The organism is Erwinia mallotivora (assembly GCF_000590885.1).
Taxonomy (GTDB): domain Bacteria; phylum Pseudomonadota; class Gammaproteobacteria; order Enterobacterales; family Enterobacteriaceae; genus Erwinia; species Erwinia mallotivora.
Genome location: NZ_JFHN01000013.1, coordinates 1 through 57,671 on the forward strand (window position 1 = coordinate 1; position 57,671 = coordinate 57,671).

Here is a 57,671-nt window from a genome sequence, read left to right on the forward strand (position 1 = left end):
ATCACGTGTTCGCTGAATCGCTTTTTGCATCAGGCGTCGTTCGCCACGGGGTATTGGTGCTATGATCGGCATCGCTCAGTCCGGTTGGTGATTTGTTTTGATTTGGCGATTGATCAGATCGCACAATCCGGGCTGAGTTCCCTTAAAGTGATCTACTATTCCGCGCAGCTATTTAGGACCTGATTTTATTGATAAAGTTAACAACGGCAATGCCGGGCATTCTGTTGACGGTAAGCAAACCTATCCTCATCGTATTGACCGTATTTACACCCAGCCGGAAGACTGTAGCCTGATCGGTGATAAAACTGGCAACCGTATGCTGGAAGTTTATCATCATCATCAAAGTGACGTTGTCACCTGGAATCCGGGTCCTGAACTTTCACAAAGCATGGCGGATATGGCAGATGATGGATACAAAACGATGGTTTGTGTCGAAACAGCTCATGTCTCCTCACCAATGAAAAGCACCGCTGAATCACCAGCACGACTGTCGGCAACAATCAGAATACGCAAAGGCAAATAACCAGGAGATAAACAGCGGGCAGTGTTTTACCCGCTGAATCAGGACTTTGCTTCTCCCTCTCTGGTCAGCAACCTTATTGCCGGGACTAAACTGGTTGCCAGTGTGGCAACCAGAACGGCAACCGCTGAGATTACCAACACCGTTTTATTACCGAGCTGCAAAGCCAGTGGGCCAGCAGCCAGTTCACCCAGTGGGATGGCGATAAAAGAGCCCATCGCATCCCAGGCGCAAATACGGGCAAGCTTGTCAGCGGGAATACGGGTTTGCAGATAATGGGCCCACACCACACCAAACTGACCAAAACCCACCCCGGCAAGAAAAAAGGCCCCGCACAACAAAAAAGATGATGCCGGGATACTTAACAACAGCATTGGCAGGGCGCAAAGTGCAATCAGCATGACGCCTGCCTGCATATCACGGCGCGGACGCCAGCGTAATGCCAGACATGAACCCGCTATCAGCCCACCACTTTGTGCGGCAACCATTACGCCCCACACCGTCCTGCCAAAAGAAGCATCAGCTATAACCGGGCCAAGCACCATCACAATGCCGCTAAAGGCGACGTTGACCACGGCAAACTGAGCAACAACCGACCATACCCAGGTGTGAGCAATAAACGTCTTCCAGCCTTCGCGAAGTTCATACAGCATATTACGCTGCAAAGTCGCCACCCGTTGTTTGCCCACCCTGATCAACAACCACAGCGGCGTGGCGGCAGCAAAGCCCAGAGCGTCCACTGCCAACCCCCAACCTGGCCCAACGGCCCCGATCAGCATTCCGCCCAGTGAAGCGCCGGTAATGGTTCCGACGTATATTCCCAATTGAATAAATGCATTGGCCTGCCTGAGTTTCTGGCCAGGCACAGTCAGAGGCACCATTGCGCCAGAGGCCGGTAAAGCCATACCCGCTGCTGCACCGTTAATCATCCCCAGAATGATCAACTCACCGATCGTTGCGACGTGCTCCAGCACCAGCCAGGCGCACAGGCCCTGAGAAAGCGCAGCAATAACAGAAGCACTAAAAAGAAGGCGAGTACGTGAATAGCGATCTGCCAGTACACCGCCAGGCAGAAGAAACAGCACATTTATCAGTGAACGTGATGCCACCACAATACCCAGATCTCCGGCATTTCCCCCCATATCCAGTACGGCAAAAGCCAGGGCTATCGGGGCGATACCATTACCTGTCACGGTGAGGAGGCGGGCAAAAAACAGGTGTCTGAAGGCGGCATAGCTGAACAGGTGCTGGCGGGAAGCACTCACTGAGTTCTCTCCCTGACATTAGCTGCTGACAGGTTGTGTGCGATGGCATTATCAATGCCGGATATCCGGAGCATATTTTTGGTGGATGCGTAAGAGCGGATAAGCTGCGGTTTATTCATTCCTCGTCCCTGGAAAATTATCATTTCAATACGCCAACCCGGCATCAGAGCCCGTCCGTTGACGGTGAATCACACTGCACTCTGCCCGCAAAAAAACGAGCTGACCGGCACCTAAACCATATCCAGCGGCATTTTACGTTCTGGCGGCGGATAAGCCAGATTGATTTTTGTCAGATCTTCACTACTTAATACCACATTCAGCGCTGCGGCATTTTCGACTACATGAGCAACTGAGCTGGCTTTAGGAATGGCTATCACACCCTCCTGACGGATAACCCATGCCAGCAGCAACTGGGCCACGCTGATGCCCTTTTGCTGTGCCAGCTCACACAACACCGGCGCATCCATCAGATCACGACGCAATCTGCCCCCCTGGGCTAGCGGGCAATAGGCCATCACCGGGATCCCACGTTGCTGACAGTCGGGAAGGAGATCATGTTCGATACCACGAGAACCCAGATGGTAAAGCACCTGATTAGCATCACAGCCATCTCCCCCATCTTCAGCCAGCAGGTCGGCAAGGTCATCACTGTCAAAGTTCGACACTCCCCAACGCAGAATTTTGCCAGACTGCTTTAATGATGCCATCGCGGTAAGCGTTTCCTCCAACGGCACGTTACCGCGCCAGTGCAACAGATAGAGATCGAGATAATCGGTTTTCAGTCGGCGCAGGCTGCGTTCGCAGGCCTCAATGGCGTCCACGGCACCTGCATTCCACGGATAAACTTTGGAAACCAGCCATGCTTTATCCCTGCGCCCTTTCAGCGCTTCACCCACTACGGCTTCTGCCTCACCATCAGCATACATTTCTGCGGTGTCAATCAGCCTCAGTCCTGTATCCAGTCCTGCCTGAAGCGCTGCAATTTCCTGCTTGCGTCGGCTGGCATCCTCACCCATGTACCAGGTTCCCTGACCAATAGCCGGTAAAATGGCCCCTGAACTGAACGCTATATTTTTCATTACCTACTCCTGCTGCACCTGTTTATTTCACCACCTCTATGCAAAAGGGCGCTCAGCGCCCTTTTTTAGTGCATTGACGGTGATATCAGAACGTGTAGCTTACCCCCGTCCATACTGATACCAGAGAATCTTTATTGACCATCGGGCTGTCTTTCACCTCACTGGCCAGTCGGGTATAGCGCCCGGAGAGGGTCGCGTTCCAGTTTGATGACAGTGACCATGCCGCGGTCAGTTCAAGATAGGGATTCCAGCTGTCATCCGCATCGTAGCTGGCCAGCCCACTGCGCCGGGACTCCTGCTTCGATATACCGTAATAGTAATTGTTCTGGCGATCGCTGCTGTAGACCAGACCAAGGCCGGGCGTCAGACTGAACTCTCCCAACTGGAAGCGATAAAGATAAGCCAGATCCCATTGATAGCCGTCACTGTTACCCAGCATATCGGCTGCTAAGGTCGTGCGTATGATCCCCCACTCTGCCAGATGCCGGTAATCCAGGCCTCCCATCATCGTCATGTGGCGGTTATCAAGTTTCTTGAGCTGTTTATTGTAAGTGTGATCGGTATCAAAACTTTGCGGCGAGCCCATAATGGTCAGCGACAGCTGATCCTGCTGGTCTTTCCACAAATAATATCCCGCCTGTACGGTACGAAAATAAAAGCTGTCTCCTTCGTAATTGATCACCGGCAATGGGAAATAGCGGCCCTTTGCTCCTTTATACGGACTCTGACTGTAAATTACCGACGCCCCGAGGCTCAATGGATTCGCCAGCGCACTGACAGAGGTAAAACTCACTGCCGAAATCGTGGCAAGCACGCTAAGTTTGAAATAGTTCACAATTAATTCATTCCATAAACATAACAATTAAGTCAGGTAGTTTAACAAACCCGACATCCCAGGCGGAAAGTTTACACGATTGTACACCGGCTGCCAGATGTCAAAGGGTGCGGTACGGGGGTTATCATCGCTTATTTACAAATATCAGCCAGCCCGCATCAGTCAAGGGCGGCGTTAAGCTGATTTATGACTTTGTTATTGAAATCTCATCGAAAAAGACAGAAGTATCAGGAAATTTCTTAGATAGCCAACTACGCTTAATTCATCGACAGTGCATTTTAAGAGAGCAGTAGCCATAAGCTTTAATTATCCCGATAAAAAATGTCAGGTTGGCATAAGGGTTGCTGTAATTCATAAGTTCCTTCAGGGGGTGAGGTTTTAAGCTCCCTGTTACCTGTGCTAAAAACGAAAGGACGGGCATCGCTATGAATATATTCGATCACTATCGTCAGCGCTATGAAGCCGCCAAGGACGAAGAGTTTACACTTCAGGAATTTCTTACCATTTGTCGGCAGGATCGTAGTGCATACGCCAATGCAGCTGAGAGACTGTTAATGGCTATTGGCGAGCCGGTAATGGTAGACACTGCTACAGAGCCACGCCTTTCCCGACTTTTCTCCAACCGTGTTGTTGCACGCTACCCTGCTTTTGAAGAGTTTTATGGCATGGAAGAGGCGATTGAACAGATCGTCTCCTACCTTAAACATGCCGCTCAGGGACTGGAGGAGAAAAAACAGATTCTCTATCTGCTGGGGCCCGTTGGTGGGGGTAAATCATCTCTGGCTGAGCGTCTGAAGTCTCTGATGCAGAGAGTGCCAATCTATGTGCTCAGCGCCGATGGCGAGCGTAGTCCTGTCAATGACCATCCTTTGTGTCTTTTCAATCCGCAGGAAGATGCCACGATCCTCGATAAAGAATATGGCGTGCCCCGCCGTTATCTCGGCACCATCATGTCCCCATGGGCCGCCAAACGCCTTCATGAATTTGGCGGAGACATTTCGCGCTTTAAAGTCGTTAAGGTATGGCCTTCAATTCTTGAACAGCTGGCAATTGCCAAGACGGAACCTGGTGATGAAAACAATCAGGACATTTCAGCACTGGTGGGTAAAGTAGACATCCGCAAGCTGGAAAACCATGCGCAAAACGATCCTGACGCCTACGGATATTCAGGCGCACTTTGCCGTGCAAACCAGGGGATTATGGAGTTTGTTGAGATGTTTAAAGCACCGATTAAAGTGCTACATCCCCTGCTGACTGCCACTCAGGAAGGAAATTATAACGGTACTGAAGGGATATCTGCCCTGCCATTTAATGGCATTATCCTGGCGCACTCTAACGAGTCAGAATGGGTCACCTTCCGTAATAACAAAAATAACGAGGCGTTTCTTGACCGTGTATATATCGTCAAAGTGCCTTACTGCCTGCGGGTATCAGAAGAGATTAAAATCTACGACAAACTTCTTGATCACAGTGAGCTGACTCATGCACCCTGTGCTCCGGGAACGCTGGAAACGCTGGCACGCTTCTCGATTCTTTCACGACTGAAAGAGCCGGAAAACTCCAGCACTTATTCCAAAATGCGGGTATATGATGGTGAAAGCCTGAAAGACACCGACCCGAAAGCAAAATCCTATCAGGAATATCGCGACTATGCCGGTGTCGATGAAGGTATGAATGGCCTGTCTACCCGCTTTGCCTTCAAAATCCTCTCCAGGGTGTTCAACTTTGATCATGCTGAAGTGGCAGCAAACCCGGTTCATCTTTTCTACGTACTCGAACAACAGATTGAGCGTGAACAGTTCCCTCAGGAACAGGCCGAGAAATATCTTGAGCATCTGAAGGGTTACCTGATCCCGAAATACGCCGAATTTATCGGTAAAGAGATTCAAACTGCTTATCTTGAGTCTTATTCTGAATATGGTCAGAATATTTTTGACCGTTACGTTACTTACGCTGACTTCTGGATCCAGGATCAGGAATACCGCGATCCGGACACCGGTCAGTTATTCGACAGAGAATCCCTGAACGCCGAGCTGGAGAAAATTGAGAAACCGGCGGGTATCAGTAATCCGAAAGACTTCCGTAATGAAATTGTCAATTTCGTATTACGCGCCCGGGCACACAATAATGGCCGCAATCCAAACTGGACCAGTTATGAAAAACTGCGCACGGTTATTGAGAAGAAAATGTTCTCAAATACTGAAGAGCTGCTGCCAGTTATTTCATTTAATGCGAAAACGTCCACGGATGAGCAGAAAAAGCATGATGATTTTGTCGATCGGATGATGGAAAAAGGCTATACCCGCAAGCAGGTTCGCCTGTTGTGTGAATGGTATCTGCGTGTTCGCAAATCATCGTGATACCAGCCTCATAAATGCTGAAGGGGTCAGGGCAACCTGACCCGGTTTGCACTGTTTTTTGGGGGAGAGTTATGGCCTATTTTATCGATCGGCGGTTAAACGGTAAAAATAAGAGCGCGGTTAATCGCCAACGCTTCCTGCGCCGCTACAAATCGCAAATTAAACAGTCGATTTCCGAGGCCATTAATAAGCGTTCGGTGACCGACATCAGCAGCGGCGAGTCCGTTTCAATTCCTGTTGATGATATTAATGAACCTGTTTTTCATCAGGCTCGCGGTGGACATCGTCACCGCGTTCATCCCGGCAATGATCACTTTGTACAAAATGATCGGGTCGAAAGACCGCAGGGCGGCGGCGGCGGCGGAAGTGGTCAGGGCAATGCCAGTCAGGATGGTGAAGGACAGGACGAATTTGTTTTTAATATTTCAAAAGACGAGTATCTCGATCTACTGTTTGAAGATCTCGCCCTACCCAACCTGAAAAAAAATCAGCACAGACAGCTCAACGAATACAAAGTCCATCGTGCAGGCTACACGGCAAACGGTGTTCCCGCCAATATCAGCGTGGTACGTTCGCTGCAAAATTCACTGGCGAGACGCACCGCCATGACCGCCGGCAAGCGACGTATGCTGCATGAACTGGAAGACGCACTGGATGCCGTTCAGAAAGCTGAACCCGCACAGCTGCTGGAGGAAGAGCGTCTTAAAAAGGAAATCGCTGAACTGCGTGCGCGAATAAAACGCGTACCCTTTATTGATACTTTCGATTTACGCTACAAGAATTTTGAAAAACGCCCGGATCCATCCAGTCAGGCGGTGATGTTCTGTCTGATGGACGTGTCAGGTTCAATGGATCAGGCAACCAAAGACATGGCAAAACGATTTTACATTTTGCTCTACCTGTTTCTCAGTCGTACCTATAAAAATGTCGATGTGGTCTACATCCGTCACCACACCCAGGCTAAAGAGGTGGATGAGCAGGAATTTTTCTACTCACAGGAAACCGGTGGCACCATTGTTTCCAGCGCACTGAAACTGATGGATGAAGTGATTAAAGAGCGTTATGACCCTGCTCAGTGGAATATTTACGCAGCGCAGGCTTCAGATGGTGATAACTGGGCAGATGATTCGCCACTGTGTCATGAGATTCTGGCAAAGAGTATTCTGCCCGTCGTGCGTTATTACAGTTACATTGAGATCACCCGGCGCGCCCACCAGACTTTGTGGCGCGAATATGAACACCTTCAGGCTATGTTTGATAATTTTGCTATCCAGCACATCCGCGAGCCGGAAGATATTTACCCTGTTTTCCGTGCGTTGTTTCACAAGCAGACCGAGAGCGCCTGATGAAATGCAGCCAGTACCAGACCGTACTGGCTGTTTATCGCGAAATCGTTATTTCAACTTCTGTTATCTCAGCTTAACCAACCGAGCGTGATGCAACGCCGCGCCCCACCCGCTTTTTACTTAACATGACCTGCCAATCATCAGAATTAAGTTTGCATAAACCCTTTCTTGATTTCTGGCCCTGAAGGGTAATAACGTCAGGCGGTTTAATTGGCTGAGCAGCCACATTTTATCGTTGTTATTCTTCTTATCACGAAACCTGACATACAGATTATGATGAGTTGGTTGATAATAAGGCCAGCAACGCAACAGATAATGAGGCAACACACGCAGCATCTGAATTTTGACTTTTAAGGTACTCTTGCAACACACTGTCAGGGCAGATGATTTAACCAAAACAGGAGAAAAAATACATTGGAAGCCAGCGCGATTTACAGTCTGTTTATTATTGGTTCAGTGCTGGTTGCAGCAAGCATTTTACTCAGTTCATTCTCATCCCGGCTCGGCATCCCTATTCTGGTTATTTTTCTCGCGCTGGGTATGCTGGCAGGGGTCGACGGTATTGGCGGTATTGCGTTTGATAATTATCCCGCAGCCTATCTGATTAGCAACCTTGCCCTCGCGGTCATCTTACTGGACGGTGGAATGCGAACTCAGGCCAGTTCTTTCAAGGTGGCACTGGGCCCGGCACTGTCACTGGCAACGGTTGGCGTATTAATCACTGCCGGACTGACTGGCATGGCGGCCGCATGGTTATTCAACCTGAACATGATGAATGGTTTTCTGGTGGGGGCGATTATTGGCTCGACGGATGCCGCCGCCGTTTTTTCTCTGCTCGGGGGCAAAGGTCTTAATGAGCGTGTAAGCGCCACGCTGGAGATTGAATCCGGCAGCAATGACCCGATGGCGGTGTTTCTGACCATCACCCTGATTGAGATGATTCAGCAAGGACAAACCGGGCTGAATGGCATGTTCGTCGTTCACCTTATTCAACAATTTGGCCTGGGTATCGTGCTGGGAATTGGCGGCGGCTGGGCTTTGTTACAGCTGATCAACCGCGTCTCACTGCCCGGAGGTCTTTATCCCCTTCTGGCCGTCAGCGGCGGAATTCTGGTCTTTGCCCTGACTACCGTGCTGGAAGGCAGCGGCATCCTCGCCGTCTATCTTTGTGGTTTCGTACTGGGTAATCGTCCAATCCGAAATCGCTACGGTATCCTGCAAACCTTTGATGGCATGGCGTGGCTGAGTCAGATTGGCATGTTTCTGGTGCTTGGCCTGTTAGTGACGCCAACCGACCTGTGGAACATCGCCCTGCCTGCCATGCTGCTGTCCGTCTGGCTGATACTGATCGCCCGCCCGCTGTCGATCCTGATTGGCCTGTTGCCATTCCGGGGTTTTAATCTGCGTGAACGACTGTTTATTAGTTGGGTTGGTCTGCGTGGTGCCGTGCCGATCATCCTGGCTGTCTTTCCGATGATGGCCGGTCTGCCACACGCCACGCTGTTCTTCAATATCGCCTTCTTTGTCGTGCTTGTCTCTCTGATGATACAGGGCACTTCGCTGGGTTTTGCCGCACGTAAAGCCAGGGTAATTGTTCCCCCCACCGCCTCCCCAATTTCCCGTGTCGGGCTGGATATTCACCCCGAAAACCCGTGGGAACAGTTCGTTTATCAGTTAGGCGCTGACAAGTGGTGCGTGGGCGCTGCGCTGCGCGATCTGCACATGCCAAGAGAAACCCGTATTGCTGCACTGTTTCGCGATAATCTGTTGCTGCATCCTACCGGCAACACGCGTTTGAAAGAGGGAGACGTACTGTGCGTTATTGGCCGCGAAAAAGATTTACCCGAACTGGGAAAACTGTTCAGCCAGTCTCCTCCGGTCGCGCTAGATCAGCGCTTTTTTGGTGACTTCATTTTGCAGGCAGATGCCCGTCTGCATGACATTTCTGAAATTTATGGTATCGAACTGGACGATGACATGAATAATCAACTGACGCTGGGCCATCTGGTTGCCGGAATGATCGGTGGTGCGCCGGTGGTGGGTGACCAGGTTGAATGGAAAAATATGATCTGGACGGTGGCTGAAAAAGAAGGAAATGAGATTAGCAGAATTGGTGTCCGGGTAACGGAAGATAAGGAATAATCCTGGAAATAATCGCTCGATCTCTGCGGAATCAACGCTACGCTTAAAGTTCATGTCTTTCCGTATGGGAGAATATCATGGGTCATATCGTGAAGATTGGTCGCTATGAAATTATTGATGCAGAGCTGGACGGGCAGGATGTGGAAACCATCAGCATCCCCTGCCATACCAACCCAGGCCTGACTTATCAGCTTGATGGATGGGATGATGAAACCAGTGTGCCAGCCTGGATTGACGGCCAGCCTGTCGATCTGGCCATTGGGCATTATGACCAGCAGCAAAATCGCTGGGTGCTGAAAAAACCTGCCTGATCTTTCAGACTCACCGATGCAGAAATTAGCTGAGGTGAGTCTGACATCTTATTGCAGTAAAAATGTTATCTTTCCGAAAAAATGACGCCATTCATCTGTTTATATTTTTCCCTCCCGCCTGTTTTTAACTATTCCGCCAAAAAGCAATTTGGAAGTTTTAGGAATTACCCGTATTAACTAAGCCAAATGTCTGCTGCATACTTGCCTCAGCTTTACGAAAAAGATCCGACGTTTAATTCAGCGCGTCGAATTTTTTAAGCGTTTGTATATAAACAAAGAAACAATAATTATCTGAAACTAAAGAGATTTACTTTAGTTCGTTTCCCCCTGAACGCGTGCTTGAACCTCGTCAGGTCACTTATTCTTTATCAAAAGAGAGCAGGCATTATGGCAAGTACTCTGGTACTGAATGATCGACGTCGTGCCTTTAGTGGCACTCGAAAAAACATTATTACCAAGGTGACATTGAGTCTGGCAGATTTGATATCAATTAACCTTGCCCTGTTTTTATCTGCGGCTACCGTGCAAGGTTTCTGGGGAAACCTGGATATCTTTATTCCACCTCAGGAAGTTAAGGTCCGTTTTATCGCGCAGTTCGTCATGTCGATTGTCTGCACGGCCTGGTTCTGGATGCGACTGCGTCACTACACTTATCGCAAACCTTTCTGGTTTGAATTAAAAGAAATAATTAAAACGCTGGTCATTTTTTCACTGTTAGACCTTGCGCTGATTGCCTTCTCAAAATGGGATTTTTCCCGCATGTTGTGGAGTTTCACCTGGGTGTATGCGCTTATCCTGGTTCCACTGCTACGCTCTTCGGTTAAACATGCCATCCTCAAAGCGGGCCAGTGGCAAAAACAGACCATTATTATTGGTTCAGGTAAAAATGCGCGTGAAGCCTACGCCGCGCTACAAAGCGAAGAACTGCTGGGTTATGAAGTAAAAGCCTTTGTTGCTTCAAACGGATATAAAGGCGCGGAAAATCTACATGGCGTGCCGGTGATCACGGCCAGAGACATTGTCTGGGACACGGTTGATCTTGAAAACACGCAGTTTATCGTGGCGATGGAGTATGAACAGCAGTCAATGCGCGATAAGTGGCTGAAGCTGCTGTCAAAAAAGAAATGCCGTTCAGTTTCAGTGGTACCTACCCTGCGTGGTGTACCGTTATACGGTACGGATATGTCATTTATCTTCAGCCATGAAGTGATGATCCTGCGGGTCAGTAACAGCCTGGCTAAACGCTCTTCCCGTATCCTCAAGCGTGCGTTCGATATCGTGGTGGCCTCGCTGCTACTGCTGGTTCTTGCCCCCGCATTTGGCCTGATTTGCTGGATGGTAGGACGCGATGGCGGTAATAAAATTTACGGACACGAACGTGTGGGCCAGGATGGCAAAAAATTCAAATGTCTGAAGTTCCGTTCGATGGTGACCAACTCGAAGGAAGTGTTGGAAGAGCTGCTGGCGACTAATGAAGAAGCCCGTGCCGAATGGGATAAAGACTTTAAGCTGAAGAACGACCCTCGTGTGACAAAAATTGGTGCATTTTTGCGTAAAACCAGTCTGGATGAGCTTCCGCAATTGTGGAACGTGTTGCGGGGTGAGATGAGCCTGGTTGGCCCGCGTCCGGTAATAGAAGCAGAGCTTGAGCGTTATGCCGGGGATGTTGATTACTATCTGATGGCTAAACCCGGGATGACCGGACTGTGGCAGGTCAGTGGCCGTAACGATATCGACTATGATACGCGTGTTTACTTCGACTCCTGGTATGTAAAAAACTGGGCACTGTGGACCGACATTGCCATTCTGTTTAAAACTGCCGGTGTGGTGCTTCGTCGCGACGGCGCTTACTGATACCACAATACGAAAGCCGTGAAGCGCACGGCTTTCGTATTCAGAGCCACATTCCCCTTTTCTTTTCCTCTGTTAATCACTAACCTGTGCGGCTCGCTTTTTAACGGACGTCGCTTCGCCTGATGCAAAAATTTACCTTACTTCTTCTTAGCCTGGTGCTACTGGCACCTTTAGGTATCGACCTCTATCTGCCCACCTTACCGGAGATTGCCCTGGGACTGGCGACACCGGTCAGTCAGATTCAGACCACTATCCCGCTGTTCCTGCTGGTAATGGGACTTGGGCAGCTGGTCGCCGGCCCCCTGGTGGATAACCTGGGGAGAAAGCCCATTGCTCTGGCCGGACTGATGCTCTATCTGCTGGGCAGTATTCTCGCCGCTACCGCGGGTGGCTGGTCACAATTCCTGATTGCCCGCCTGGTGCAGGGCTGCGCGGTCTGCTGCACAGCCGTCGTCGCTTTCAGCGGGGTACGCGATCGCCTTGATGGCGATGAGGCCGCCAGGGCGTATGGTTTCCTCAACGGTGCATTAAATATCGTCCCGGCGCTGGCTCCCATGCTGGGCGGTTTTCTGGCTGATGCGTTTGGCTGGCGGGCACCTTTCTGGTTTCTGGCTGGCTATGCCACAGTGATTGGCGTGCTGGTGATTGTTTTTCTGCCAGAAACCCGTCCGGCAGATACCGTTGCGGTGCGAGGCATCCCTCTCAGGCAATACTTTGGTATCCTTTCTCAGCCGCGTTTCCTTGCCTTTTCGCTGGCAAACGCCGGAGCGCTGGGCATGGTGCTGACCTATGTTTCACTGGCACCTCAGGTGCTGATGACCGAAGGCAAACTCAGTGCGCTGCAATTTTCGGTTGCCTTCGGGGCAAACGGATTCTGGATCATGCTGGTCAGCGTGCTGGTTAATAAAACAATCCGCAAGCTGGGACGGCCATTTTGCCTCGCCACCGGCAGCATCGCTATGGCGCTTGGGGCGGTGATGTTGATGTCAGGCGTGTGGCTGTTTCCGGCAGGCTGGCAGCAGCACTGGGCGCTGTATATGTTTCCGGTCGCCGTTGCGGTGGCCGGTCTGGCTTTTACCGTCGGTCCGGCCACCAGCTTCGCTCTGGAACCTTATCAGCAACAGGCAGGGGTAGCTTCGGCTCTGGCCGGATTCATTCAGATGGCCGGAGGGTCATCAGCAGGGCTGGTTGTGATGGCACTGCCGCTGCCAGAAAAAACCGCGCTGGCGCTGATGATGGTGGCAGGTACCCTGCTGACAGGACTGGCATGGATTTGTAGTAAAAAGGTGCGCGGCACGTTGACCGCGCTGAAACCTTAACTGACGCGAACGGGTACGCGTGGAGCCAGTGCGCACATCAGCTCATAGCCCACCGTACCAGAAGCCAGGGCAACCTCATCGATTTTCACATTATCACCCCAAAGCTCTACCGGGCTGCCAATCACAGCCTGATGGCAGGGCGTCAGATCGACGGTAATCATATCCATCGAGATCGCTCCCACCGTGCTGGTTTTCACGCCATCCACCCATACCGGTGTACCCGTTGGCGCATGGCGTGGATAACCATCCGCATAGCCACAGGCCACCACGCCAATACGCTGTTCGCCCTCTGCACGGTAGCGCCCACCATAACCCACGGCATCACCGGCTTTTAACGTCTGCACGGCAATAATCTCACTACGTAGCGTCATGGCTGGCCGTAAACCAGTGGTGGCAATGTCCTGCCATCGCCCGCTGGGAGAAGCACCATACAAAATGATACCTGGACGCACCCAGTCGCTATGCGTCTGTGGATGCCACAGGGTGGCGGCAGAGTTAGCCAGTGACCGCGGGCAGTCGAGTGCCTGTGCTGCCAGGTCGATTCTTTTCAGCGGCCCGGTGATACCGTCCGGCGAATCTGCCTCAGCAAAATGGGCCATCAGCGTCATTTCAGCGACACTGGTCAGCTCACGCAGGCGACGCCAGGCAGAATTAACCTCTGCGGGTTGAAATCCCAGTCGGTTCATGCCGCTGTTCATTTTCAGGTAAATATTGAGTGGCGCAGAGAGTTTTGCTTTTTTCAGTGCCTCAATCTGCCACTCGCTGTGAATACTGGTGGTCAGGCGGTAATGATCGAGAGCAGCCAGCTCATCTGCGTGAAAAAAACCTTCCAGTAAAAGAATCGGTTTTTTCCAGCCGCGTTCACGCAGCAGGATCGCCTCTTCCAGATTAAGCAAAGCAAACCCGTCGGTGTCCGATAAACTTTGCCATACCCGGTCAATGCCATGACCGTAAGCATTAGCTTTGACTACCGACCAGATGCGGGAATGAGGTGCAGCCTGGCGGGCAATCGCCAGGTTATGTCGCAACGCGCTGGTGTGTACAGTTGCGACAATAGGACGAGACATAACTTCTCCTGGTTCCTTAAAGACAAAAACTAACGAGCCTTACCCGTCGGCGGATTAAAACCGGGCAGATAGCGCATCACTGACAGGTCGTCTGCATCAATGGCCAACGGGTGCCCGGAGATAATATCAGAGATAAGCTGTCCGGAACCGCAGGCCATAGTCCAACCGAGCGTTCCGTGACCGGTGTTCAGATAAAGATTTTTCAGCGGCGTCCGGCCAACAATCGGCGTGCCATCCGGCGTCATAGGGCGCAATCCGGTCCAGAAAGTGGCCTGCTCAATATGGCCGCCCTGTGGGTAAAGATCACGTACCACCATTTCCAGAGTCTGGCGACGTGCCCTGCGCAGTTCCGTGTTATAACCGACAATTTCTGCCATACCGCCGACCCGAATACGATCGTCGAAACGGGTAACAGCCACCTTGTAGGTTTCATCAAGAACGGTAGAAACAGGAGCCGCCGCACTGTCTTTGATCGGCATAGTCAGTGAATAGCCTTTAAGGGGATAAACCGGAATGCTGACAATGCCATGCAGCAGGCTGGTTGACCAGGATCCACTGGCCACCACATAGGCATCCGCTTTTATCGTTTCCGCTCCGCACTTCACCCCCACGATCTGATTGCCTTCATGCAGTAAAGCATCGACCGGCGTGTTAAATCTGAAGTTCACGCCCGCCGCTGCCGCCATCTCTGCAAGGCGTTGGGTAAACAGCTGGCAATCGCCCGTTTCATCGCCAGGCAGGCGCAAACCGCCGGTTAATTTATGCTGAGTGGCAGCCAGAGCCGGTTCAGCCTCAGCCAGCTGGCTGGCCTCCAGTAACTGGTAGGGTACGCCCGCCTCTTTCAGCACGGCGATATCTTTGGTGGCGCTCTCAAACTGTTGCGTGGTACGGAACAGCTGAAGCGTACCGCCCTGACGCCCCTCGTAGGCAATCCCGGTTTCCTGACGCAGCGTCCGCAGACAATCCCGGCTGTATTCAGCAATACGCACCATGCGACTTTTGTTCAGTTGGTAGTGCTGCATGTCACAATTGCGCAGCATCTGCCACATCCACTGCAACTGAAAACGCGTTCCATCCGGGCGAACAGCCAGCGGCGCATGACGCTGAAACATCCATTTAACCGCTTTCAGTGGTACTCCCGGCGCGGCCCAGGGCGCGGAATAACCGGGAGAAATCTGACCAGCATTACCGGCACTGGTTTCCAGCGCCACGCCCGGCTGACGGTCAATAACCGTGACCTGATGCCCGGCTTTGGCAAGATACCAGGCGCTGGCGACACCCACCCCCCCACTTCCCAGAATGACAACTTGCATATTCGCTCCAATAACGCTCAAAAGAAGAATACACTACCCTGACGGCACAAAGTCAGATGATATAACCAGACCACCTCCCCCCCCTGCGCGCCGATATACTTCACCCTTTTTTTCATCCGGATGCGAATAAAAATAAGCATGACCTCATACTTCAGAGTTAAATGCTGGCTATGATTCTTTTTAAGAATCATATCATTACACAAAAGGGATTTTTTACTTTTGGCAGCAGATTGTTATCTGGTAAAAGGTTTAACTTATATACAGATTATTATTCTGCAAATAAGCCTTATTTATGCATTAAACATCGGCGATAACTTTAATTCGCCCGGTAACTCTGTTTTCTGGTTACAGATTTCAATTGTATTAGCCAGAGCAATCAGAGAGAGTGAACTATCATTGAAAGATTGGCTTTAATTCCAGCCCTGCTCCGGCAGGTTAAAAATGAAAACGAAAGCTTTGCCGTTACATGATGTAACGTCGAGAAACGGTTTTTAAAAGGGGTGCGCTATGACGACTATCTTTGATGATGCCATGACCACAGCTAAACGCCTGAGTGATGGACCAGACTGGACTTTCGAACTGCTCGATGTGTACCTGAGTGAAATTGACCGCGTTGCCAAACTCTACCGACTTGAAACTTATCCGCATCAGATTGAAGTGATTACCTCTGAGCAGATGATGGATGCCTATTCCAGCGTCGGGATGCCAATAAACTATGCACACTGGTCGTTTGGTAAGAAATTTATTGAAACGGAACAACGTTACAAGCATGGACAGCAAGGTCTGGCGTACGAAATCGTCATCAATTCTAATCCCTGCATTGCCTATCTGATGGAAGAGAACACCATCACCATGCAGGCGTTGGTAATGGCCCACGCCTGCTATGGTCATAACTCATTTTTTAAAAATAACTATCTGTTCCGCAGCTGGACCGATGCCAGCTCAATCGTCGACTACCTGATTTTTGCGCGTAATTACATTACCCGCTGCGAAGAACGCTATGGCGTCGAAGAGGTCGAGAAGCTACTGGATTCCTGCCATGCGCTGATGAATTACGGCGTGGATCGTTACAAAAGGCCGCAGAAAATCTCTTTGCAGGAGGAAAAAGCGCGTCAGAAAAGCCGCGAAGAGTATCTGCAAAGTCAGGTTAACATGCTGTGGCGAACGCTTCCTCGTCGGGAGAGAGAGTCAACACAAGCTAAGGCCGCCCGCTATCCTTCTGAGCCCCAGGAGAACCTGCTCTATTTTATGGAAAAAAATGCGCCGCTGCTGGAGTCATGGCAACGGGAAATTTTACGCATCGTGCGTAAAGTCAGTCAGTATTTCTATCCACAAAAACAGACTCAGGTGATGAATGAAGGCTGGGCAACATTCTGGCACTACACCATTCTTAATCATCTGTATGATGAAGGAAAAGTTTCCGAACGTTTTATGCTGGAATTCCTGCACAGCCATACCAATGTGGTTTACCAGCCGCCTTATAACAGTCAGTGGTACAACGGCATTAACCCCTATGCGCTGGGCTTTGCCATGTTTCAGGATATCAAACGTATCTGTCAGGAACCGACTGAAGAGGATCGCTACTGGTTCCCGGACATTGCCGGCAGCGACTGGCTGGAAACACTCCATTTTGCCATGCGTGAATTTAAGGATGAGAGCTTTATCAGTCAGTTCCTCTCGCCGAAGGTAATGCGCGATTTCCGTCTGTTTACCGTTATGGATGATGACCGCAATAACTTCCTTGAAATTGCGGCTATCCATGATGAAGCAGGCTACCGGGCGATCCGCCAGCAGTTGTCTGCCCAGTATAATCTGAGCAACCTGGAACCTAACATCCAGATTTATGATGTGGACCTGCGAGGCGACCGTTCACTTACCCTGCGCTATGTTCCACAAAACCGCGCGCCGCTGGATAAAAGTCGTCGGGAGGTGCTGAAACATGTTCATCGCCTGTGGGGCTTTGATGTCCATCTGGAACAGCAGAACGAAGACGGCAGCACTGAAATTCTCGACCGCTGTCCACCGCGCCCGTCTGCCTTATAATCCCTTCGATCATCTGCCCCGGCCTGCCGGGGTTTTTTCTTTACGGCCAGACTCTGGCCGCCTGGCGTCGATATACGATCACTCTTTGCCCGCACGCAAGTCAGTATCCAGAGACCAGATGAAGAGAAGGATTTACCACAAAGAACCGGCTCAGGATGAACCGGCTACGATTTAATGCGACTTGAGAGACAAATCCGTGGGCATGGTATTCTGCATACCGTGCCAGATTTCCCCACTGCGACGCCCGTAATCCCGCACCGTGTCAACAATTTTATCAAACTGCTCCTGCTGACAAATACTCAGCAACTGCTGATAAAAGTCACGCGCCAGCTGGCGGGCTTCCGGATTGGAAAAATAATGGCGTCCGACCCGGGTATACAGGCCTTTGAGGCCGTTCAGGATCAGGCCATAGATAGGGTTACCGGAAGCAAAAGCCAGTCCGCGGAAAATATTGTAATCCAGTTCCGTATAAGCATCGGCCCGGTCTTCCACATCCTGCGCCGTGACCAGTACATCACGGGCTTTTTCCGGATAGGTACGAATGGCGCGGCGGATAAAAATGGATGAGATATTGGTTCTGACGGAAAGCAGATTATCAATCAACTGGGGAACGCTGTCATGATCAAGACGCGCCAGCGTTTCCAGAATATTCAGCCCTGAAGTTTCCCAGAAATTATTTACGCGGGTTGGCTTGCCGTGTTGGATAGTTAACCAACCATCACGAGCCAGCCGTTGCAGCACCTCACGTAGCGTGGTGCGGGTGACACCTATCAGCTCCGAAAGCTCCCGTTCAGCAGGCAGGATCGAGCCGGGAGGGAAACGATTATTCCAGATGCTTTCAATAAGATATTCTTCCGCGAAACCGGCAGGGCTCTGCGCCTTGATGACCATAGGATTTTGTTTCCGTTACGTTCACACGAGTGCAAAATTCGGCTCATCATACCAGATGCCTCCGGCATCACCTAGACTGCCCGTCAGGAAAACGATCGTCTTGCCGCAAATTTCCAAAAAAATTTGCCGGGGTGATTTATGCCGACCCACAGACTCATATCGGTCTTCATTTAATCAGTCAGCGTCAGTTAAGTTGATTTCGGGCTGCAATATTTTCGTCAGTAATTTGTCTTAACGGGCTGGCACAGCAACGCTTTTGGTTTACACTGCCCGTTTCACGCCCATTACACGGATTGATTATGTTGCGATATTTGAATGGCTGTTCCCGGGGTCGCGGAGCCTGGCTGTTGATGGCACTGACCGCTTTTGCGCTTGAGATGGTCGCGCTCTATTTCCAGCATGTTATGTTGTTGAAACCCTGCGTGATGTGTATTTATGAACGCTGCGCGCTGTTTGGGATTATGGCTGCGGGTCTGGTCGGCGCCATTGCCCCTAAAACCCCGCTGCGCTGGGTCGCTATCCTCATCTGGCTTTACAGCGCGATTGAAGGTCTGCGTTTGTCATGGGAACACACCATGATCCAACTGCACCCGAATCCTTTCACCACCTGCGACTTTGCTGCCCGCTTCCCGACCTGGCTGCCGCTGGATAAATGGCTGCCTTCGGTGTTTGTCGCCTCGGGTGACTGCGCCACAAAGCAATGGTCTCTGTTCTCACTGGAAATGCCTCAATGGTTGATCGTCATTTTTGGCGTCTTCCTGACAATCGGTGTTCTGGTGCTGGTGGCGCAGTTTTTCAGAGCGAAAAAACGCGAACTTTTCGCCCGCTGATAATGGCACAGCGCATATCGGGCAGCTAAGATGAAATGACCTTTCACTGATGGCAGGAGCCTGATGAAAAAGTCAATTCTTTCCTTAATCCTGATATTTTTCTCTTTCGCGTTGTCTGGCTGTTTGTGGCAACACGATGATCTTCACAGCGCGCCACCTGCCCCACCCGGTGGGCAGCAACCACCCGGTGCACCCGGTGGAAGTGGACCAGTTGGCCAGCCACAGGCTGGCGGATAAACAACCGGAATAAAAAAACCGCCTTTGTCAGGCGGTTTTTTTGTCAGCGATGGGGACGGTTAATAATATGATCTTCCCAGTCTCTGACCTCACTTTCACGCACTGCAATATGTCTGACGGAAATGCGGGCGGCGTGCATGGCTGCTTTTGAGCCCGTGCGCAGCGGGTGCCAGACAGGTAAGTTTTTACCTTCGGCAAGCACACGATAAGCGCAACTCGGTGGTAACCAGGAAAATGTGGGCAGGTTTTCGCGGGTCAACTTGATGCAGTCTTCTTCGTAATCAAAACGCCGCTCATAATGACGGCACTGGCAGGTTTTGATATTCAGCAGGTTACAGGCGACGTTGGTGAAGTAAATCTCATCCGTATCGGCGTCCTGTAATTTATTAAGACAGCACTCTCCACATCCATCACAGAGGGATTCCCATTCCTCGTCGCTCATTTGTTCCAGCGTCTTACGCTGCCAGAAAGGGGTCTCAGTCATGTTAGTTGTCCGGTTGAGAGAAAACCCGCACCTTATAAACAGTTCGGGCCTGAGATGCAAGTTTCAGAGAACGCGCGTGGCCACGCCATAACCGCCCAGCGACACTTCCAGCCTGTCACCCGAAAACATCGGACCCACACCCTCTGGCGTTCCGGTGATCACAATGTCACCGGCACGCAGGGTAAAAAAGCGGCTCATATAGGCAATTAATGGCAAAATTTTGTGGATCATATCCTGCGTATTCCCCAGCTGGCGAACCTCACCATTAACCATCAGTTTCAGCTCAATGTTCTGTGGATCGGCATTAAATTCGCTTACCGGGATAAAACCAGAAATCGGGCAGGAATTATCAAAACCTTTGGCTTTCTCCCAGGGCTGCCCTGCTTTTTTGCAACCTGCCTGCACGTCACGCAGCGTCAAATCAAGCGCCACGCCATACCCGGCAATAGCTTTAGCAACATGCTCCTCAGACGCCTGTTTTAAATCAGAACCAATCAATACCGCCAGTTCAACCTCATGATGGACGGCACCGAGGTCTTTAGGAATCGAAAGTGGCTGGCGTATATCACACAATGCCGTTGCTGGTTTGATAAATAATACCGGTTCGGCAGGCACTGCGTTGCCCATTTCCTTAATGTGTTTTGCGTAATTACTGCCAACGCAAACCACCTTACTTACCGGATAATCTAACAACGCGCCCTGCCAGTTATGATGCTGATACATAAAACTCCCCTTCCTGTGATAAGAACGGATGGTCAGTCATTGAGCATCCTTTCATGGTCCTGCGTGAGAAAAACGCTGTCCGGGTAACGAATATGTCTCTGCAATCAGACAGATTGTTATCCCCACACATTTTAAGATGGATCCTGGCGACAATTTAAATTCACGACTTGATGCATGAATAAAATATTTTACCGACGCATCCCGGTTAACTTTTTTTATCATCCGCCAGATGATGCTTAAGCAAATTTTCTACCGGAGGTGGAACCTGTAAATAATAGCCCTGCTCTTGCAGAGCGCTTTTCACTTTTGCTAAATCAGCACTGGCAAGACGTTTCGAACCGTCAAGCGGCAATATCATTGCCAGCTGGGGCCGCCCGAAGCCGTTGAGCAGTTCAGACGGGACCCGGTCGAAATCGTCTTTTTTTTCGACATACAGATATGTCTGATCGCGTCGGGGACTTCTGTAGATTGCACAAAACATATTTTTACCTGAATTAAGCTGGCTGCTCACTTGCCTGAATATAGCAGTAACTATAACATGCTTGCAGAACTTAAGAATATTGTTCCGCCGCGATTAAATGTCTCTCTTCAGGCATGATTTAGCGGGGAAACGAAATAACAGGAATGAGCGCGACAGATGTCACAAACGCCAATAGAGTTGAAAGGCAGCAGTTTTACTCTGTCTGTTGTTCATTTACACCACAATGATGCCGATATTGTTGGTCAGGCATTACAGGACAAAGTCAGTCAGGCGCCAGCATTTCTGAAAAATGCCCCTGTGGTGTTGAACGTTGCTTCACTGAGCAGCGAAGTTAACTGGCAACAGATGCAGCAGGCGGTCACCGCCAGTGGATTGCATGTTGTCGGCGTCAGCGGATGTAAAGATGAACAGTTGAAACGCATCATTGTTCGTTCTGGTCTGCCCCTTCTTTCGGAAGGCAAAGAGCAGAAAAAAGCCGCTGAGGTGGTTAAACCCAGTGAAACACCCGCAATCAAAACCAAAGTAATCAGTACCCCGGTCAGGTCCGGACAGCAGATTTATGCCAAAAACAGCGATCTGATTGTCACTAACAGCGTCAGCGCCGGGGCCGAGCTGGTTGCCGATGGGAATATTCATATTTATGGCATGATGCGCGGACGTGCGCTGGCGGGTGCCAGCGGTGACCGTGATTGCCAGATTTTTTGCACCAGCTTATCAGCGGAGCTCGTTTCCATTGCCGGTGAATACTGGATTATGGATCAAATTCCTGCTGAATTTTTTGGAAAAGCGTCGCGTCTTTGCTTAAAAGACGGCACCCTGACTATACAGGCACTGAACTGAGCAGGTTCACCAGCCCTTTCTTTTCTTAAGGAAATTATTTTATGGCACGCATTATTGTAGTGACTTCAGGTAAAGGAGGCGTGGGAAAGACCACGTCCAGCGCGGCCATCGCTACCGGTTTAGCCCAGAAAGGTAAAAAAACCGTGGTGATCGATTTTGATATCGGCCTGCGTAACCTTGATTTGATTATGGGCTGTGAGCGCCGGGTGGTATACGATTTCGTCAATGTGATTCAGGGCGATGCCACGCTGAATCAGGCATTAATAAAAGATAAACGCACAGATAATCTCTTTATCCTGCCAGCCTCTCAGACCCGTGATAAAGATGCCCTGACCCGTGATGGCGTGGAGAAAGTGCTGAACGACCTTGCCAAAATGGAGTTTGACTTTATCGTCTGTGATTCACCCGCTGGTATTGAAACGGGTGCATTGATGGCGCTCTACTTTGCCGATGAAGCGATCATCACCACCAATCCCGAAGTCTCTTCGGTTCGTGACTCAGACCGTATTTTGGGTATTCTTTCCTCCAAGTCCCGCCGCGCTGAAAATGGTCAGGACCCGATTAAAGAGCATCTGCTGCTGACCCGCTACAACCCGGGCCGGGTGAATCGTGGAGATATGCTCAGCATGGAAGATGTGCTGGAAATCCTGCGCATTCCTCTGGCAGGGGTTATTCCGGAAGATCAGTCTGTCCTGCGCGCATCCAATCAGGGTGAGCCGGTTATTCTGGATGCTGATTCTGATGCGGGTAAAGCATACGCTGATACCGTTGACCGTATCCTGGGTGAAGAACGCCCCTTCCGCTTCATTGAAGAAGAGAAGAAGGGTTTCCTGAAACGTCTGTTTGGGGGATAAACCATGGCCTTACTCGATTTCTTTTTATCCCGAAAAAAGAGCACAGCCAATATAGCCAAGGAGCGGCTACAAATCATTGTGGCTGAACGCAGAAGGGGTGACAGTGAGCCCCATTATCTGCCACAGTTGAAAAAGGATCTTCTGGAAGTGATCTGCAAATACGTGAAGATTGATCCAGAGATGCTCAGCGTCAAACTGGATCAAAATGATGATGATATTTCGATTCTGGAACTAAACGTTACGCTTCCGGAGGCGGAAGAAGCACCGAAATGATCCTCTTTCCTCCCGGATGTTCCCCTGCTGGTTCGCAGGGGAGCCCTCTGTCTTAATCGTGCAGAATGTCCCTGATCCCCGCCTGCAGCAACTCACCACGCCAGCCATCCAGCAGTTCCGGTGTCCGGTCACGCGGTTTCAGTTGCCAGTGCCAGTTCAGTAACTGATTGATCTGTCTGCGTGATGCCAGCAGCTCCTGACTGATGCCATTTTTTTCTGCCACTCCAGCCATCAGCGCCTTCAACGATTTGAAGATTTGTTTGTAGCCGGGATAGTCAATCAGATTGCTCAGTGGCTGCGGCAATTCACCCTCGTCCAGTTCATTTGCTCTGGCAACCATCGCCACCAGCGCTTTGCCATGAAAGCGAATTTCCTGGCCTGACAGCCCAAGATGGTCAAGTTCTCCCAGACTTCCCGGCATAAATCGCGCCACTTTCCACAGATTCTCTTCACGCACCACGAAGTTAACCGCCATATCTTTTTCGCGAGCCAGCTCGAGCCGCCAGGCAGCCAGCAAACGCAACGCGGCCAGCTGACGCGGGCGCAGCTGCCAGGCATTGGTGATGTCTCGCCAGGCCTCCAGGGGTTCCGTCACCATCCGTCGGCGCTGGCAGAGTAATTCACACTCATTAAGCGCAGCTGCAATGTTGCCTGCTGCCCGGGCAGTGGCCATCAGCTTTTCGGCGATCGGCAGGAGATAATAGACGTCGGCTGCCGCATACTGGCACTGTTTGCCGGTCAACGGACGTGCCAGCCAGTCAGTACGCGATTCACTTTTATCCAGCGCGATACCGGTGAAGGATTCAACCAGCGTGGCAAAGCCACAGGAAAGTGGATGGCCGTTAAACGCGGCGAGGATTTGCGTGTCGATCATTGGCGTGGGCAGCATGCCAAACTGATGGAGGAAAAGCTCCAGATCTTCGCTTCCGGCATGCAAAAACTTAATGATCTCACGGTTGCTGAGCAGTTCGCGAAAGGGTTGCCATTCAGTAATCGGCAGAGGGTCGATCAGCGAAATATGCTCACCATCATAAAGCTGGATCAGACCCGCTCCGGGGTAGTAGGTTCGGGTGCGAACAAACTCGGTATCCAGCGCGACGGCAGATACCTTACCGGCAGCCTCGCAGCACGCGGCCAGCGCTTCATTAGTGGTTATCAGGGTGTAATTCAAAATGTTCCTCGCGCTGTGGCGTGTTTACCTCAGTGTGGTTAGTGCCAGATTGCCCTTACTTCGGACGGCTTTGTTATTACGCACCGGGCGGTTAACAGGGCCTGCACCTCTCTGCCTGCTGTAACCCGCACTAGCACTCGCCATTGCGAGAGGTTAACCGGGCCCGGGTGACAGACTTTCGTCAACAGTAAAAACGCCGGGTTTTCCGGCGTTAGGCGCTTTTTGATGCAAAGTGAAGTGCGTTGTTCATCCCGCTTTAAGCAACTTTATCGCCTCGTCACGCAGTTCACGTCGCAAAATTTTTCCGACATTAGTTTTTGGTAAATCTTCGCGGAATTCAACTATCTTTGGAATTTTATAACCGGTCAGATGCTTCTTGCAGTGAACAAGCAACTCTTCGGCGGTGAGGGATGCATCCTTTTTCACCACGCAGGCTTTAACGGTTTCACCGGCTGAGCCACCCGGTACGCCAATTGCCGCAGCTTCCCGCACTTTTGGGTGAAGCATCAACACATCTTCAATTTCATTGGGGTAGACGTTAAAACCGGATACCAGAATCATGTCCTTTTTACGATCGACGATGCGAATAAATCCCTGAGAGTCAACGGTGACGATATCACCACTGTGCAACCAGCCATCTTTCAGCACTTCATCGGTGGCATCCGGACGCTGCCAGTAGCCCAGCATCACCTGCGGCCCCTTGATGCAGAGTTCTCCCGGTTCGCCTTCGCTCACCTCTTCCCCCTGATCGTTAACCAGTTTGATGTCGGTTGAAGGCACCGGCAGGCCAATGCTGCCATCGTGAACATGAATATCATAGGGGTTAACCGATACCAGTGGGGAGCATTCTGTCAGTCCATACCCTTCCAGCAGATAGTGTCCGGTCAACTTTTCCCAGCGCTCTGCCACCGCTTTCTGCACCGCCATGCCCCCACCCGCTGAAAAATTGAGGTCTGAGAAGTCCAGTTGCTGAAAAGCTTTATCGTTCAGTAACGCGTTAAACAGCGTATTGACGCCGGTAATGGCGGTAAAACGGACTTTTGACAGCTCCTTCACCATACCCGGAATATCACGCGGATTGGTAATCAGCAGGTCAGTCCCGCCAAGCTCAAGAAACAGCAGGCAGTTCACGGTCAGCGCAAAGATATGATAGAGAGGAAGTGCGGTAACCACCGTTTCCCGGCCATCCTTCAGCAGCGAGCCATAGGTCGCCCGCGTCTGCTCGAGATTGGCCTGCATATTACGATGGGTCAGCATCGCTCCTTTTGCCACGCCGGTAGTGCCGCCGGTGTATTGCAGGAAAGCCAGATCGTCATTAATGATATCCGGCCGTTGATACTGCATCTGCCGTCCCAGATGCAACACGCTTCGAAACGAAATGGCATCGGGCAGATGATAATGGGGAACCAGACGCTTGATGTATTTCACCACGAAATTGACCAGTGTCCCCTTTGCCGGCGAGAGTTGATCGCCCATGCGAGTCAGAATAACGTGCTTTATCTGCGTCTTATCGACGACTTTTTCCAGGGTGTGGGCAAAATTCGACACAATGACAATGGCACTGGCACCGCTGTCATTCAGCTGGTGCAACAGCTCACGAGGGGTATAGAGGGGATTCACATTGACCACAATCAACCCGGCACGTAATACGCCAAACAGCGCCACGGGATATTGCAACAGGTTGGGCATCATCAGGGCAACCCGATCGCCCTTTTTCAATCCCAGTCCCTGTTGCAGATAGGCGGCAAAAGCCCGGCTCCGCTCTTCAAGCAGACGAAAGCTCATCGTCTGGCCCATGTTGATAAAGGCAGGTCGATCACCGTAACGCTTTACTGCCTGTTCAAACAGATCGATAAGGGATGTATAGCGGTCGGCGCTGATTTCTGCCGGTACATCTGGCGGGTAGCGGTTTAACCAAACCTTATTCAAGAAAACACCTCGGAAATGATTATTCACAGTCATCACAATCTCGATCCGGCACGTTTGTTAACATTATTTTAACTCAGCGTACCAGTCAGCTCATCTCTCTGTGAAAAGGTTGCGAAGCCCATCACTAATTTTCTTCCAACCCGCGTAAATCAACAAAAACGCCCCGGAAACTGAGCCACAGTCGCCAGGGCACGTAAAATAAGGTTGGTTATTCCGTCAGGATGGTCTGCACCTGAGCCGGTCCCTGATTATAGAAATAGCCCGGAGGGGGTCCCCAATAGCCTCCACGATGACGGCCTGGGGGTGGACCGTACCAAATCCAGGGATCGATCGGCTGAGGAGGCGTAATAATCTGCTGTGTCAGATGCCAGCGCTGATAACCGGTGACGTTGATGGTCACGAAATTATAGGATGCCTGACCTACCTGCCCTTTTTCACTGCCGGTAACCGGTCCTACCACGGTGACCATCTGATTATTAAAATCTACCGGATCGGCAAAACCTTTGTTATCGGCATAAATGCGGCCAATCGACGGAGAACCTAACAGCGGACGGGCCGTATCATCCAGCCTCATCGCCGCAATTTCCAGCCGGGTGACACCATTTTTATTGGTAACTTTCACCACTTTGCCGCCGAAGCGGGATTCCTGACCGATATAGAGCTGGGGCGCATTCATGACCCGAACCAGATCCTGCTGCGGGCTGGGGGAGCTACCACGAACAGAGTCCGGGACGCTGACACATCCGGCCAGTAAAACGGCCAGCAAAACTAAACTTCCAGACTGCATTACCACACGTTTACGCATAATGTTCTCCCTGTTACCGAAAGCTTGGACTGCACCGCTGCGGAATAGTTGCGTGGCCGGCTAACAGACCAAAGCGCGGGCAGAACCTTATCCACTGCGCCTGACCTGTATCTGCCACTCAGTCGCGACCCGGCAACTTTTTCCATGTCACCTCATTACGCAGATAGGTCGGCTCTGCGTCTTCGGGCGCTACCGTGTTGCCCGCAGCCAGCGCCGCGCGCGCCAGCGGCAACATATCCTCCGCAGAGGGTAAGAACACGTCTGAGCCCTGTAAGTGCAGTCCATGACTGATTGCCACCAGCGACGGATAAGCGTCCCAGCCCGTCCCCACCTGCATCCACTCACCGGTCAGTTGCAACATGCGTTGCGTTGCCGCCTCTGGCTTCAGCACGGCTTCCGTCTCTTCACCCTGCCAGTTCCCCTGCTCATCCCGTTGATATTCAGCCCAGTAAACTTCTCCCATGCGCGCATCCGTCGCCGCCAGCACGCGCGTCGCGCCATGCAGACGCCAGGCACGTTGCGCCATCGTCTTCAGGGTGGAGACGCCTACCATGGGCAGCCCGGCCCCTAACGCCAGGCCCTGCGCAATGCCGATAGCGATGCGCACACCGGTAAAGCTTCCCGGACCACGGCCAAAGGCCAGCGCATCCAGCCGGGCCAGCGTGGTCTGACCTTCAGTCAGGATTTGTTGCACCATCGGCAGGATGCGTTGAGTATGCTCACGGGCGCATAACTCAAACTGCGCTTTGATCTGATCGTTCATCAGTAAGGCCACAGAACAGGCTTCGGTTGCCGTATCAATGGCTAAAATTTGCGGGGACATGAAGACCTCAGGCAGGAGAAAAAATTCGCTGCGCAGCATAACATACTGTGGATGAAATTACCCTTGAGGCGGCGATGTGAGAAAGGCCACCGCACGTTGAATATCGCGGGTACGAGGCGTCGGTGGCAGGCTGTTAAGGAAAACCGCGCCATAGGGGCGCATCACCAGACGATTATCACAAATCACCAGCACGCCACGATCGTCCACGTCACGGATCAGCCTGCCGACACCTTGTTTCAGGGTGATCACCGCATCGGGCAGCTGCACCTCATTAAAAGGATCGCCACCCCGCAGTCGGCAATCCTCCATTCTGGCTTTAAGCAGTGGGTCATCCGGCGAGGTGAACGGCAGTTTATCGATGATCACCAGCGACAGCACATCGCCCCTGACGTCAACCCCTTCCCAGAAACTGCTGGTAGCCACCAGCAACGCGTTTCCCGCTGCAATAAATTGCTTCAGCAGTTGCCCTTTACTGGTTTCCCCCTGTAACAGCACCGGCAGGGTCAGCAGAGTGCGAAACTCCTCCGCCAGAGAGCGCATCATCTGCCGGGAGGTACACAACAGAAAACAGCGACCATTGTTGGCTTCAATCAGCGGCAACAGCATCCGGGCCATCTGTTTCGCACTGCCGGGCTGATGAGTGGCAGGCAGATTTCGCGGTACGCACAGCAGGGCCTGACGGGCAAAATCAAAGGGGCTGTTAAGGATAAGCGTTCTGGCCGTGCTGACACCCAACCTTTCGACAAAGTGGGTCATCTGCTCGTTCACTGCCAGCGTCGCCGAGGTAAAGATCCAGCTGGCCGGACGTTCGTCCATCACTTCACGAAAACGTTCAGCCACCGACAGTGGCGTAAGCGCCAGCACAAAATGGCGGGCACTACACTCATACCAGTAACTGAACCCCGGCTGGCTGACATCTTTCAGCCGCCGCAGCCTTCCCCGATAAAGGGTGGCGCGTTCAAAAGCTGCGTCCAGCAGCGCAGAACGGCCCAGCGCCATTCTGGTCACGTCATGACAAAGTTCAAGTGCATCATCCAGCAGTAATAACGCGCGTTGAGTATTGGGATTATTAAGCATATCGCGCAGATTGCCGCGAAACCCCGGTTCACCCAGTGCCAGCCGGAAATCCTGCGCGCTCTGCGTCAGACGATCCGCCGATTTTTGCAACTGCTGCATATCGCGAATTTCCGTCCGATAGGCAATGGTGATATCTCGGGCAAGATCCAGCAGCTGTTTGCTGGAAATCTGCTGACCAAAATACTGGCTGGCAATATCCGGCACCTGATGAGCTTCATCAAAAATCATCACATCCGCCTGCGGGATTAGCTCGGCGAAACCACTCTCCTTCACCACCATATCCGCCAGAAACAGATGATGATTGACCACCACCACATCAGCATCCATCGCTTTGCGACGGGCTTTAACCACAAAACAATCCTGGTACTGAGGGCAGTCACTGCCCAGACAGTTATCGTTAGTACTGGTGACCAGCGGCCAGAGTGGACTGTCTTCTGTCACGCCACCACAGGTGCTGATGTCGCCATCAACGGTTTCAGACGACCAGCCGCGCAGGTGCACCAGGTCGCTCATTGCCTGGGCGACCAGTTCGCCCCCGGCCATCGATTGCTGCTCCAGCCGTTCCAGACAGAGGTAATTGCTGCGTCCTTTCAGCAACGCAAGCTTACCTTTGAATTTCAGAGCGCGGGCGACGGTGGGTAAATCACGACTGTAGAGCTGATCCTGTAAGGCTTTCGAGCCGGTAGAAACGATGACTTTTTTACCTGAACGCAGCGCCGGGGCCAGATATGCATAGGTTTTGCCCGTGCCGGTCCCTGCCTCCACCACCAGCTCATTTTTACTCTCAATGGCCTGTCTGACCGCATCAGCCATCTGGCGCTGAGGTTCACGCGGTTTAAAGCCAGGGATGGCCTGCGCTAACGCGCCCTCTGCTGCAAAGTCGTCTGCCACATATCCTCACTGCCAGCAAAAAAAAACGTCTTATTATGTCAGTCCGTACATCAGGATGCAAAAACGTAAAAAATGCATAATTACATAATCTTAGCGCGATAACGGCATCCGGTCTGCCAACAAGGGCTGACCGTCACCTAATAACAGGTCAGCGTGCTGATGGGGACGCAATTGCCGGATAATGAAACGCCCGCGTCTGTTCTCTCTGGGGCAAAAGCGTGGCCCGTGATATATTCAGCAGTATTATGCAGCTTTATGTCTGTTTAAGGGCGGATTATGGTCGATTATGATGCATTACCGGAGGAAAGACAGTCGCTGATTCACCAGATGCTGAACGAGAAAGGCAGAGTTATTGGCGCAGATATGGCCCGTCAGCTGGGGGTTTCCGAACATACTATTCGCCGGGATTTACAGGAACTGGCCCGCAAGGGGTTGTGCAAAAAAGTCTATGGTGGCGCGGTCAGTCAGCTGAAACAGTCGGCCAGTTTTGACATTCGCTCCGCACAAAATATGACGGAAAAATCACGCCTGGCAGAAAAATGTACAGCGCTGATTCGGCCCGACAGCTGTATTTTTATCGACTGCGGTTCGACGCATTTTGCCATGACGGCACACATTCCCGCACAGACAGAACTGACCATTGTCACCAATTCCCCGCAGATAGCGGCGGCCCTCAGCCCGCGACTCTGCGGCGAGCTGATATTACTGGGAGGCAAAGTCAACCCCAAAACTGGCAGTGCGCTGGGTTCAGATACCGTGAATCAAATCCGCAATATGGTTTTCGATCAGGCATTTATCGGCGTCTGTGCGCTAGATCCTCAGGCGGGGCTGAGTGCGGTTAACTATGAAGATGCCTGCTTTAAGAAGGAAGTCCTTGCCCAGAGCAGTGAAATTATTGCTGCGGTGACCGCCGACAAAATTTCGCAGGTGGCGAGGTATAAAGTTGCCCCCTGTGAAGATATTGATGTGCTGGTGGTGAGCGATAAAAGTCATGCCGTCGATTTCGCTCATCTCAATCTGCACATTGAAGTAGCCTGAACATCATCCCGGTTGAACAGGAGCCGGCTGGCATCGCCGGTGCAACAGGCCGCTGATTCAGGGCCGGTCAGTCAACAGATTACACCTGCACAGGCGGCACAGAGATGTTACTTTACCACACCCGAGCCGCGCCGATTGGGGCGTGAAAAATGATGATTAAGGTTTTGCCATGTCAGATGAAATAATCAGAGTCGAGCCAGTTGAACACCGGATGTCCGAAGCTGTCATTCACAACAATACCGTCTATTACACCAGCGTGCCTGACAATCTGGATGAGGATGCGGAGGCACAAACGGCCAACGCCCTGTCAGCCATTGATCGCCTGCTGACCCGCGCAGGATCGGATAAGAGCCGCATTCTTGATGCGACCATTTTTCTGGTGAATAAAGAGGATTTTCCGGCGATGAATCGCGCATGGGATGCCTGGGTGTCACCGGGCAATGCGCCAGTACGTTGTACCGTTCAGGCAGGATTGATGAATCCCGGTTATCTGGTGGAAATCAAGATTATCGCCGCCCGATAACCTGCTCCGTTAAGCGTCAGCGGCTGAAAAGCCGCTCTCTGCCAGCATCAGAGGGAAACACACAGCGCACATCGTGGCGACAGCCCGGCACCACGTCGAAGGGATGCGGCGTGACAGGCTTCAGCATCGCTGCGTCATAATGTGCATAATTGACCGCACGATCCAGCCGGTATTGCCCCTGACTCTCTGCGGCGCAGGATTTATCAAGAATGTGTTCATACCTGCCCGGTCCACTGCCCTGATCCTCGCCCCCTACCAGATAACTTACCGCTGCCGCACGATAGCGATCCCTCGCGCCCTCTGCGCTCCCCACCAACCATGCGGGAACCTTCTCCATTCCATATTTCCACTGATTCACCTGCCGGCAGCCGTTGGTCGGACGGGGATCAAACCACAGCCAGCTTCCCGGATCGGCGACCACGTAACGCATCCGTATCCCCGCCGGAGGGCGGGCAAAAGCAATATAGTGCTGAACAAACTGTCCGCCCGCAGAAAAACCCGCAAAGGTCACCTGATGCAGCCCAGGCCAGCGCTGTTTAAGCTGCGCCAGCAACTGATCGATTGCGGCAAAGGCGCTCAGCTTACCCTGTTCATCCAGCCCCCCCTCCAGCCAGGAATGGCAGTTCCACAGCACATCCCCCGCCGAAGGCGCAGGCAAACCGGGTGATTTACAGCGTTCATTCTGCGAAGCAGCAACCTGAAACAAAGGGGCGACGATCGGGATATGGCTGGCGGAGGCATTACCGCTGGCGGCCTGTCTGGCGGCACTGAGGGTTCTGCCTACATCGCGCGGATGACCGTGCATCACAATCAGGACAGAAGTGACAGGGTAACTTTTATCGGCGTTGGTAACAAAATAGTGAACATTTCCGGCAGCGTGACGGGCAGCAAAGCGGTATTCAGTCGCCTGTTGCCGCCAGTCATCAGCAGCCGCATGAGCAACAACCGGCAGCCCACCGCACAGCAGCATAAAAAGAAGGCGCGGCAGAACCGCGTGCCGCCCGTTCTTACCGCGCCCTCTTATCATCATCCCTACTCTTCATCTTCATCATCAAAACGGGCGGCAATCATCCCACCCGTATGATTCTCACGAATTTCGGCAGCCACCAGTTGAATGGCCTGGCCACTGCTCATTCCTTCTGCCATCAGTTGCTGAATGCGTTCGACAGCCTGTTGTTGCTGTTCATGGGACAGCGCCGGTAAACCAGTGATCATATCTGCTCCTGTGAGATTGCGCGGATTATCACACGAGGAACAAACAGATGCCAATAACAGAAAAATATGCCAGGCTGACGGGAAAATATTGTGCCGACCCTGAAACTGTATGCCGCCTGTTTACTCTTCTCTCCACTACACGCCTGATGCTCTGGAACAGCTGTTCAGCGCTGTATCCCACCAGCCGTGGGCAATGCTGTTGCACTCTGGCTTTGCCGCTCACAATGATAATCGTTTCGATATCATGGTCGCCGAACCGTTAATCACCCTGACCACCGTGGGCAACCTGACCACCGTTCACCGTATCGACAGCGTGACGGAAAGCGGTGAAGACCCGCTCTCTCTGCTGCAAAATAGCTTACAGGATGCGCAGTTGCAGGCCGATGAAAACGCTGACTATCCCTTCCAGGGCGGCGCGCTTGGTCTGTTTGGCTACGATCTGGCGCGTCGTTTTGAAAAACTGCCGCAACAGGCAGAACGGGATCTCTTTACCCCGGATATGGCAGTGGGCATTTACCACTGGGCGCTGATTGCCGATCACCAGCTGAAAAAACTGACGTTGATTACCCACGGCGACCCGGCTTCACGACTTGACTGGTTAGCCACGCTGAAACCACGGCACACCGGTAAGCCGTTCCGCCTGACCAGCCCGTGGGTATCCAATATGACCCGCGAGCAGTACGGAGAAAAATTCCGCCGTATACAACAGTGGTTACAGAGTGGTGACTGTTATCAGATAAACCTGGCGCAGCGCTTTCGGGCCAGCTATTGCGGTGATGAGTGGCAGGCTTTCCGCCTGCTCAATCAACAGAACCGTGCCCCGTTCAGCGCTTTTATCCGCCTGCCGGAAAGCACCCTTATCAGCCTGTCGCCGGAGCGTTTTCTGAACATCACCGGGCGGCTAATCCAGACCCGACCCATCAAAGGCACCCTGCCACGTCTGAGCGATCCGGCTGAGGATCTTGCTCAGGCCAGCAAGCTGGCAAACTCGCCAAAGGATCGTGCGGAAAACGTCATGATTGTCGATCTGCTGCGTAATGACATTGGCCGGGTCGCGAGTCCGGGCAGCGTACAGGTGCCGGAGCTGTTTGTGGTCGAGCCTTTTCCGGCCGTCCACCATCTGGTCAGCACCATCACCGCCAGGCTGCGCCCTGAACTGACCGCCTGCGACCTGCTGCGCGCCTGTTTTCCGGGGGGGTCAATCACCGGGGCCCCCAAAGTCAGAGCAATGGAAATTATTGATCAACTGGAGCCGCACCGGCGCAATGCCTGGTGTGGCAGCATTGGTTACCTCAGCTTTTGCGGCAGAATGGATACCAGTATCACCATCCGCACGTTAACGGCGGAAAACGGTCATCTGTACTGTTCGGCGGGCGGCGGTATTGTGGCTGACAGCAGTGAACAGGCCGAGTATCAGGAAACCTTTGATAAAATAAATCGTATCCTGCCCTGTCTGGGGAACGACGATGTCTGAGGTGCCGCTGACGCTGGCCGCTTTCATCAGTCGATTTTTGCTACAGCCACCCGCCACGCAGACGCCATGCGTGGCGGGTCGTCAGGCTGCCGTGCTGGTGCCCGTCGTTAATCGCCGCCATCCCACACTGTTACTGACCCGACGAGCCAACACGCTGCGCAAGCATCCCGGCCAGGTGGCATTTCCCGGCGGTATGATGGACAGGGACGATCCTTCGTTGATTGCCACTGCGTTACGCGAGGCACAGGAAGAAATCGCGCTTCCGCCAGAGTGTGTCGATGTACTGGGGGTACTGCCACCGGTGACCAGCAGCAGCGGCTTTCAGGTGACCCCTGTTGTTGGCATCCTGCCGGACAATCTGCGCTGGCGGGCCAGTGATGAGGAAGTGGAATCCATTTTTGAGATGCCGTTACAGGAAGCACTGCGTCTGAACCGCTACTCGTCGTTGGATATCTGGCGTGGTGGCCTGTCTCATCGAGTCTGGCTGTCCCGGTTTGATCATTATTTTATCTGGGGCATGACCGCCGGAATTATTCGTCAGCTTAGTTTGCAGGTCGCTGACTGAACCCGCCTGAGTCTCCTGCTGCCCTCTGGCAGGCATAAGGCTGTCAATCCGGCACTGAGTGTCTTTTTTTACTGTCGCTTTTTGCCCTCAACATCTCTCCTGTTCAACTTAACCACTGCAAAACGGGCTTTGATGCTATATATTGCAGCGCTGGTTCCGGGACCATCCCCTCCTGTCAGTGGTAAAGCCTTTGAGTGCTCTGACTGACAGCCCGATCGGTGCATTCAGCCATAATTTTTTTGTCTGAACCTGATTAGTTTATTTCATGCGAAGATCGGAGGTCGGATGATTACTATTACCGCATCAGTTTCCCAATATTTCCGGTGTGCTAAAGGAGCAGAGTGTGATTAGCGTTTTCGACATGTTCAGAGTGGGCATTGGCCCCTCCAGCTCCCATACCGTAGGCCCAATGAAAGCCGGTAAACTGTTTGTCGATGAACTGACCAGCGCGGGTATCCTGACTGACGTCACGCGCATTGCCGTTGACGTCTATGGTTCGCTGTCACTGACCGGTAAGGGGCACCATACCGATATCGCCATCATTATGGGATTGTCCGGCGCGGCACCGGAAACCGTAGACATTGATGGCATCCCGGCATTTATTCGTGATGTTGAGGAGCAGCAACGCCTGCTGCTGGGCAATGGCCGCCATGAGGTGGCTTTCCCGCGTGAAGGTGGGATGGTGTTTCGCAGTGAAAACCTGTCACTGCATGAAAACGGTATGCGCATCACTGCGTTTAACGGCGAACAGTCCATTTTCAGCAAAGTCTATTACTCTATCGGCGGCGGTTTTATCGTTGATGAAGCCCATTTCGGTCAGTCAACGCTTAACGAAGTTTCCGTGCCCTATCCCTTCGATTCTGCTAAAGAGATGCTGACACACTGCCATCAGACCGGTCTTTCCCTCTCCGGGATGATGATGAAGAATGAACTGGCGCTGCACAGCAAGGCAGAAATTGAGCGCTATTTTGCTGATGTCTGGCAAAACATGCGCGACTGTATCGATCGCGGTCTGAATACCGAGGGCGTATTGCCCGGCCCGCTGCGTGTTCCGCGCCGTGCCTCCGCGTTGCGTCGGCTGCTGGTTTCTTCTGACAAACTCTCCAGCGATCCGATGAACGTTATTGACTGGGTTAATATGTTTGCGCTGGCCGTTAATGAGGAGAATGCCGCCGGGGGCCGCGTGGTAACCGCGCCGACTAACGGTGCCTGCGGCATCGTCCCGGCAGTTCTTGCCTACTACGACCACTTTATCCAGTCAGTCAGCCCCGACATTTTTATCCGCTATTTCCTTGCCGCAGGCGCAGTGGGCATTCTTTATAAGATGAACGCCTCGATTTCCGGTGCAGAAGTGGGATGTCAGGGAGAGGTTGGCGTCGCCTGCTCGATGGCGGCGGCGGGCCTGGCTGAACTGTTGGGGGCCAGCCCCGAGCAGGTTTGCGTGGCGGCAGAAATCGGCATGGAACACAATCTGGGGCTGACCTGCGATCCTGTGGCCGGTCAGGTGCAGGTTCCCTGTATTGAGCGCAACGCCATTGCTTCAGTGAAAGCAATTAATGCCGCCAGAATGGCGATGCGACGCACCAGCGAAGCCAGAGTGTCACTGGATAAGGTGATTGAAACCATGTATGAAACCGGTAAAGACATGAACGCTAAATACCGTGAAACCTCGCGTGGCGGACTGGCTATTAAGGTACAGTGTGATTAATTGTCTGCTGCCGTTCTGATTTCGCTTTACCGCTCTTTTTTAACTGACTGACGCAGGCTGAAGGCATAAAAGTGTGCAGACAGCCTGGGTTTTCCGGTTTAAAAAGTCGATGTATTTCACGGAAATAGTAAGTCAACTCACTGTTTTAGCTCGCCCTGCATTTCCGCCAATAAAGACTAAACTTAGTACTGATTCTGCCGATATCAGGGGTTTGGTTTCTGAATTATTGTTTCGATCAAAGGGTGATGACTGATGCAAATGTCCCAGGAAGTTTTAGGACAGTTTCGCCGTAAGCGCTTGCTGATCGCTTTGACGGTTGCCGCGTTGGTGCTTATCCTGACCCTGGCCCTGCGTTTTTTCGAAGAAAAAAGCCGTATTGAACAGCAATCCCATACCTTTGCAGGCAACGCCATCCAGCGCTTCGATCGCCTCTTTTCGCCCCTGGATGTTGCTGCCAGCAATACCCTGGGACTGGTAGGGTTGCCCTGTGATGAGGTGCGTTTTCCGCTGATCGAAAAGCTGGCAACGTTGCAGACCGTGCGTTCAATTATCCTGGTGGATAAGGACAGCATGTACTGTTCGAGCATCTACGGCCGCAGTGAGATAAATTTCAGCAGCACCTATCCGGAACTGGCGGTAAACAATCAGCGCATGATGCTTGGCATTGATGAGCATTTGCTGAAAGGGACCCCAATCCTGCTGCTGTGGACGCCGCAGGATACCGATAACCGCTCAGGGATCCTTCAGATCATTAATATCGAAATGATCAGCAACTATCTGCTTGAGCCAACCCTGCCCTGGGTTGAGCGCGCCATTTTTAACGTGGGCGGCCGAAGTCTCGAATACGGTAATCCGCTGCTGGAACAGGCCCTGCCCGCTGATGACGAGGTCAGCTACCAGGAGTCTTCGCTGCGTTATCCCTTCAGTATTACGCTGTTCGGTCCGGCTCCTGGCCGGATGGCGCTGATTACCCTGCCTTCGCAACTGCCACTGGCACTGTTGCTGAGCCTGCTGACCGGTTATATCGTCTGGCTGGCAACCGCAAATCGTATGAGCCTCGCCTGGCAAATCAGCTACGGCATTACCGCCAGGGAATTTATGGTTTACTGCCAGCCACTGATTAATTCACGAAGTGGCGACTGCGATGGGATTGAGCTGCTGTTGCGCTGGCATAATCCCCGCCAGGGCTGGGTGCCACCGGATGTGTTTATTCCCCTGGCAGAGCAACATCACCTGATTGCCTCCCTGACCCGCTTCGTGCTCGGTGAAGTCGTTCGTCAGTTACCCACGCTGCCAACCAGCCCCACATTTCATATCGCGATTAATGTGGCCTCCGGCCATTTTCGCGATCGGGAAATTATCGACGATCTGCAAAAACTCTGGTGGCCCGCCAGCCCGCTGCCCCAGCTGATTGTCGAACTGACCGAGCGCGACGCCCTGCCCGCAGTGGATCAACGGGTGGTTTCCCATCTGCATAAAATCGGCGTCAAACTGGCGATCGATGATTTTGGCACCGGCCACAGCTCCCTCTCCTATCTGAAAACGCTGAGTCCGGATGTGCTGAAGATTGACAAGGTTTTTACCGCAGCAATCGGCACCGATGCCATCAATGCCACGGTCACGGATATGGTGATTTCTCTGGCACAGCGGCTGAATATCAGTCTGGTGGCGGAAGGCGTTGAGACGGCAGAACAGGCAGAATATCTGCGGGAAAGAGGCGTGGATGTGTTACAGGGATATTTCTTTGCCCGCCCGATGCCTCTGGGCGACTTCCCCGAATGGCTGACGGAATACAAAAACAGTCTTAACCACTGAAAAACAGGTCGCCATCTGGCGACCTGCAACAGGATTATGCTTCGCTTTCTTCATCATGCGCATCGCGTTCGCGGGTGACACGAACCAGATCGATACGATAATCCGTCGCTTCCAGAATCTGGAAACGCAACGGTGGCAGTTCGATGCTTTCGCCCACTCGCGGCAGCTGCCCTTTCTGCGCAATCAACAGGCCAGCCAGCGTGGCGTGATCATGGTCCGGATCGACCAGTCCCTGCGTATCCAGCAGTTGCTGTAAAGAGTGCAGATCTGTCCCTCCCTTCACCAGCCATCCCTCACCATCGGCAATAATATCCGGCGTTTCATCTTCGTCAGGAAACTCTCCGGCAATGGCTTCCAGCACGTCCAGCGGAGTAATCAGCCCCTGCACCACGCCAAACTCGCTGGTCACCACCACAAAGCTTCCTTTTGCCCGGCGCAGGACACCCAGCAGATTAATCGGGTCGAGGGTATCGGGAACAATGATCGGCGGTGTCGCCGCCGCAAAGGTTGCCACGTCCATGCCATGTTCGAGGGCTACCAGTAACTCTTTCGCCCTCACCACGCCGATAATTTCATCCAGTTCACCCCGACACACCGGGAACAGGCTATGGGGGGTATCCAGCAGCTGGATGCGGATTTCATCCACCGGCCGTGCGGCATCCACCCAGGAGATGTCACCACGCGGCGTCATGATGCTGCGCACCGAACGGGAGGCCAGGGTCAGCACCCCGTTGATCATATAGCGCTCTTCATCCTTGAATGCTTCCTGTGGCAGTATCTGGGCGACTTCCGTCCCTTCGGCATGATTCGCTTCCTGACTACGACGGCCCCCCATCAGGCGCAGTATTGCCTCTGCGGTACGTTCACGCATCGGCTTACGCGCCTGATTACGCATAAAGTTGACCCGCGCAATCTGATTAAACAGCTCAATGAGGATGGAGAAACCAATCGCCGCATACAGATACCCTTTCGGAATATGAAAACCGAAACCTTCTGCCACCAGGCTCAGACCAATCATCAAGAGGAAGCTCAGACAGAGCACCACCACCGTTGGATGAGCATTGACGAACCGGGTCAGGGGTTTAGAGGCCAGCAGCATCACGCCCATTGCGATAATTACCGCAGTCATCATAATCGCCAGATTATTCACCATCCCGACGGCGGTGATGACAGCATCCAGCGAGAACACCGCGTCCAGCACGACGATCTGTAATACCACGGCCCAGAAACTGGCATAGCCTCTGTTACCCCCGTCCGCATGGTCACGATTCTCAAGGCGTTCGTGCAGCTCCATCGTCGCTTTGAATAACAGAAATAATCCACCCACCAGCAGGATCAGGTCTCGCCCTGAAAAACTGAACTCACCGACGCTGAACAGTGGTCGGGTCAGAGTGACCATCCACGAAATCAGTGACAGCAGCCCCAGACGCATAATCAGCGCCAGCGACAGGCCAATCAGGCGGGCTTTGTCCCGCTGCTTAGGCGGCAGCTTATCGGCGAGAATGGCGATAAACACCAGGTTATCAATACCGAGAACAATCTCAAGAACAACCAGCGTGAGCAAACCGGCCCAGATTGAGGGGTCCAGAAGAAATTCCATTACAGACTCCGAAAAAAGGTGCAGTAAGACGCAGCAGGCGAACGCAAAATCGCACAGCACGAAGCAACGCAGGATTGAGAAAAGATATCGTCAGGTGACGGGGAAATACGGGCCGGATAATCCGGAGAAATGATATAGCGACGTCGGTGACAGTCCATAGGGAGGGCTGATGCCCGTTACTCCTGTGTTAAATAAGAAACAGTACTGTAATCAGCAACTCAGCCGCCGTCAAAATATTTTCTTACATTTACATTGTTTTAAGCGGTTTTGTGTTGCAGTTTCAAAATACCTTTGACGGTTAATGTAACGAGCGTCTCAATTACGGAGCATCGTCACACATTTTATTTTTTCGCAAACTAAAATAATTCCCGTCTCATTAACTGAGTCCGTGATGGTTTAACGGGGTAACCCGCGCTGACCATAATGCAATAAATCCATGTTCCTGATGTTCAGGCTTAATGCGTTCGCGTTGAGCTGAATAATGATGCGGCTCTGCGTTACGCGGCCGTGGAATCACGCATAAGGAGGTAGCAGGTGAGTATTGCGATTGTTATCGGCACGCATGGCTGGGCTGCGGAGCAACTGCTGAAGACCGCAGAAATGCTGCTCGGTGAACAACAGAATGTTGGGTGGATTGATTTTGTGCCCGGGGAAAATGCGGAGACGCTGATTGAGAAATATCAGGCTAAACTTGCCGATGCCGACACCAGCCAGGGTGTGCTTTTTCTGGTCGATACCTGGGGAGGCAGTCCGTTTAACGCTGCCAGCCGTATTGTAGTTGATAAAGATAATTACGAAGTGATCGCCGGGGTGAATATTCCGATGCTGGTCGAAACATTAATGGCGCGTGATGACAATCCCACGCTGAGCGAACTGGTCGCGACAGCACTGGAAGCCGGGCGCGAAGGCGTTAAGGCGCTGAAAGCAAAGGAACCTGAGCCCGTTGTGGTCAGATCCCCCACGCCAGCCCCGGCAATGCAAAAACCCGCCGGCCCCCATGAGCATATGAAAATTGGCCTCGCCCGCATCGACGATCGCCTGATCCACGGCCAGGTGGCTACCCGCTGGACCAAAGAAACAAACGTCAGTCGTATTATCGTCGTCAGCGACGAAGTGGCGGCTGACAAGGTGCGTAAAACATTGCTGACTCAGGTAGCTCCGCCGGGAGTAACGGCCCACGTGGTGGATGTCGCCAAAATGGTACGCGTCTGGAACAACCCGAAATATGCCAGTGACCGCGTAATGTTGCTGTTTACTAACCCTGGTGATGTGGAACGGCTGGTGGAGGAAGGGGTTAAAATTACCTCCGTGAATATCGGCGGGATGGCATTTCGTCAGGGCAAGACGCAGGTAAATAATGCCGTTTCCGTCGATGAGAAAGACATCGCTGCATTCAGAAAGCTCAACGAACGCGGTATTGAGCTGGAAGTACGCAAGGTTTCCAGCGATCAACGGCTGAAAATGATGGATCTGATTAATAAAATGGCCCGCTAGCCACCCCCCAACTTTATTACCTGCTTCGTCAGGTTTAACTCAGTTCACTACTGTCAGAGGAGAAGTACAATGGAGATAACCACTCTTCAAATTGTGCTGATATTCATTGTTGCCTGTATTGCCGGTATGGGTTCCATTCTGGATGAGTTTCAGTTTCACCGGCCGCTGGTGGCCTGTACCTTAATCGGCATGGTTTTAGGGGATATGAAAACCGGCATTATCATCGGCGGTACCTTAGAGATGATCGCCCTGGGCTGGATGAATATCGGTGCAGCGGTCGCCCCGGATGCCGCCCTCGCCTCAATTATTTCCACCATTCTGGTGATTGCCGGTGGTCAGAGTGTCGGTGCCGGCATCGCCCTTGCCATTCCTCTGGCCGCCGCCGGACAGGTGCTGACCATTATTGTGCGAACCATCACCGTTGCCTTCCAGCACGCGGCAGATAAAGCGGCGGAGAAAGGCAATCTTTCCGCCATCTCCTGGATTCACGTCTCAGCACTGATTTTGCAGGCCATGCGCATTGCTGTTCCTGCGTTGATTGTGGCTGTCTCTGTTGGAACCAGCATCGTGCAAAGCATGCTGGAGTCTATTCCCGAAGTGGTCACCAATGGCCTGAATATCGCCGGGGGGATGATTGTGGTGGTCGGCTATGCAATGGTCATCAATATGATGCGCGCGGGTTATCTGATGCCTTTCTTCTACCTGGGTTTTGTCACGGCAGCATTTACCAGTTTCAATCTGGTCGCGCTGGGTGTCATTGGCGTGGTGATGGCGGTGCTCTATATCCAGCTGGCCCCAAAATATAACCGCGTGGCGGGTTCACAGGCTTCAGGTCCGGTAGCTAACGACCTTGATAACGAATTAGATTAAGAAAAGGTGAATACCATGGTTGATACCACAACTTCTGCGCCTGTCGGCAGCCCGAAAAAACTGACGCCGGGAGATATTCGCGGCGTGTTCCTGCGCTCTAACCTTTTCCAGGGATCATGGAACTTTGAACGTATGCAGGCACTCGGCTTCTGTTATTCAATGGTGCCGGTCATCCGTCGTCTCTATCCTGAAAATGACCAACAACGTCGTCAGGCGATTAAGCGCCACCTGGAGTTTTTTAACACCCACCCTTACGTTGCCGCGCCGGTACTGGGCGTCACCATGGCGATGGAAGAACAGCGGGCGAACGGTGCGCCAATTGACGATGCCGCAATTAATGGTATCAAGGTGGGGCTGATGGGACCGCTGGCAGGGGTCGGTGACCCTATCTTCTGGGGTACGGTCCGTCCGGTATTCGCCGCACTGGGGGCGGGCATCGCGATGAGTGGCAGTTTGCTTGGCCCGCTGCTGTTCTTTGTGCTGTTTAACCTCGTACGAATGCTGGTGCGCTATTACGGCGTAGCCTACGGCTATCGTAAAGGGGTGGATATCGTCAGTGATATGGGCGGCGGCTTCCTGCAAAAGCTGACTGAGGGGGCATCCATTCTTGGCCTGTTTGTCATGGGGGCGCTGGTCAATAAGTGGACCCATGTCAACGTCCCGCTGGTGGTTTCGCGTATCACCGATCAGACCGGAAAGACTACGGTCACTACCGTGCAGTCAATTCTCGACCAGTTGATGCCCGGTCTGATCCCTCTGCTACTGACCTTTGGCTGCATGTGGCTGCTCAGACGCAAGGTCAACGCCCTGTGGATCATCATGGGCTTCTTCGTCATTGGCATTTTCGGCTACTGGACAGGCCTGCTGGGCGTGTAATTGGGATGCCGGATATCCCGGCATTCGTTTAGCAACAACCGACATCGTGTTAACTGAAAGGATGTCGGTTTTTTTCAGGAGGAAGGATGACGCTGACTGATTGTGTCATTGCACTGTTTATCGCCCTGTTTCTGCTGTATGCCATCTGGGATGAAGTCATTATTGACCGCCTGAAGGGTAAAACCGGTCTGAAGGTACAACTGAAACGCAGGAACCGGCTGGACAGCCTGATTTTCGTCGGGCTGATTGCCATCCTGATTTATCAGAACGTGATTCATCATGGTTCAGCGGTCACCCGTATCCTGCTGATGCTTCTGGCGTTTATGGCGCTGTATCTGTTCTGGTTCAGGCAGCCCAGGCTGCTGCTGAAAGCATCCGGCTTTTACCACGCCGGTGTTTTTATCCACTGGGAGCGAATGAAAAGCCTGAATTTGTCTGAAGATGGCATTCTGCTCGTCGGGCTGGAAAATCGCCGTCTGCTGATCCATGTCAGTAAGCTGGACGATCTGGACAATATCTACCAGTTTATGATCAAACAGGCGTGAGCGTTATCCGTCGCTGTTTCGCTGCCACAGGCGCAGGATAAAATCTGTTTCACAGGTAAATTCAGTGGTGGTCGCCAGTACTCCCCAGACCTCAGGGCGCGCCCGCCAGGCAAACGGCGTCATTTGCAACAGTGCCGCTGATTCTTCACTGTTAAGTGTGACCGGATAGCTAAGGGAGTGCTCAGCGGTAAGGGTGAATCCTTCCATTTTTTCCGGAGTGGCATCATGTAGCTTCACGTCCTGGTAAATAAGCTCTTTAAATTGAATCAGATGGCGTGGGCCAGGCGTGACCGTCAGCACATATCCCCGATCTTTTACTACCCGAAACAGCTCTTCAGCTTTGCAGGGAGCATAAATCCGTAATACCGCATCAAACTGGCTGGCGGCAAAGGGGAGTCGGTGACTGGAAGCCACGCAAAACTCCACGTTGTGGTAGCGTCTGGCGGCGTAACGAACAGCAACTCGTGAAACATCCAGCCCGTAAATCCTTGCCTCTCCCCTCGCCTGTAGACGCCTGGCGACTTCGTCAGTGTAATAGCCTTCACCACAGCCAATATCCAACAGGCTCAGCGACGACGCTGGCAGCACGTCCTCGAGGCGTTCACATACTTTTTGCTGTAATGGCCGATAGTGCCCGGCGTCAAGAAATTCACGTCGTGCATGCATCATGTCAGCGCTGTCGCCCGGCTGGCGGGAACCTTTATGCTGGACCGGTAGCAGATTAACATAGCCCTCTTTTGCCCGATCAAACTGGTGACGGTTTTCACAGCGCCAGGCCGTGGCTTCAGGAAACAGGGGCTGTTGGCAAAGGGGACACTGGTAAGACATAACACACCTCTGGCAGGATTGAGGGCGGCAGTGTACCGGAAACCTTCAGTGGACGGCATATTTTCTTAGCGGGGTCAAAAATCACTTGTGCAAAAGGCTTTTCCGTTGCTCCGGACGTTTGTTGAGGGAAATAAAAAAGCCTGACCATTTCTGGCCAGGCTTTTTTATTCGAATTCGTGCCTGAATTACACGCCAGGCGAGCAATATACAGGCTCAGATCGAAAATTAGATTGCGGTGACGTTCACAGCAGCAGGGCCTTTCTGGCCATCCTGAATTTCGAACTCAACGTTCTGGCCTTCAGCCAGAGTTTTGAAACCATTACCCTGGATAGCAGAGAAGTGTACGAAAACATCTTTGCTGCCGTCTGCAGGAGTGATGAAACCAAAACCTTTAGACTCGTTGAACCACTTAACCTGACCTTTAATCTTTGCCATTTTACAAATTCCTTAGAATGTTTATTCGCCCGAAGGCTTACGTACAGAAAAAACCAGAGACACTACTGCATGAGGCACAAATTAAGGCTCGGCAAGGAAGCGGTATTCAACTTTACGTATTTACTCGAAACTTCTTTACTGAAGATGCCACACATAAACAGAACTGTACCTCGTTTAACCCAGAAAGCGTTATCACATATTCGTTAATTAATGGCAAGTTATTTTTAAACAGCTCTCGGGATGAAGCACAGAATTGAAACAGTCAGCCAGAGCTTGCTTCAGATTAGAATACGCTCCCCCTTCTCCGGTTTTAAAGTTGAGGTTATCCGCACCCTGTTGAACGCATGAAGCGCCTGATGCCAGACTTAACTTCACCGGGATGAATTATCCCTGCCCCTTCCTGAAACCACCGCTGAATTTATTGCACAATTATGGCAGAGCTTACTCAAAAAACTTCATTTAAAAAGCATACCCTTATGCATCACATGGTCAGCACCAACTGAAACAAAAGAAGCGGCTGGTACAATCTGAATTTAAATTGCACCAAAATCAGGAGACTGCATTTATTTCTGCCCCAAATAAAAGCGACATTTATTGTGTTAATTAACGGACTCACCATCAACAGATTTGTTTTATTATATGAGCATCTCATTTTTAGGATTGTTAAATACAACCCCTTTAGGATTATTCCTGGTTCAGGTTATTCAACAGGCGTCGCTCACCAATTTTCCATGCATGAAAGCGTTGTCGATCCATTCCCGCATCCTGCATCGCAGCAGAAAGTACCTGTGGAGGTTCATCCAGTGACTCATCTGCCAGTTCAAAAACCCCCCAGTGGATGGGAATACTCAGCGGTTCTCCAAGTTGCTGGTGCAGCCGGACGGCGCTCTCCGGATCCATATGCTGTCCGTGCATGAACCATTTTGGTGCATAGGCACCCACCGGCAGGGCCGCCAGGGTGAAAGGTCCAAGGCGACGAGGGATCTCCAGCAAGTCTTCAGCAAAACCGCTGTCACCGGTAAACCAGAAATTCAGCGCCTGATAGCGAATAACCCAGCCACACCAGAGTGAACGATTACGATCCCATAATGTTCTCATGCTCCAGTGACGGGCAGGTACTGCATGAATAGTCATTTCACCTGACGATGTCTGCTGCCACCAGTCCAGTTGAACGACATGCTTTGCGCCCCTTCGTTTAAACCATGGCCCAAGCCCCAGCGGCACAATAAATTCAACCTGTGGAAAACGTCTGAGGATTTTTTTGATGGTCGGTCTGTCCAGATGATCGTAATGATTATGTGAAATCAACACGCTGTGTAGCGAGGGTAAATCCTCGATACGCAGAGGCGGAGGGGTTTTGCGTTGCGGCCCATAGAAACTCACCGGCGAGGCGCGCGCCGACAGCGCAGGATCAATCAGCGTATATCGACCGGCGCAGCGCAATAACAGACAGGCATGTCCTAACCACCAGACGGCATCGTCCACCCCGGACAAATCGGCTGGTTGCCACCACTGCTGAGTAAACTGCTGATAGCCACCAGCCGGAGGAAATGGCAATCCCTGCTTTTTGCGTTCCCTGCGCCAGCGTTGCAAAGCACCTTGTGGTCGCTCTTCAGCACCAGGAGTGCAAAAACCTTCAGGGGTGTGATGGGGTTGACCGGGGTCGTACCAGGGATTGTGCCAGGCCATTGAAGAAAATTCCTTCTGTTGCGCGTTTACCGCTGCGGAATAAAACGCGTGAAATCGTCGCTTTCGCCTTCAGGCTTCTCTGTCTCTGCTACGGATTCAGTAATCCTGCGCAGCAAAGCGTTCTGGCGCTTGTGTTCTTCCAGTATTGCTTCGAGTAAACGCACCTGTTCAGTGGCTTTCACGCTGGCGCGGTTAATGAAAAACCAGGCAATCAGCCCGACAATAACCAGCGCGACGGAAAAACCGATTGATGCAAACCCCATTGCACCACTTGCTATTTCGTTCATAAGTGCCTCAAAATGCCAATGTTTTCTGTAATCTGAGCCCGGTACGGGAGGATTTTACCCGCTCACCTGTAAATTGACAGCCAGATCACGAAAATTTCGGAAGGTTCACACAGGCAAAGCATGTCGGAATGTGTATTCTCAGCAACGAATTACGTAATTGATCGCAAATATGCTGGCATATCAGCGACTGACGGCAGGGCGGAAACGCCGGTACAACGGTCTGGAAAAAAATAAGGGGAACCATGAGATTTTTAGTTCGCATCGCAGCACTGCTGGTGATTGTCTGGCTGGCCATGCTGTTTACGGGTTATGGAATTCTGGCCGGCAGCAGCAAAAATGTCGCAGGAATGGGGCTTCAGTGTCAGTATCTTACCGCCCGGGGTATGATTAGCGCACAGTATCTGCACAGTGACAGCGGCATTATCGGCGTGACCGATTGTCCATTGCTGAAAAAGAGTAGCCAGGTTGTCGATAACTGATACCTGCCGGACCAGTGCTGAACTGGTCCGCTTTATCAGAATGCGTAGTGATGATATCCCATCTGTTCAGAAATAATTCTTCCCGCCTGATGCAACATCTTCACATAAGTGCTTTTGTCCTCTTCGGAGAAACGCAGCGTCGGGAAAGAGATGCTCAGCCCCGCCACAACCACGCCAAAACGATCAAACACCGGCACGGCGATGCAGCGTAGTCCTTCTTCCTGTTCTTCATTATCTTCGCCGTACCCCTGCGCCCGCACGCTGTCCAGCACAGGCAGGAGTGCTTCGGCACTGCTTACCGTACGGGGCGTACTTTGGGTGAATTCGACGCCGGAAAGGATCTCCTGCACTTCCGCCCTGTCGCGCCAGGCGAGCAGTACTTTACCAATTGCCGTACTGTGCAGCGGATTACGGCGACCAATGCGGGAATACATCCGCAGGTTATAAAGTGAGTCGATTTTGTGAATGTAAACAATGCTGTCCTCTTCCAGAGCGCCCAGATGAATGGTTTCGCGGGTCTGCCGCGAGATTTCCCGCATCTGTATGTCTGCGCTACGGATCAGGTCCACGTTCTGTAAGGCTTTCGCCCCCAGTTCGAACAGTTTCAGCGTCAAAGTATATTTTTCTGATTCGCCTTCCTGTGCAATATAACCCAGCGTTTTCATCGTCTGTAAAAAGCGATAGACAGTGCTTTTTGACATCATCAACCGCTGTGAGAGTTCAGTGATGCCATGTTCCCTGCCCTCGCCTAACGCCTGTAAGATGCCAAAAACCTTCAGCACCGATGAGACAGAATCCGGCTGTTTGTCCATATCGTCCTTCGTCATACTGAAACCTTTTATGATTGTTTTATAAAAAATGGAACGGCATTTCCAGTATACGTTTGGCTGTGTCAATGCTGCAACATCTGCCATTAAATAAGCGTATTTACATCTGCTGATGGTTTTAGCCGGGCGTCATACTGGAATAGTCCCGGAAAACCATTAGCATAGTGGTACTCACTTCCCTCTGATACGAAACTATGCCGCAATTATCACCACAGGACGGTCTGCCCGTTCCCCAACGTTATGGTGCTATCATGGCCATTGCGCTGGGCATCACCGTCGCCGTGCTGGACGGTGCCATTGCTAATGTTGCCCTGCCCAGCATCGCCCGCGAGTTACATGCCAGCCCGGCAGAGTCGGTCTGGATTATCAATGCTTATCAGCTGGCTATCATCACTTCGCTGCTGTCTCTCTCTTTTCTCGGGGATATTCTTGGTTACCGTCGCATTTATCAGTCCGGTCTGGTGCTGTTTACCTGCACCTCACTGTTATGTGCATTCTCAGATTCACTCGGCATGCTCACCCTGGCCCGTGTGATGCAGGGCTTCGGCGGTGCCGCTCTGATGAGTGTCAATACGGCGTTAATCAGGATTATCTACCCGCAACGTTTTCTGGGCCGGGGAATGGGAATCAACTCGCTGATTGTTGCCGTTTCCACTGCCGCCGGACCGACGGTGGCAGCGGCGGTGCTCTCTGTTGCTTCCTGGAAATGGCTGTTTCTGATCAATATCCCGGTGGGCGTGCTGGCACTTTTTCTCGCATGGCGTTTTCTTCCGGAAAACAGCCAAAAAAGTCAGGGACAGCGCTTCGACATCCCCAGTGCTGTTATGAACGCCCTCACCTTTGGCCTGCTGATTTCCGCTATCAGTGGTTTTGCTCAACGACAAAATAACGGGCTGATTCTGGCAGAAATCGCAGGGCTGCTGGTTACGGGTTTTTTCTTTATTCGCCGCCAGCTACGCCTGCCTTTTCCTCTTTTACCGGTTGATTTATTGCGGATCCCGATTTTTTCCCTGTCGATAGGCACGTCGGTATGCTCGTTCTGCGCCCAGATGCTGGCGATGGTATCCCTGCCCTTTTTCCTGCAAAACGTGCTGCAACGTGATGAAGTGGCAACCGGTCTGTTGCTGACCCCCTGGCCTCTGGCAACAATGGTGATGGCACCCATTGCAGGCAGGCTGATTGAGCATTACCACGCAGGCCTTCTTGGCGCGATTGGTCTGGCGATGTTTGCGGGTGGATTACTTTCGCTGGCACTGCTACCTGCTGCACCTGACGATGTGAATATTATCTGGCGCATGGCACTTTGCGGGGCCGGTTTTGGTCTGTTCCAGTCGCCCAATAACCACACCATCGTCTCTTCTGCACCACGGCATCGCAGCGGTGGAGCCAGCGGTATGCTCGGTACTGCACGCCTGCTTGGTCAGACCAGCGGCGCGGCGCTGGTTGCACTGATGTTTAATTTGTTTGATGCCCGGGGCACTCATGCTTCTTTATTGACAGCAGCGGTCTTTGCCTCAGTTGCTGCGGTGGTCAGTGCGCTGCGTATCAGCAGAACGCCCTGAGTGTAAAAAACCCTGTCAGCACAGTGATGCTGACAGGGTATGGTGAGGGACCTGCTGAGCGTTATCAGCGCAGCTTTTACCACTATTTCAGGTATTGCCCGCTACGTAATGCTTCGATGCGCTTGTCCAGCGGGGGATGCGACATAAAGAGTTCGCTCAACGATTTCGATTTGCCGTTGATGCAGAACGCCATCATGGTGCTGGCTTCCTGCGGCTCATAGCTGGTTTTCAGACGTTGCAGGGCGGCAATCATTTTTTCACGACCCACCAACTTTGCAGAACCGGCATCGGCGTGAAATTCACGGTGACGTGAGAACCACATGGTGATGATGCTGGCGATAATGCCAAACACCAGTTCCAGCACCATCGATACCACAAAATAGACCAGCGGATTGCCGTTGCTGCTCTCTCCTTCATCGCGATCGCCTGAGAGAAAGCCAGCGGCTATCTGAGCAATAATGCGTGAAATGAAGATAACGAAGGTATTTACGATACCCTGAATCAGCGTCATGGTGACCATATCACCATTGGCGATATGGCTGATCTCGTGGGCCAGCACCGCTTCAGCTTCATCGCGGCTCATATTTTGTAACAGACCGGTGGACACCGCGACCAGCGATGCATCACGACGCGCGCCGGTGGCAAATGCATTGATGTCCGGCGCGTGATAAATGGCCACCTGAGGCATGGCGATCCCCGCCTGCTGAGCCTGCTGTGCAATGGTCTGCATCAGCCAGCGTTCCGTTTCGTTGCGCGGCTGTTCAATCACCTCGCCACCGACGGAACGTAGCGCCATCCATTTAGACATCAGCAGTGAAACAAACGCACCGCCGAAGCCAAACAGACCCGCCATAATCATCAGGCCCTGTACACTGCTTGACTGGATCCCTGTCAGGCTGAGTATCAGCCCAAAAACCAACATCACGCCCAGGTTGGTCAACAGGAAAAGCGCAATACGCATCATAAAATTTTTTCTTCCTCAGTTAACAAAAAATGCTTATAACAGCCCCTATCCTATGGGCATTGCAAAACATTTCAAGCTATGGACCCATTTAACTCACTTAAAAAACATAACTTTACACTTTCTGGCAACACAGTGTTCCGGTGCTGAAAATCGCTGTCAGAAAAGGTGAAGTTTGCGCATGAAATAAGAAAATTCAGGTAAAAAAAAAGCACAGCTCTCGCTGTGCTTTGTGGGTTATTTTGCTGCCGTGGGTGGCGCCTGGGTTTTCTCAAGCTGTGCCAGGTCGTTAGCAATATTGACCGTTTCATCAAGATACGGATCGGGCTCTTTGTAATCTTTAGGCAAATCGTCGAGTTTCGCTAACGGCTTCTTGCCCTCACGCTGCATACGGGCGTTGATTCGTTCCAGACGAAGTGCATCATCTTCATGATTCTCTTTCTCACGCTCGGCAAGATTAAGCGAGATGATGTTGCGCTTGTCCTTGTTAGCGTTAAACCGCGCGATGTCCTTAATGATGTACTGGAATTCCGTATCTCTGGCGATCCGATCCTGATGCATTTTAATCAGCTGCGGCTCCAGCGGTTTTAAATCACCGGTTTTGCTGTAGGTGGCAGCATTAATGCTGTCCCACGGCAGAGCATTGTCTTCAAACTTCTCTCCCGTCTCCACCGCTTCCACACCGGTCGGCATCAGCAGGTCTGGCGTCACCCCTTTACGCTGGGTACTGCCGCCATTCACCCGGTAAAACTTCTGGATGGTGTAAGTGATGGATCCCAGAGCAGGCCACTCCGGACGGAGCATCTGATCGTAAATGCGATTCAGTGAACGGTACTGCTGAACCGTCCCTTTACCAAAGGTCGGTTCGCCGACAATCAGCGCGCGGCCATAATCCTGCATCGCGGCGGCGAAAATTTCGGATGCTGAAGCACTGAAACGGTCAACCAGCACCACCAGTGGACCTTTGTAATAGACGATGCCGTCGTTGTCACTGTCTTCGCGAACTTTACCGTTGTTATCACGCACCTGAACCACCGGGCCAGATGGAATAAACAGGCCGGAAAGAGAAACCGCTTCGGTCAGCGCTCCCCCGCCATTGGTGCGCAAATCGATTACCACGCTGTCCACGTTCTGTTTTTGCAGTTTTTGCAACTGCACCTTCACGTCATCTGTCAGACCAACATAGAATCCTGGAATATCCAGTACGCCGACTTTTTCTTTGCCGACATTGTGCACACTCATTTTTACCGCACGGTCTTCCAGACGGATTTTTTCACGCGTCAGGGTAACGGTCCGGGTTTTGGTGCCTTTACCGGCAGGTAAAATTTCCAGACGGACTTTGCTGCCTTTTGGACCTTTAATCTGCGCCACCACATCATCCAGCCGCCAGCCGATGACATCAACCACTGGCTTACCGGGCTGGCCCACGCCGACAATGCGATCGCCAACGGTTATGGATTTGCTTTTTGCCGCCGGTCCGCCCGCCACCATCGAGTTGATCACCGTGTAATCATCATCCATCTGAAGCACGGCACCGATTCCCTCCAGAGAGAGGCTCATCTCGGTATTGAACTGGTCAGTATTGCGTGGTGAAAGGTAACTGGTATGGGGATCGATTTCGCGGGCAAAGGCCGTCATCGCCAGCTGGAAAACGTCCTCACTGTTGCTCTGGGCCAGTCGGCGAATCGCGAACTGATAGCGTTTTGTCAGGACATCACGAATTTCTTTCTCGTTTTTTCCCGCCAGTTTGAGGCTCAGCTCGTCATATTTGACTTTTGCATCCCACAGCTGATTCAGCTCTGCGGTGCTTTTGGGCCACGGAGACTTGCTGCGATCGATATCAATGGTGTCGTTGCCGGTGAAACTCATCGGCCGGTTGAGTACGGTCAACGCATACTGATAGCGTTCAAAGCGACGTTGCTGAGCAAGGTTGTAGAGATCATAAAATACATCCAGCTTGCCGCTTTTCAGTTCATCACCGAGGGTGGTTTTTTTCCCGGCGTACTGATCGACATCTGATGCCAGCAGAACGTTGTGGTTGTAGTCGAGAAGGTTAAGATAGCGGGCAAAAATCTTCTCTGAGAAAGCCTGGTCCAGATCAAACTGACGATAGTGCGAGCGGGTGAAGCGTGACGTTACGCGTTCACTGACTGTCGCATGCTGCGGCTCCTGATGGAGCTGCGGGATCTGATCTGCGCGCGTAATGGTATCGGCAGCAAACACATTACCTGCCAGAAACAGACCAGCGATAACGGTGGTTCTGAAAAAATTGTTCATGCCCTGATTGGCCTCCGTCTCAGAACTGCAAGTGTTCTGCGCGCACGATCATCGCAAGGCCAGAAGCCAGCTGGACGCGGACGCCATCTTTAGTTACTTCAAGAATGGTTGCATCCATCGCATTTTTTCCCGCAGTCACTTTAATACTCTGGCCCACCTGTAAAGCACGGGTATCAGTGACAGGTGCGGTGCGGGGAGACGCCTTGGGGGCAGCTGTTGGCTGACGCTCTGCGCTGTTACTTTGCGGCTTGTTGCGCGCCTGACGCGGCCGTTCACCTTCTGCGGCAGGTTTACGGGCAGGTTTGCGTGGACGGCGGGGAGCCGTTTCTTCACCCGCTTCACGTTTTTTCGCCTGCTGCTGCTCACGATGTGCCTGTACACGCGCTTTTGCTTCTTCAAGCTGCTTACGCGCATGTTCCACGTGCTGCTCGTCAAGAACACCACAGGGATTACCATCAAGGTCAACACGGGTCGCACCAGCTTTGATGCCGTAAAGGTAACGCCAGCTGGAGGTGTAAAGCCGTAATGCAGAACGAAGTTGAGTTTTACTCAGATTCATTTCGCCCTGAACGCGTTCGACCAGATCCTGAAAGATCCCGATTTTGAGCGGTCTGGCTTCGCCTTCCGCACTAAAACACTGAGGAAAGCGTTCGGCCAGAAAGGTAATAACTTCTTTGCTGCTATTCAACTTGGGTTGATTTTCCATGAAATTTCCTGATTACAACGGGTTGCCAACAAGCCGCAGGCATGAACAGGCGTCATTATAATGACACCATCGGCAAATGCTACGTGATCCAGCGCTTTAGCTGCGTTTCATGTGAATAAATTTTTCCACATCAGACCCGGCAAGTACCTCGCAAAGCCCGGCAGTAAGGGTTGACAGCCCCTTTTCATCCTCGCTGTCGAAGCGGTTATATTCCACACTGTCGATATCGAGTACGCCGATAATCTGGCCGTTAACCACCAGCGGTAAAACAATTTCAGCATTACTGGCAGCATCGCAGGCAATATGACCGGGGAAAGCATGGACATCATCCACCCGCTGAACACGGTTCTCACTGACTGCGGTGCCACATACGCCCTTGCCAACCGGGATACGTACGCAGGCAATTTTGCCCTGAAAAGGCCCCAGCACCAGCGTATCTGCTTCCGTGAGCAGGTAAAAACCCACCCAGTTGACGCCGTCGAGACGCTCATACAACAGAGCACTGCAATTGCTCAACACCGCGAGAAAACTGCTCTCCCCGGCAATAAGTGCACCTGAATCCCGATTCAGGTCCGAATAATACTCAGCTTTTGTCATCTTTTAACCATTGTGAAAGCATCTCGCAGTAACCGTTTCGGTTACGCCAGATAAAAATAAGCATTAAATATACTGTCAGACAAGGTGAATGATTCTGTTAGTTAATATAACCTTATTCACCAGGAGCAAGTGAGCATGACCAGGTAGGGTCCGTTAATCGCTATGGCGACCAGAAAACTTAACCCTGCCCTGCACCTGAACTGTTGCCCGGGCCTGGAGCACCCTGTTCAGGATCATGAAAATATACGCCATCAGCCACGCTTTGCCTCAGGCACGTTATCAGCGTTGCCCCCAATGCGATACCCTTTTTTCCTTACCAGATGTTAAATCGGACCAGTCAGCGCACTGCCCGCGCTGCAATGCGAGGATCCTTAACGGCCGCGACTGGTCGATGACCCGCCTGATGGCGATGGCTGTCACTATGCTGCTGCTGATGCCCTTTGCCTTTAACGAATCACTGCTGACCGTTCACCTGCTGGGCACCACTATTCGCGCCAGTCTGCTGGAGGGGATTCTTCAGATGGCCCAACAGGGCGATGTGATCACCGCCGCAATGGTCGCCTTCTGCACTATCGGCGCACCGGCAACGCTGGTGGCGTCTTTTGCCTGGCTGTGGTTCGGTAACAGGCTGGGAATGAATCTGCGGCCGGTATTACTGATGCTTGAACGGCTGAAAGAGTGGGTGATGCTGGATATTTACCTGGTGGGTATTGCGGTCGCGTCGATAAAAGTCAAAGACTACGCGGATATCCAGGCCGGGCCGGGGCTGGTTGCATTCATTTCACTGACCGTCCTCAGCCTGATAACGCTTATTCATACCAATGTTGAGCAACTCTGGCATCGCTTTTATCCGCAACTACAGCCCCATGTCACACCTGAGCAGTTGCAGGTCTGTCTGAGTTGCCATCACACCGGGTTGCCGGACGATCGTGGCCGTTGCCCGCGCTGCCACACGCCTCTTTATTTCCGACGTCGTTACAGCCTGCAAAAATCCTGGGCGGCGTTAATCGCGTCGATCGTGCTGTTGATCCCGGCTAATCTGCTGCCGATTTCCGTCATTTATCTCAACGGTGCAAAACAACAGGACACCATTCTTTCCGGCATCATGTCACTGGCTTCCGGAAATGTTCCGGTGGCCGCCGTGGTTTTTATTGCCAGTATTCTGGTGCCTTTTACTAAAGTCATTGTGCTGGTCACGTTGTTAATCAGCATTCATTTTAATTGTGAACAGGGGCTGAAAACCCGGGTGCGTCTGCTACGGGTGGTTACCTGGGTAGGCCGGTGGTCAATGCTCGATCTGTTTGTCATTTCACTCACCATGTCGCTGGTCAATCGCGATCAGCTGCTGGCTTTTACCATGGGACCGGCTGCCTTCTATTTTGGCGCAGCGGTTATACTCACTATCCTTGCCGTTGAGTGGCTGGATAGCCGTTTACTTTGGGATGCACATGCAACAGGAAACGCCGACTACACCGACTAACGCACGCATCAAAAGCAGGCGTAAGATTTCACCGTTCTGGCTGCTGCCTTTTATTGCATTGCTGATTGCAGGCTCGCTGGTCTGGACTAATTATCAGGAGCGCGGAACCACCGTCACCATTGATTTTGCCTCGGCTGATGGCATCGTGCCGGGCAGAACGCCGGTGCGTTATCAGGGGGTGGAGGTCGGTCTGGTGCAGGGGATCAGCATGACCGACGATCTGCGCACGATAAAAATTAAAGCCAGTATCAAAAGCGACATGAAAGACGCGCTACGCGAGGATACCCAGTTCTGGTTGGTGACGCCAAAAGCGTCTCTGGCCGGGGTATCCGGACTCGATGCTCTGGTGGGCGGTAACTATATTGGCATGGTGCCCGGTAAGGGGAAACCCCGTGACACCTTTGTGGCGCTGGATACCCAGCCCAAATACCGGGTCAACGCTGGCGAAATGCTGATTCATCTGCACACGCCAGACCTTGGCTCACTCAATTCCGGCTCGCTGGTCTATTTCCATAAAATTCCTGTTGGGCGGGTCTATGACTACAGCATTAATTCGGGCAATCAGGACGTCACGGTGGATGTGCTGATCGAACGTCGCTTCACTAATCTGGTGAAAAAGGACAGTCGTTTCTGGAACGTTTCGGGGGTCAAAGCCGATGTCAGCCTGAGCGGTGCTAAAGTTCAACTGGAAAGCCTGGCCGCGCTGGTAAATGGTGCCATTGCTTTCGATTCGCCAGAACAATCGCCGCAGGCCAAAACCGACGACAACTATGACCTGTATCCCGACCTCGCTCACAGCCAGCGCGGGGTAAATATCACTCTTGATCTGCCTGACGGCAAAAACCTGAAAGCGAACAGTACGCCGCTGATGTACCAGGGGCTGGAAGTTGGCACCCTGACTGGCCTGACGCTGCAATCCGACGGCAAAGTGACCGGCTCTCTGACCATCGACCCATCGGTCACCGGTCTGATGCGTACCGGCACGCGAATTGAAATGCGCAGTCCCAAAGTCAGCCTGACCGACACCAGCCTCAGCGCGCTACTGACCGGTAACACGCTGGAGTTAATTCCCGGAGAAGGCGAACCACAGGACCATTTCACCGTACTGAAAAGTAATGAGTCACTGCTCCAGCAGCCTGCCACGCTGGCGGTCACGCTGACGGCTCCGGAAAGCTACGGCATCGATGCAGGTCAGCCCGTTGTGCTGCATGGTATGCACATTGGCCAGGTCGTCAGTCGGCAACTGAATGAACAGGGCGTCAGCTTTGTGATTGCTATCGCCCCCGATTACCGCCAACTGGTTCACGGAGACAGTAAATTTATTATCAACAGTCGACTGGACGTCAAATTTGGTCTGGACGGCATGGAGGTGCTGGGTGCCAGCGCAGGCGAGTGGGTTGATGGCGGCATCCGTCTCGACCCCGGCAGCAAAGGCAGCGTTAAAAGCAGCTATCCGCTGTACGCCAATGCAGAAAAGGCAGAAGAAGGGATCACCACCAATCAGTTACCCACCACCCTGACGTTGACCGCCAACAGCCTGCCGGATATTCAGGCCGGCTCCATAGTGCTGTACCGGAAATTCCAGGTCGGTGAAATCGTTGAGGTGATACCCCAGGCCAATCAGTTTGATGTAAAGGTTCATATTAAACCGCAGTACCGCAAACTGCTGACGCCTAACAGCGTCTTCTGGTCTGAAGGCGGCGCGCGCGTGCAGCTGAACGGCAGCGGTCTGACCGTGCAGGCCTCACCGCTGAATCGGGCCCTGAAAGGCGCAATCAGTTTTGATAATCTGACCGGAGCAGGCGCGGGGCTGACCAGCAGAGACAAACGCGTGCTGTATGCCTCGGAAACCGCTGCCCGGGCAGTCGGCAGCCAGATTACACTCCATACCTTCGATGCCAGTAAACTTTCCCCCGGTATGCCGATTCGTTATCTTGGCATCACCATCGGGCAGCTGGAATCGCTGGCGCTGAGCCCGGATAAAAACCAGGTGATTGCTAAAGCCGTGCTCTATCCGGAGTACGTGCAGGACTTCGCTCGTCTGGGCAGCCGCTTCT

53 protein-coding genes and 1 pseudogene (1 of these 54 running past the window's edge) are annotated in these 57,671 nt (G+C 52.3%); 27 read left to right on the forward strand and 27 right to left on the reverse strand.

Features of this window, described 5'->3' with window-relative positions:
• The coding region (locus tag BG55_RS23105) for a hypothetical protein (protein ID WP_071994954.1) at positions 1-183 on the forward strand (183 nt) is incomplete at its 5' end.
• Positions 167-523, forward strand: a pseudogene (locus BG55_RS21600) (aldose epimerase family protein); the annotation flags it as partial. The gene BG55_RS23105 and the pseudogene BG55_RS21600, both read left to right, overlap by 17 nt.
• A 38-nt stretch (positions 524-561) precedes the next feature.
• On the opposite strand, the gene BG55_RS00665 reads toward BG55_RS21600, so the two are convergent.
• The 3 genes from BG55_RS00665 to BG55_RS00675 form a co-directional block, all read right to left on the reverse strand.
• Complete coding sequence (locus tag BG55_RS00665) at positions 562-1,785, reverse strand: MFS transporter (RefSeq protein ID WP_034933096.1); 1,224 nt, start codon at positions 1,783-1,785, stop codon at positions 562-564.
• Between the two features lie 230 nt (positions 1,786-2,015).
• Positions 2,016-2,864, reverse strand: coding sequence for an aldo/keto reductase (locus BG55_RS00670; protein WP_034933100.1), 849 nt, complete (start codon positions 2,862-2,864; stop codon positions 2,016-2,018).
• An 85-nt stretch (positions 2,865-2,949) separates the two neighbouring features.
• Positions 2,950-3,699, reverse strand: a complete 750-nt coding sequence (locus tag BG55_RS00675; RefSeq protein ID WP_034933104.1) for a MipA/OmpV family protein — start codon at positions 3,697-3,699, stop codon at positions 2,950-2,952.
• A gap of 425 nt (positions 3,700-4,124) precedes the next feature.
• Here BG55_RS00675 and yeaG point away from each other — a divergent pair, with 425 nt between their 5' ends.
• The 6 genes from yeaG (at position 4,125) to BG55_RS00705 (ending at position 13,031) form a co-directional block, all read left to right on the forward strand.
• Positions 4,125-6,059 carry a protein kinase YeaG gene (gene yeaG / locus BG55_RS00680; RefSeq protein ID WP_034933107.1) on the forward strand — a complete coding sequence of 645 codons (1,935 nt, stop codon included), beginning with the start codon at positions 4,125-4,127 and terminating at the stop codon, positions 6,057-6,059.
• Positions 6,060-6,130: 71 nt separating this feature from the next.
• A complete protein-coding gene (locus BG55_RS00685) occupies positions 6,131-7,405 on the forward strand; it encodes a YeaH/YhbH family protein (protein ID WP_034933110.1) in 1,275 nt (424 codons plus the stop codon).
• 414 nt (positions 7,406-7,819) lie between these two features.
• Positions 7,820-9,547 (forward strand): potassium/proton antiporter, encoded by a 1,728-nt coding sequence (locus BG55_RS00690; protein ID WP_034933115.1) that lies wholly within the window; start codon positions 7,820-7,822, stop codon positions 9,545-9,547.
• A gap of 77 nt (positions 9,548-9,624) precedes the next feature.
• Positions 9,625-9,858 carry a DUF1480 family protein gene (locus BG55_RS00695; RefSeq protein ID WP_034933118.1) on the forward strand — a complete coding sequence of 78 codons (234 nt, stop codon included), beginning with the start codon at positions 9,625-9,627 and terminating at the stop codon, positions 9,856-9,858.
• Between the two features lie 387 nt (positions 9,859-10,245).
• Positions 10,246-11,712 (forward strand): undecaprenyl-phosphate galactose phosphotransferase WbaP, encoded by a 1,467-nt coding sequence (gene wbaP / locus BG55_RS00700; protein WP_034933123.1) that lies wholly within the window; start codon positions 10,246-10,248, stop codon positions 11,710-11,712.
• 122 nt (positions 11,713-11,834) lie between these two features.
• Positions 11,835-13,031, forward strand: coding sequence for a multidrug effflux MFS transporter (locus tag BG55_RS00705; protein ID WP_034933126.1), 1,197 nt, complete (start codon positions 11,835-11,837; stop codon positions 13,029-13,031).
• Here BG55_RS00705 and dadX read toward each other — a convergent pair.
• Positions 13,028-14,098, reverse strand: coding sequence for a catabolic alanine racemase DadX (dadX, locus tag BG55_RS00710; RefSeq protein WP_034933130.1), 1,071 nt, complete (start codon positions 14,096-14,098; stop codon positions 13,028-13,030). The two genes, BG55_RS00705 and dadX, sit on opposite strands and share 4 nt — an antisense overlap.
• A 29-nt stretch (positions 14,099-14,127) precedes the next feature.
• The gene (locus tag BG55_RS00715) at positions 14,128-15,411 is read right to left on the reverse strand and encodes a D-amino acid dehydrogenase (protein ID WP_034933247.1); all 1,284 of its coding nucleotides are present in this window, start codon (positions 15,409-15,411) and stop codon (positions 14,128-14,130) included.
• A 507-nt stretch (positions 15,412-15,918) separates the two neighbouring features.
• Between BG55_RS00715 and BG55_RS00720 the strand changes: the two genes are divergently transcribed.
• Positions 15,919-17,454 carry a SpoVR family protein gene (locus tag BG55_RS00720; protein ID WP_034933132.1) on the forward strand — a complete coding sequence of 512 codons (1,536 nt, stop codon included), beginning with the start codon at positions 15,919-15,921 and terminating at the stop codon, positions 17,452-17,454.
• A gap of 171 nt (positions 17,455-17,625) precedes the next feature.
• Here the strand turns inward: BG55_RS00720 and fadR are convergent, their stop codons facing one another.
• Positions 17,626-18,345, reverse strand: coding sequence for a fatty acid metabolism transcriptional regulator FadR (fadR, locus tag BG55_RS00725; protein ID WP_034933135.1), 720 nt, complete (start codon positions 18,343-18,345; stop codon positions 17,626-17,628).
• A 299-nt stretch (positions 18,346-18,644) separates the two neighbouring features.
• Between fadR and dsbB the strand changes: the two genes are divergently transcribed.
• Entirely contained in the window at positions 18,645-19,175 is a 531-nt protein-coding gene (dsbB, locus tag BG55_RS00730; RefSeq protein ID WP_034933139.1) for a disulfide bond formation protein DsbB, read from the forward strand.
• A 280-nt stretch (positions 19,176-19,455) separates the two neighbouring features.
• Here dsbB and BG55_RS00735 read toward each other — a convergent pair whose 3' ends face one another.
• From BG55_RS00735 to BG55_RS00745, 3 genes are all read right to left on the reverse strand, one after another.
• Positions 19,456-19,896 carry a cysteine cluster protein YcgN gene (locus BG55_RS00735; protein ID WP_034933142.1) on the reverse strand — a complete coding sequence of 147 codons (441 nt, stop codon included), beginning with the start codon at positions 19,894-19,896 and terminating at the stop codon, positions 19,456-19,458.
• Positions 19,897-19,959: 63 nt separating this feature from the next.
• Positions 19,960-20,619, reverse strand: coding sequence for a fumarylacetoacetate hydrolase family protein (locus tag BG55_RS00740; protein WP_034933146.1), 660 nt, complete (start codon positions 20,617-20,619; stop codon positions 19,960-19,962).
• Positions 20,620-20,824: 205 nt separating this feature from the next.
• Positions 20,825-21,100: a YcgL domain-containing protein gene (locus tag BG55_RS00745; protein WP_034933149.1), complete on the reverse strand. Its 276-nt coding sequence runs from the start codon at positions 21,098-21,100 to the stop codon at positions 20,825-20,827.
• Positions 21,101-21,256: 156 nt separating this feature from the next.
• Between BG55_RS00745 and minC the strand changes: the two genes are divergently transcribed.
• Genes minC through minE form a run of 3 tightly spaced genes read left to right on the forward strand, consistent with a single transcriptional unit; the run spans position 21,257 to position 23,067 of the window.
• Positions 21,257-21,940 carry a septum site-determining protein MinC gene (minC, locus tag BG55_RS00750; protein WP_034933152.1) on the forward strand — a complete coding sequence of 228 codons (684 nt, stop codon included), beginning with the start codon at positions 21,257-21,259 and terminating at the stop codon, positions 21,938-21,940.
• 41 nt (positions 21,941-21,981) lie between these two features.
• Entirely contained in the window at positions 21,982-22,794 is an 813-nt protein-coding gene (gene minD, locus BG55_RS00755; RefSeq protein WP_034933155.1) for a septum site-determining protein MinD, read from the forward strand.
• 3 nt (positions 22,795-22,797) lie between these two features.
• The gene (gene minE / locus BG55_RS00760; RefSeq protein WP_034933158.1) at positions 22,798-23,067 is read left to right on the forward strand and encodes a cell division topological specificity factor MinE; all 270 of its coding nucleotides are present in this window, start codon (positions 22,798-22,800) and stop codon (positions 23,065-23,067) included.
• A gap of 52 nt (positions 23,068-23,119) precedes the next feature.
• On the opposite strand, the gene rnd is transcribed toward minE, so the two are convergent.
• The 5 genes from rnd to BG55_RS00785 all read right to left on the reverse strand — a co-directional run bounded on the left by rnd (position 23,120) and on the right by BG55_RS00785 (position 29,763).
• Positions 23,120-24,238 (reverse strand): ribonuclease D, encoded by a 1,119-nt coding sequence (gene rnd, locus BG55_RS00765; RefSeq protein WP_200871585.1) that lies wholly within the window; start codon positions 24,236-24,238, stop codon positions 23,120-23,122.
• Between the two features lie 246 nt (positions 24,239-24,484).
• Positions 24,485-26,167 (reverse strand): long-chain-fatty-acid--CoA ligase FadD, encoded by a 1,683-nt coding sequence (gene fadD / locus BG55_RS00770; RefSeq protein WP_152542560.1) that lies wholly within the window; start codon positions 26,165-26,167, stop codon positions 24,485-24,487.
• A 208-nt stretch (positions 26,168-26,375) separates the two neighbouring features.
• A complete protein-coding gene (locus tag BG55_RS00775) occupies positions 26,376-26,972 on the reverse strand; it encodes a Slp family lipoprotein (RefSeq protein WP_034933163.1) in 597 nt (198 codons plus the stop codon).
• A gap of 118 nt (positions 26,973-27,090) precedes the next feature.
• Positions 27,091-27,795, reverse strand: coding sequence for a tRNA (adenosine(37)-N6)-threonylcarbamoyltransferase complex dimerization subunit type 1 TsaB (tsaB, locus tag BG55_RS00780; protein WP_034933254.1), 705 nt, complete (start codon positions 27,793-27,795; stop codon positions 27,091-27,093).
• Positions 27,796-27,852: 57 nt separating this feature from the next.
• Positions 27,853-29,763: a DNA repair helicase YoaA gene (locus BG55_RS00785; RefSeq protein WP_034933166.1), complete on the reverse strand. Its 1,911-nt coding sequence runs from the start codon at positions 29,761-29,763 to the stop codon at positions 27,853-27,855.
• A gap of 276 nt (positions 29,764-30,039) precedes the next feature.
• Between BG55_RS00785 and BG55_RS00790 the strand changes: the two genes are divergently transcribed.
• Positions 30,040-30,801, forward strand: a complete 762-nt coding sequence (locus BG55_RS00790; RefSeq protein ID WP_034933168.1) for a DeoR/GlpR family DNA-binding transcription regulator — start codon at positions 30,040-30,042, stop codon at positions 30,799-30,801.
• Between the two features lie 169 nt (positions 30,802-30,970).
• Positions 30,971-31,324 carry a RidA family protein gene (locus BG55_RS00795; RefSeq protein WP_034933172.1) on the forward strand — a complete coding sequence of 118 codons (354 nt, stop codon included), beginning with the start codon at positions 30,971-30,973 and terminating at the stop codon, positions 31,322-31,324.
• A gap of 16 nt (positions 31,325-31,340) precedes the next feature.
• Here BG55_RS00795 and BG55_RS00800 read toward each other — a convergent pair whose 3' ends face one another.
• Together BG55_RS00800 and BG55_RS00805 are read right to left on the reverse strand one after the other, a co-directional pair.
• A complete protein-coding gene (locus BG55_RS00800; RefSeq protein WP_235192691.1) occupies positions 31,341-32,354 on the reverse strand; it encodes a hypothetical protein in 1,014 nt (337 codons plus the stop codon).
• Positions 32,355-32,356: 2 nt separating this feature from the next.
• Positions 32,357-32,539, reverse strand: coding sequence for a YoaH family protein (locus BG55_RS00805; RefSeq protein WP_034933175.1), 183 nt, complete (start codon positions 32,537-32,539; stop codon positions 32,357-32,359).
• A gap of 109 nt (positions 32,540-32,648) precedes the next feature.
• On the opposite strand from BG55_RS00805, the gene pabB reads away from it, so the two are divergent.
• The 4 genes from pabB to BG55_RS00825 all read left to right on the forward strand — a co-directional run bounded on the left by pabB (position 32,649) and on the right by BG55_RS00825 (position 38,101).
• Positions 32,649-34,013, forward strand: coding sequence for an aminodeoxychorismate synthase component 1 (gene pabB / locus BG55_RS00810; protein WP_034933179.1), 1,365 nt, complete (start codon positions 32,649-32,651; stop codon positions 34,011-34,013).
• Positions 34,006-34,578 carry a CoA pyrophosphatase gene (locus BG55_RS00815; RefSeq protein WP_034933182.1) on the forward strand — a complete coding sequence of 191 codons (573 nt, stop codon included), beginning with the start codon at positions 34,006-34,008 and terminating at the stop codon, positions 34,576-34,578. Before pabB ends, BG55_RS00815 begins: the two co-directional genes overlap by 8 nt.
• A 343-nt stretch (positions 34,579-34,921) precedes the next feature.
• On the forward strand, positions 34,922-36,286 hold the full coding sequence (locus tag BG55_RS00820) for an L-serine ammonia-lyase (RefSeq protein ID WP_034933185.1): 1,365 nt from the start codon (positions 34,922-34,924) through the stop codon (positions 36,284-36,286).
• Positions 36,287-36,538: 252 nt separating this feature from the next.
• Positions 36,539-38,101 carry a cyclic di-3',5'-guanosine monophosphate phosphodiesterase PdeD gene (locus tag BG55_RS00825; protein WP_034933188.1) on the forward strand — a complete coding sequence of 521 codons (1,563 nt, stop codon included), beginning with the start codon at positions 36,539-36,541 and terminating at the stop codon, positions 38,099-38,101.
• Positions 38,102-38,135: 34 nt separating this feature from the next.
• On the opposite strand, the gene BG55_RS00830 is transcribed toward BG55_RS00825, so the two are convergent.
• Positions 38,136-39,701, reverse strand: coding sequence for a TerC family protein (locus BG55_RS00830; RefSeq protein ID WP_034933192.1), 1,566 nt, complete (start codon positions 39,699-39,701; stop codon positions 38,136-38,138).
• A 534-nt stretch (positions 39,702-40,235) separates the two neighbouring features.
• On the opposite strand from BG55_RS00830, the gene manX reads away from it, so the two are divergent.
• From manX to BG55_RS00850, 4 genes are all read left to right on the forward strand, one after another.
• On the forward strand, positions 40,236-41,195 hold the full coding sequence (gene manX / locus BG55_RS00835; RefSeq protein ID WP_034933194.1) for a PTS mannose transporter subunit IIAB: 960 nt from the start codon (positions 40,236-40,238) through the stop codon (positions 41,193-41,195).
• A 69-nt stretch (positions 41,196-41,264) separates the two neighbouring features.
• Positions 41,265-42,065 carry a PTS mannose/fructose/sorbose transporter subunit IIC gene (locus BG55_RS00840; RefSeq protein ID WP_034933197.1) on the forward strand — a complete coding sequence of 267 codons (801 nt, stop codon included), beginning with the start codon at positions 41,265-41,267 and terminating at the stop codon, positions 42,063-42,065.
• A 15-nt stretch (positions 42,066-42,080) separates the two neighbouring features.
• The gene (locus BG55_RS00845) at positions 42,081-42,941 is read left to right on the forward strand and encodes a PTS mannose transporter subunit IID (RefSeq protein WP_034933199.1); all 861 of its coding nucleotides are present in this window, start codon (positions 42,081-42,083) and stop codon (positions 42,939-42,941) included.
• A gap of 86 nt (positions 42,942-43,027) precedes the next feature.
• Positions 43,028-43,486, forward strand: coding sequence for a DUF986 family protein (locus tag BG55_RS00850; RefSeq protein ID WP_034933201.1), 459 nt, complete (start codon positions 43,028-43,030; stop codon positions 43,484-43,486).
• Between the two features lie 3 nt (positions 43,487-43,489).
• On the opposite strand, the gene rlmA is transcribed toward BG55_RS00850, so the two are convergent.
• The 5 genes from rlmA to BG55_RS00870 form a co-directional block, all read right to left on the reverse strand.
• Positions 43,490-44,314 carry a 23S rRNA (guanine(745)-N(1))-methyltransferase gene (gene rlmA, locus BG55_RS00855; protein ID WP_034933204.1) on the reverse strand — a complete coding sequence of 275 codons (825 nt, stop codon included), beginning with the start codon at positions 44,312-44,314 and terminating at the stop codon, positions 43,490-43,492.
• A gap of 225 nt (positions 44,315-44,539) precedes the next feature.
• Complete coding sequence (gene cspE, locus BG55_RS00860) at positions 44,540-44,749, reverse strand: transcription antiterminator/RNA stability regulator CspE (protein WP_001062678.1); 210 nt, start codon at positions 44,747-44,749, stop codon at positions 44,540-44,542.
• A 62-nt stretch (positions 44,750-44,811) separates the two neighbouring features.
• Complete coding sequence (locus BG55_RS23465) at positions 44,812-44,904, reverse strand: DUF2627 domain-containing protein (protein WP_420889599.1); 93 nt, start codon at positions 44,902-44,904, stop codon at positions 44,812-44,814.
• A gap of 529 nt (positions 44,905-45,433) precedes the next feature.
• Positions 45,434-46,438: an MBL fold metallo-hydrolase gene (locus BG55_RS00865; protein ID WP_034933208.1), complete on the reverse strand. Its 1,005-nt coding sequence runs from the start codon at positions 46,436-46,438 to the stop codon at positions 45,434-45,436.
• A 26-nt stretch (positions 46,439-46,464) separates the two neighbouring features.
• Positions 46,465-46,725 (reverse strand): YebO family protein, encoded by a 261-nt coding sequence (locus BG55_RS00870; protein ID WP_034933212.1) that lies wholly within the window; start codon positions 46,723-46,725, stop codon positions 46,465-46,467.
• Between the two features lie 242 nt (positions 46,726-46,967).
• Here BG55_RS00870 and BG55_RS00875 point away from each other — a divergent pair, with 242 nt between their 5' ends.
• The gene (locus BG55_RS00875; RefSeq protein WP_034933215.1) at positions 46,968-47,204 is read left to right on the forward strand and encodes a YobH family protein; all 237 of its coding nucleotides are present in this window, start codon (positions 46,968-46,970) and stop codon (positions 47,202-47,204) included.
• A 35-nt stretch (positions 47,205-47,239) separates the two neighbouring features.
• Here the strand turns inward: BG55_RS00875 and kdgR are convergent, their stop codons facing one another.
• Complete coding sequence (gene kdgR, locus BG55_RS00880; protein WP_034933261.1) at positions 47,240-48,031, reverse strand: DNA-binding transcriptional regulator KdgR; 792 nt, start codon at positions 48,029-48,031, stop codon at positions 47,240-47,242.
• A gap of 194 nt (positions 48,032-48,225) precedes the next feature.
• On the opposite strand from kdgR, the gene BG55_RS00885 reads away from it, so the two are divergent.
• The gene (locus BG55_RS00885) at positions 48,226-49,593 is read left to right on the forward strand and encodes an MFS transporter (RefSeq protein WP_034933219.1); all 1,368 of its coding nucleotides are present in this window, start codon (positions 48,226-48,228) and stop codon (positions 49,591-49,593) included.
• 82 nt (positions 49,594-49,675) lie between these two features.
• On the opposite strand, the gene htpX is transcribed toward BG55_RS00885, so the two are convergent.
• The 4 genes from htpX to BG55_RS00905 all read right to left on the reverse strand — a co-directional run bounded on the left by htpX (position 49,676) and on the right by BG55_RS00905 (position 54,134).
• The gene (gene htpX / locus BG55_RS00890) at positions 49,676-50,557 is read right to left on the reverse strand and encodes a protease HtpX (protein WP_034933222.1); all 882 of its coding nucleotides are present in this window, start codon (positions 50,555-50,557) and stop codon (positions 49,676-49,678) included.
• A 234-nt stretch (positions 50,558-50,791) separates the two neighbouring features.
• Positions 50,792-52,831 carry a carboxy terminal-processing peptidase gene (gene prc, locus BG55_RS00895; RefSeq protein ID WP_034933225.1) on the reverse strand — a complete coding sequence of 680 codons (2,040 nt, stop codon included), beginning with the start codon at positions 52,829-52,831 and terminating at the stop codon, positions 50,792-50,794.
• 19 nt (positions 52,832-52,850) lie between these two features.
• Positions 52,851-53,537, reverse strand: a complete 687-nt coding sequence (gene proQ / locus BG55_RS00900; protein ID WP_034933227.1) for an RNA chaperone ProQ — start codon at positions 53,535-53,537, stop codon at positions 52,851-52,853.
• 96 nt (positions 53,538-53,633) lie between these two features.
• Positions 53,634-54,134 carry a free L-methionine (R)-S-oxide reductase MsrC gene (locus BG55_RS00905; protein ID WP_034933230.1) on the reverse strand — a complete coding sequence of 167 codons (501 nt, stop codon included), beginning with the start codon at positions 54,132-54,134 and terminating at the stop codon, positions 53,634-53,636.
• Positions 54,135-54,369: 235 nt separating this feature from the next.
• Here BG55_RS00905 and yebS point away from each other — a divergent pair, with 235 nt between their 5' ends.
• Complete coding sequence (gene yebS / locus BG55_RS00910) at positions 54,370-55,614, forward strand: membrane integrity lipid transport subunit YebS (RefSeq protein ID WP_034933233.1); 1,245 nt, start codon at positions 54,370-54,372, stop codon at positions 55,612-55,614.
• On the forward strand, positions 55,583-57,671 hold the 5' portion of the coding sequence (locus BG55_RS00915; RefSeq protein WP_034933236.1) for a PqiB family protein. 548 nt of this gene lie beyond the right edge of the window; only the first 2,089 of its 2,637 coding nucleotides appear in the window; its start codon is at positions 55,583-55,585; its stop codon lies off the right edge, out of view. Before yebS ends, BG55_RS00915 begins: the two co-directional genes overlap by 32 nt.

Excerpts from the sequence above, each read along its gene's own strand:
- cspE (WP_001062678.1), bottom strand. The coding sequence starts at position 44,749 with ATGGCAAAGATTAAAGGTCAGGTTAAGTGGTTCAACGAGTCTAAAGGT.
- BG55_RS00875 (WP_034933215.1), top strand. The coding sequence starts at position 46,968 with ATGAGATTTTTAGTTCGCATCGCAGCACTGCTGGTGATTGTCTGGCTG.
- htpX (WP_034933222.1), bottom strand. The coding sequence starts at position 50,557 with ATGATGCGTATTGCGCTTTTCCTGTTGACCAACCTGGGCGTGATGTTG.
- minE (WP_034933158.1), top strand. The coding sequence starts at position 22,798 with ATGGCCTTACTCGATTTCTTTTTATCCCGAAAAAAGAGCACAGCCAAT.
- BG55_RS00705 (WP_034933126.1), top strand. The coding sequence starts at position 11,835 with ATGCAAAAATTTACCTTACTTCTTCTTAGCCTGGTGCTACTGGCACCT.
- minC (WP_034933152.1), top strand. The coding sequence starts at position 21,257 with ATGTCACAAACGCCAATAGAGTTGAAAGGCAGCAGTTTTACTCTGTCT.
- BG55_RS00825 (WP_034933188.1), top strand. The coding sequence starts at position 36,539 with ATGCAAATGTCCCAGGAAGTTTTAGGACAGTTTCGCCGTAAGCGCTTG.
- BG55_RS00720 (WP_034933132.1), top strand. The coding sequence starts at position 15,919 with ATGACGACTATCTTTGATGATGCCATGACCACAGCTAAACGCCTGAGT.
- rlmA (WP_034933204.1), bottom strand. The coding sequence starts at position 44,314 with ATGTCTTACCAGTGTCCCCTTTGCCAACAGCCCCTGTTTCCTGAAGCC.
- BG55_RS00695 (WP_034933118.1), top strand. The coding sequence starts at position 9,625 with ATGGGTCATATCGTGAAGATTGGTCGCTATGAAATTATTGATGCAGAG.
- pabB (WP_034933179.1), top strand. The coding sequence starts at position 32,649 with ATGCCGCCTGTTTACTCTTCTCTCCACTACACGCCTGATGCTCTGGAA.
- BG55_RS00685 (WP_034933110.1), top strand. The coding sequence starts at position 6,131 with ATGGCCTATTTTATCGATCGGCGGTTAAACGGTAAAAATAAGAGCGCG.
- dsbB (WP_034933139.1), top strand. The coding sequence starts at position 18,645 with ATGTTGCGATATTTGAATGGCTGTTCCCGGGGTCGCGGAGCCTGGCTG.
- BG55_RS00865 (WP_034933208.1), bottom strand. The coding sequence starts at position 46,438 with ATGGCCTGGCACAATCCCTGGTACGACCCCGGTCAACCCCATCACACC.
- fadR (WP_034933135.1), bottom strand. The coding sequence starts at position 18,345 with ATGGTCATCAAGGCGCAGAGCCCTGCCGGTTTCGCGGAAGAATATCTT.
- kdgR (WP_034933261.1), bottom strand. The coding sequence starts at position 48,031 with ATGACGAAGGACGATATGGACAAACAGCCGGATTCTGTCTCATCGGTG.
- dadX (WP_034933130.1), bottom strand. The coding sequence starts at position 14,098 with ATGTCTCGTCCTATTGTCGCAACTGTACACACCAGCGCGTTGCGACAT.
- BG55_RS00905 (WP_034933230.1), bottom strand. The coding sequence starts at position 54,134 with ATGACAAAAGCTGAGTATTATTCGGACCTGAATCGGGATTCAGGTGCA.
- BG55_RS00670 (WP_034933100.1), bottom strand. The coding sequence starts at position 2,864 with ATGAAAAATATAGCGTTCAGTTCAGGGGCCATTTTACCGGCTATTGGT.
- yebS (WP_034933233.1), top strand. The coding sequence starts at position 54,370 with ATGAAAATATACGCCATCAGCCACGCTTTGCCTCAGGCACGTTATCAG.
- BG55_RS00735 (WP_034933142.1), bottom strand. The coding sequence starts at position 19,896 with ATGACTGAGACCCCTTTCTGGCAGCGTAAGACGCTGGAACAAATGAGC.
- BG55_RS00870 (WP_034933212.1), bottom strand. The coding sequence starts at position 46,725 with ATGAACGAAATAGCAAGTGGTGCAATGGGGTTTGCATCAATCGGTTTT.
- prc (WP_034933225.1), bottom strand. The coding sequence starts at position 52,831 with ATGAACAATTTTTTCAGAACCACCGTTATCGCTGGTCTGTTTCTGGCA.
- tsaB (WP_034933254.1), bottom strand. The coding sequence starts at position 27,795 with ATGTCCCCGCAAATTTTAGCCATTGATACGGCAACCGAAGCCTGTTCT.
- yeaG (WP_034933107.1), top strand. The coding sequence starts at position 4,125 with ATGAATATATTCGATCACTATCGTCAGCGCTATGAAGCCGCCAAGGAC.
- BG55_RS00885 (WP_034933219.1), top strand. The coding sequence starts at position 48,226 with ATGCCGCAATTATCACCACAGGACGGTCTGCCCGTTCCCCAACGTTAT.
- BG55_RS00775 (WP_034933163.1), bottom strand. The coding sequence starts at position 26,972 with ATGCGTAAACGTGTGGTAATGCAGTCTGGAAGTTTAGTTTTGCTGGCC.
- BG55_RS00805 (WP_034933175.1), bottom strand. The coding sequence starts at position 32,539 with ATGATCACTGGTTTACCGGCGCTGTCCCATGAACAGCAACAACAGGCT.
- BG55_RS00850 (WP_034933201.1), top strand. The coding sequence starts at position 43,028 with ATGACGCTGACTGATTGTGTCATTGCACTGTTTATCGCCCTGTTTCTG.
- BG55_RS00790 (WP_034933168.1), top strand. The coding sequence starts at position 30,040 with ATGGTCGATTATGATGCATTACCGGAGGAAAGACAGTCGCTGATTCAC.
- BG55_RS00795 (WP_034933172.1), top strand. The coding sequence starts at position 30,971 with ATGTCAGATGAAATAATCAGAGTCGAGCCAGTTGAACACCGGATGTCC.
- BG55_RS00800 (WP_235192691.1), bottom strand. The coding sequence starts at position 32,354 with ATGATGATAAGAGGGCGCGGTAAGAACGGGCGGCACGCGGTTCTGCCG.
- BG55_RS00815 (WP_034933182.1), top strand. The coding sequence starts at position 34,006 with ATGTCTGAGGTGCCGCTGACGCTGGCCGCTTTCATCAGTCGATTTTTG.
- wbaP (WP_034933123.1), top strand. The coding sequence starts at position 10,246 with ATGGCAAGTACTCTGGTACTGAATGATCGACGTCGTGCCTTTAGTGGC.
- BG55_RS23465 (WP_420889599.1), bottom strand. The coding sequence starts at position 44,904 with ATGTGTGGCATCTTCAGTAAAGAAGTTTCGAGTAAATACGTAAAGTTG.
- proQ (WP_034933227.1), bottom strand. The coding sequence starts at position 53,537 with ATGGAAAATCAACCCAAGTTGAATAGCAGCAAAGAAGTTATTACCTTT.
- BG55_RS00745 (WP_034933149.1), bottom strand. The coding sequence starts at position 21,100 with ATGTTTTGTGCAATCTACAGAAGTCCCCGACGCGATCAGACATATCTG.
- BG55_RS00830 (WP_034933192.1), bottom strand. The coding sequence starts at position 39,701 with ATGGAATTTCTTCTGGACCCCTCAATCTGGGCCGGTTTGCTCACGCTG.
- minD (WP_034933155.1), top strand. The coding sequence starts at position 21,982 with ATGGCACGCATTATTGTAGTGACTTCAGGTAAAGGAGGCGTGGGAAAG.
- BG55_RS00840 (WP_034933197.1), top strand. The coding sequence starts at position 41,265 with ATGGAGATAACCACTCTTCAAATTGTGCTGATATTCATTGTTGCCTGT.
- BG55_RS00715 (WP_034933247.1), bottom strand. The coding sequence starts at position 15,411 with ATGCAAGTTGTCATTCTGGGAAGTGGGGGGGTGGGTGTCGCCAGCGCC.
- BG55_RS00845 (WP_034933199.1), top strand. The coding sequence starts at position 42,081 with ATGGTTGATACCACAACTTCTGCGCCTGTCGGCAGCCCGAAAAAACTG.
- BG55_RS00740 (WP_034933146.1), bottom strand. The coding sequence starts at position 20,619 with ATGTATCAGCATCATAACTGGCAGGGCGCGTTGTTAGATTATCCGGTA.